Below are 57,671 nucleotides of genomic sequence, written 5' to 3'. Positions count from 1 at the left end.
GTATTCAAACGTTTGGTGGCCGCGTCCGCATACCCGAAGCCTTGATTATAGATAATCTGGCCTCCGCGAACTAACAATAAGGTCCCCACAAATTGTTCTTCTTTTAAGCGTTTCGTCAATGCTTGTTCCGACGCCGCGCTCAGCTTGTCCACACTGTCGGTGCCGGGTTTGGCAGTGCTTTGACTGCTGGCGTTTTTCTTATCGGCCTGTTTCGATAAGTCCGCCGCCCGCTTCGACAGGCTGCTGGCATCGGCTTCTTCCTCGGCCGTCGCCCGTTTCACGGCCTCTTCTGTCCGTTTTTCAAATCGGGGAACAGCCCAATAGTGATAAACGGCCAAGCCGGTCGCGCCCATCAGGACCAGTCCCAGTAGGATCCCGATGATCAGATTTCTCGTTCGTTTTTGCATTTTTCCTGTCCTCCATGCAACGATTATCAGACATTGTCGCCTGCAAGGCAAGCAAAAAGCGGCCGCAGCCGCTTTGTTTAATGATGATTCACTTTAATACGAGATCGCCCGGCGATTCTGAGTTTGCCAATTATTGACAAACGCGTCGATGCTCATCGTCCCGACACTGTTGGTCCAGCAATCCAGGTACGTGACGTTACTGGCCGAATACCCAGTAACGACTACCGCATGATACGGGAAGCCATGCATGGTCATCCAAGCCACCACGGGATGTTTACGAATGCCCACTTGGTAGCGGATGGCATCAAAGGACATGCCGGTCATATTAATCGAATTGCCCGCATATTTTTGCACAATATTCATTAGCGCCGGTGGAAAGATGGTGATACCGGTATTATTCCAAGGATCGCCAATATAGCCATAATTGGGATTAGATGACCGGGGCATTTCCCGGGCCAGCTGCATCTTATTCACATTAGCCCCGGCGTACCGCAGCATCATGGTGACGGCGGTGATTTCACAGCCATTGGGCAATTCCGGCAACTGGGAAATTAACGGGACACCGTTGATGTAGGCGCTGTTCGGATACACCACGCCGGTAGCAATCCCGCCAGTGGCGCTCACCCATTGATTCGTCCCCACCTGATACCAGAGGGAACCATCATTGGCGACTGCTTGTCGTGTCACTTTCCACCGAGAGCCAAAGGACAGGCGATTCACCCACCAGCGGCCCGCTTGATAACTCGAATACACATTGGCGCCATTCTTCGTATTGACGGTAATCGTCATAATGGCATTGTCAAAGTGATCCGGGACAGGGTTGTAGCTGGTGTTGGTCGTGATCCACTGATTGGGGCCGATCTCGTACCACGTCACCCCATTCTCCGTGGCGGCATGGGTAATCTTCCAGGCACTGCCGATGGCCAGCGTCCGGCCGGTGGATTGCCGCGCTGCCCCATAACCGTTGTATAGCGTGGTCGGTTGGGCTAGGGTCACCGTTTGATACGGAATTGGATTAAACGCATAGTTCTGGGTCACCCAGGTGTTGGTGGCGACTTGGTACCACGTCACGCCCGCAACGACCTGCTGGTCCGTCACGCGCCAACTGGAACCGGCATTCAGATTGCGGCCGGTGCTGGTATTCTTGTCCCCCGGCACCGTATAAATGGTTGCGGTCTGGTTCAACCGGACCACGCCGTAAGATTGTTGCGGGTTAAATTGCGCATTCTCGGTGACCCAGGTATTGGTGGCTACCTGATACCAGGTCACGCCAGCGGACTCTTGTTGACCCGTGATCTTCCACTGCGAACCGGCCTTCAATGTTTGACCGGTGCTTTGCCGCGTATCATCGTAGCCATGATACATGGTGGCCGGTCGATTCAGATACAACACACCATTAGCGACAGTGGCCTCCGCCCGGTGTGCACTCAACCCGCCCAGTGCCAGTAGTAGTGCCCCAAATGTTGCTAAACTCACCCATTTTTTCTTCTGCATGACATTTTCTCCCAAACAATGTAAGATATTTTGGTATCAATTTCGACCAATTTATTCTATCATAATAATGGTTGTAAAGTTGATTTAATTTGGGAGATGGAAATATGAAGAAAGCAAGCAAGCGGCTGACGATGGCTATTTTAGCCATTCTCGCCGCCGCGCCGCTGTTGACGACAATCCCGACTGCCCAAGCGGCTACAGGGAGCAGCACGCCAACAGTTGGTGTCGCAGCATTTAACGATGTGGGAGTCGTTGGACCGAATGGGGCGGCTATTTACACCCTGCAGAACACGACTGCTGTCAAAGATGGCACACTGAAAGCTAATTCTGCGTGGCGCCTGACAGGGAAAACCACCGTGGCCGGTAAGGATTATTATCGGGTCAGCGCGACGCAATATGTCCTTGCTAGCGACGTTGTTTTACGCAGCACTTGGCAAAAACTGCCCGCCCGATACGTCATTGGGATAAAGCACGATGCACCATTGTATAACGGTATGGGTACCCAAAAGAGCGGTCGGACTTTGAACACCGGATCGGTGTGGATTGCCACTTACACCGCCACGGCCAATGGTCAAACCTGGTATCAAATTGGCGATAACCAATGGGTCAGCGCCAACGATGTGGGTGAACTGAGCCACAGTGCCGCTCACAAGAACAGCTTCACCGTCACGCTGGTCCAAGACATGCCATTATGGACTGGTTTCCAATATAAATTCAGCGGCCGCTGGCTGGCGAAGGGTTCGAAGTGGAAAGTCACTGCGACGGGCAGTTCTTCAAATGGTGCCCAATGGTATCAAATCGGCGCCAATCAATGGATCAATGCCGGTGGCGCGCAACGCCAGGCGGTTTATCAAAACCCTGGTCAGTATTGGCAAATCAGCAACACCCAAATCTTGCCCCAGGGTAAAGTGGGCTACAATCTACGCTTAGGCTCTGAAGGGATCAAGACTTGGCTGACGCTTTGGTGGTTAGGGATGGATCGTTCTTACGCCAACCTGAACCAAACCGCCGTCAACAAGATCATGTACTATCAACGGCGTTGGGGCTTGCCAGTTACCGGACAAGTGGATGTTAAGTTCTGGACGAACATGGGCTTCAAACGTGATGATTTCTACACCATTGATGGGTATGTATCACCGCTGAAGACCAACGAAAACAGTACCCGCAGTGATCATATTGAAGCCATGATCAGTACAGCTTACCAGTATCTGGGTAAACCTTATATCGTGGGTGCTTCCACTTCTCCGGCTTACGGTACCGACTGCAGCGGCCTCGTCATGCAGGCACTGTACAGCAGCGGCATCAATCCGTTACCTTCTTCCTCCATCCGGCATGCCCAACCTGGGTACGAATGGGAATCACGCAATCTCTGGGCAAACCCGTTGCTGAAGAAGGTTTCCTATGGTGAACGCCAACGGGGCGACCTGATTTTCTATCGTGATCCGAGCAGCGGTTTGATCTGGCATGTGGCCATCTATCTGGGCAACAACATGGTGATCGAATCCTGGCCGCCTAAGATCATGGTTCAACCGGTGACCAATTGGCAACGGTCTTGGATCGCTGGTGTCGGCCGGCCGTTTGTTTGATTTCTTGATTAGTTAGTATTTTGAGCGTCATTTCGATATTGTTTCGGAATGGCGTTTTTTGTGCATGAAAAAAGCTGGCCGCAGCCAGCTTCGTAATTGTTTCTCCAATCGTGGTTTGTTAAACCGATCAGTATGCAATCTTTGCATTCGGACTATAAACCCACTCATTACCGCCAACCTGCAAATAGGTTTGTCCGTGATTCAATGAGAAAGTTTCACCGTTCGCCATGTTCATGTACACCCAATTGTTTTGCCAAGTCGTATGTGGCTTGAGTTGCCGAGCGGTGGCTGTCATTTTTAGCGTATGGTCATCAAACCGGTACACGCGCTCGGGCTGATTGCCGATAACCAGTGGTGACTTAAAATCGATAAATACGGCCATGTATTTCATGTTAACCCATTGATTGGTTGCAATCTGGAAATACTCATCCGTCATATCTGTTTTAAGAATCAACGGTTTGAGCGCCTCAGCAGTCAAACGCCACTGCGTCCCTGCGGGTAATTGCCGCACGATTTTGGTGCTGCCCGGCCGATTGACGACTGGTGTCGTAGTAACGGTCCTGCCAACATAATTAAGCGGGATTCCCGGAATGACATACCCACCGTAATTTCCCTGTTTTACTGAATATGCCTGAGTGGTTGCACGCAACTGCTTGATCAGTGGTGCATTCGCATGGTCAAGCATCGAATAGTAAATCCACTCATTGGTGGCGACTCGCACATACAAACTGTCTGCGAGCGGACCCATCCGGGCACCCGTCACACGCCAAGCACTGTTTGTCGTAAACTTACTTGTAAAACCGGGATTTTCCGTACCATCATCGCGATACGTTTGCGTATTGGTAGGACCGTTTAACCGGATAATTGGTGATTCAGTTGTTGCGGCACGGACTGGTACCCGTGTAAATCCAATGATTGCACTCGCCATGCTGATACCGCCCAATAGAATTAGTGATGCCAAAATCTTTTTGAGTTTCATGATCTTTTCCCCCAATCATGATTGAAAAAATGACAAATACCAACTTTTCCTTTACTAGTTACCTACTTGACCCCCTTCACCAGTCACCCATTCATTTGCCCCAATTTGGAAGTAATAGCTCCCTTTAAACGTGTAATTGATTCTCGGGCTATACCGGTAATCAATTCCCCAATTCTGGCGCGGTGCCAACCACCGCGTCGGAATCATCTTGAGTTTGGCGTTGTCAAACCGATAGGCCTGTAACCCCTGCTCTAATGAAAGTACAGGAATCCGATACGCTTTGATCTCTTGCGCGACATATTTGGCATCCACCCATTGGTGGTTGGCGACTTGATAATAGATTGGCGAATTATCGGTTGCGCTGAGCAGCAATCGATAAGACTGTTGCGTAATCCGCCAGCGTGTTCCCTCTGGTAAAGTCCGGATCACCTTGGTACTTCCGGGCTGAGCGACGATCGGTGTCTTCGCTAATGTCTTAACGATCGCAATTTTGTAATCAATATCCCCATTGTTTACAAAGCCACCGATATTGCCCTGACTCTTAGAATATTGTTGGGCGGTATTTTGCATTTGCTGCACCAACGTCTTGTTGAGGGTCGGACGCGTATTGTAGTAATAATATTTCATCCAAACATCCGTTGCCACACGGAAATAAATATCCCCCGTCTGAGCATCAATCCGCACAGCGGTCACCCGCCAGCTGCCACCCCACAAGGAACGAAGCATGGGCGCATATTTCATCCCATCATTGTGCCAAGCATAAAGGATTGCGCGATCACCATGCAAATTAATCACGGCCGGTTCAGAAACCGTCGCAGCCTGTACTGGCACACTGTTTTGTGCGATTACTTGACTAGCTGCACTCACACCCAATAAAAGCAGCATCGATGCCAAAACTTTGCTGATTTTCATGATTATTTCCCCACTTTCACTTGTTAGAACCTTGCTGCGGCTTCACCCATTCGTTTTGTCCAACCAGCAAGTAAGCTTGACCGCGCACTGTCAGGTAGTGCGATCCATTAATGCGCCATGCCGTATATGGCTTGAGCTGACGTGTCGTGGCGTCCATTTGCAGCGTGGCGGCGTTAAAGCGGTAGGCTTGGACCGGCGTATTGTTCACGATGAACGGTGACCCCCACCGTATTTCAATCCCCAAATATTTGATGTTGATCCACTGACCCGTCGCAATTTGGAAATAGACGTCGCTGTCATCGGTTTTGGTAACCAACGGCTTATACGCTCGGGCGGTCAAGCGCCAGCGAGTCCCGGCCGGTAATTGCCGTAACACTTTCGTACTGCCCGGCCGTTCTACCACGGGTGTGCTTGCCAGCGTTTTGCCGATGTCATTGAGTACTTGGGTGGGAATGACATAGCCGCCCAAGTTGCCCTGTTTTTGGGAATAGGCTTGGACATCGGCCCGCAACTGAGCGATCAGCGTGGCATTTGCATCGTCAAAGGTGTTGTAATACAGCCAAGTGTTGGTGGCCACCCGGATGTATAAATCGTCGCCCATTTTGCCGACTTTTGTCCCGGTGACCCGCCAACGGGATCCTGCGGTAAATTTATCCGTCAAACCGGGATTCTGTGTGCCATCATCCTGATAGGTCTGCATATGGGTTGAATCGTTTAATTGAATAATAGCTGGTTCGGTCGTGGCTGCGTGGACTGGGGCGGATGCTGAATTCATTACACCACCCGCTAGAACGATACCGCCCAATAAAAACAGTGAGGCCAAAACTTTACTGACTTTCATAACTCAACCTCCTCGCTGAGCGATTAATGATTATTCACGATAACTCCCTGGTTCGTGATCCACTCGTTTCTGCCTACTTGGAAATAAAACGGCCCATTGATTGCTTTGTTGTACAAAGCATTGGCGCGCCAAGCGGTATGCGGTTTGAGTTGTCGTGTCGGCACCATTTGCAGTTTATTCGCTGAGAACTGATAAACCTGGACTGGTTGACCTTTGACTTGTAAATAATTGACGGCTGGGACTTGAACATATTGGCTCTTTATCCATTGATTCGTGGCAATTTGAAAATACTGATCCGAGTTGTCTCCCTTCACTATCGCCGGAGCACTCGCATAACTCGTGACCCGCCAACGGCTGCCAGCCGGCAATTGACGGACAACAGTATTGCTCCCTGGTCGGTCAACAACAGGTGTGGCTAGTAGTGTCTGGCTAATTGAGTCCGCAGATTTTGTCGTGATAAACAAACCAGCATTGCCCTGCTTTTGAGCAACCGTCCGCGCAGTCTCCCGCAATTGCGCCAACAACACACTGTTGGCAGTATCGTCAACATCGTACGCAATCCATCCATCCTTAGAGACACGCATGTACAGCTGACCATACTCAGAATCCACAAAGACATCCGTGACCCGCCAACTCGTGCCCGCAGGCAAAGTACCATACCCCTCATTGGCAACATGGTTCCCCGAGCGGTCCATAATCCAAGCGGTCTGATTCAACCGAATGACGGCCGGTGCGGAAACTGTGGCTGCCTGCGCAGGTGCGACACTGCTGGTGGTCACAGCCGCCGCTAAACCAACACCGCCCAACAACAGAAAAGACGCCAAAACTTTAGTGATCTTCATGCGGAACATCTCCCTAATGTTACAGTAACGTTTCAACAGTGTGACTATACCATAACAGGAAAGAAAACGCTACCGAAAAGGCGTAAAAAAAGACGGCTTTTCAGCCATCTTAACCAATTCGTTAATTTGCTAAAGATGCGTTCTGCACAAAGTTCCAATACCACGCTGACCGGGCGGCCGCATTGTCATAATCGTAAGCCCGATTGGAGATGAAGACCACTGCCGTATTGGTGTCCTTGCTCATTAAGAAAATGGTTTCCTGCCAATTCTTCACACCATGGGCATAGTAGTGATCGGGATAGTTATACAAACCACCCGCCCAGCTACCGTCACTGCTGTCCCGTAATTCACTCAGCTGATCGCCGGAAATGAGTTGCCCTTGAGAAATTGCCTTTTCCATTTGGTACAATGCATAGGCCGTGGAATACATGTTGCCAGTACCGAGTTCACTATGCATATCCGCTAACGTTTCCGTTGAAATCTGATCATAAGTCCCCAGACCGTTGCCAGAAATATAGCTGACGGTATGGTTGGGTTGGGCGGCCAGGTTCCAAGCAAAGCCGGCTTGATCCGCACCAAGGCCTAATGGATTGAGCAGGTTTTGTTGCACAAGGTTCTCGTAGCTTTGCCCAGTCAGTTGTTCCAATACACCGACCAGTAAAATATAGTTGATTGCCTGATAATTGAATTGGCCATGTTGATCGGGATCGTATTGGAGCAGATCCAGCCCCCGCTGGATCACCTGCGCATCGGTCATGACGGTATCCGGCACGGCCAGGGTCATGGATAATCCAGAAGTCATGTCCAGCATATCGCGAATCGAGATGTTGTCCGCGGCTGGGATCGTCGGATAAAAGTGGCTAATGTTGTCGCTATAGCTCAATTTGCCCTGCGCGATCAATTGGGCGACGAGGGCCGCCGTCATCGACTTTTGGACAGATGCAAATTGGAATAAGGATTGCGGACCATTTGCCCGACCGGCGGCATTATCTGCCTGCCCGGTCCCTTGATTATAAATCACTTGGCCGTTTTGAATCAGCAGTAACGTACCGACAAATTGTTCAGAAGCCAGGTGGTCTTTCAGTTCGCTATCGGCCGCAGCACTGAGCTTGTCCACGCCGTTTTGACTGGTGGAATCACTGCTGCTGCTGGATTCTACTGTGGCACTGCCAGCTTTAATCCACTGATTGGCTCCGACTTCATAATATTCGGTGCCGTCGCTAGTGGTACCGGTAGCGTTGACCTTCCAGCGGGAGTTGGTCGGTAACCAGCGGCCGGTATAACGCCACTGGAAACCATCCCACAGTGGGGTATCATCCACAATTTTGACCACCATACTGACCGGCGTAGCTGCAGAGTGGGGCATTTCACCCACATCATCGTCGCTGATCCACAGATTCGGGGCGACTTGATACCACAAGGTGCCATTGACGGCGACCTTGGCGTTGGTCAGCCAGACAGATCCTGCCTGTAATGTCCGGCTGGTAGGGGTGCGATCACTGCCTGTACCGCTGTACAGGGTGGCATTGCGCCGTAACCCAATGACCGTCCGGGCCGGCAGCGCGGTTTGCTTGCTGGCTAACGTCACGTCTTTATCGGCGACAAATTGAGTCGTACTCACTTGGTAATAGGTTTGTCCGTTGACCACAATCTTACCGGTAACTTTCCAAGCGGAATTAGCTGGCAGCTGTCCCGTGGCGGTCACGTTGTTACCTGCGACTTTATACAGGCTTATCGCACTGCCGCCGACCGTGGCGACATCGCGATAGGATTGGATGGTGTTACTTGCGGCCTGGCTTGTGGCAGCCTGGGTAGTCACTGGCACGACGGTCATTGGTGCCACCGCTAATAATGCCAAGGCAGTAGCAGCGACAAATTGGAAACTTTTCTTCATTTTTTCCTCCCGTTAATTCCGAATACTAGATTGCACAACATATTTTTAATAATAAGCGGAAATGCAGTCAATGCAAAGTGGAATTGGCGGTTGTAATCAAAAAGCCACATTCCGTGCGATCCGGATTGTGGCCTATGATGATTCAAATTGAATTACCCTCTGCGTCGCTGTTTCACAATCAAAACGATCACACCACCTAATAGTGCGGCGGAAACGACAGTAATACCGATGGCCAACCATTGGGTATGGTTGGTACTTTGTTTACCCGCGGCACTCTTCATGCTGGTTTCGGAAGACTTGCTGCCGGCATTATCGGTACTATCGCTGGTATCACTCGGGTCCGTGGCAGAAGATGATGTGCTGCTCTTTTTGGAAGACGAGTGACTGGTACCCTTTGAGCCGCCTCCGAATAGATCTCCAAACCAGCTGAACAAGGAGTGGTCTTTGGTTGAAGAACTACTTTGACCAGCGGCTTGCTGCATTGTGCTGGAGGCTGATGAATTGGAGCTGTTGTTCCTGCTGGGGCCATCCGGAATCTTCGGGGTGTCGTTGCTCGTACTGGTTGGACTCGAAGATGTCCCTTGACTCGGACTGCTGGAAGTACTGCTTGGTTTGTTGCTGCTTGTACTTGTGCTGGGCTTGCTGGGTGAAGAGCTGCTGGAAGAGGAGCTAGTCCCGCCGCCTTGGCCGCCGCCAGAACCCGAGCCGCCACCGGAGCCACTATCGGACTTGAAATAGGTCACATAGATCGTACCGCCGCCCTTAGGCACTTGGACCTGGACACCGACCACTAAGGAGTCTGTATCTTGACTGTCCTCCGGATAATAACCCGCCACGACTGGGACATCGATACTAGTCCCCTCTTGGACTGGACCGTATGGAATTGCGGCCACCTGCAGTGATTGCTGATCCGGATCTACCGGGACAATTTTCCCAGAAACCTCTTTGGCCGGCTCGTCACTCCCCGTGCCGTTAGACGGGTCGCCACTATTATCGTCGTTCTTGTCATTTTTACTCTGTGTACTTTGTGTTTGTTGATTACGATTGACATTCGTGGCTGCATTAACCACTCCGGTACCCAAACAAGAAAGTGCCACCACAATAGCGGCCAGTACAATGACCATCATCTTACCTGCTGGTTGGTGCCGTACTGTCGGACTTGTCTGCGACTTCTTCAATGGATCCACCTCTCATCACCACATACCTGGCCTTACGTTTCTCTTAACTTGTTGAGTTCAGTATAACATAGCGCTTTTTTCGTTCCTCTGGCACTTTAGTCGGATCTATTTATCGATTCATGTCAACAACCAGCACTGAAATTTACTGAAACCAACTTGTTTATTACCGTACCGCAAGGATTGGACGAAATTGTTACGAAAGCATAAAGAAAGGTTGCGCTGAACTAACAATGTTGTCACATCGCACCCATCATTGTATGAAAACAGTGTTTTAGTTTTCATGGGAGTTTTTATCTTCCGGCAGATAAACCGTACTGTGGCGGTGCCCGTGGAGGGGATCAAACTCAACAGCGGGAACGTTTTCTACTAAATCGTCGGTGTCCCGATACTCCACAGGGAGATCAGAATAATCTTGAAGATCGCGATACACTTGGCTATACAAGCCCTTGGCAAAAGGCAGCGCCAACAGCTCATGGGAATATATCGTCACTTCCTGCCCCTTCTGACTGTAAAGAAAAAAGCCATACATCTGGTCATAATGGTTGTTCACAATCACCAGCCAGTAACGGGTATTGGGTTCCCGAGTGAAATAATGGTCATACCGGTCCAATAACAATTTACTCTCTTGCAGCATCTGCACCTATCCCTTCACGCATGGTGGCCGCCAATTAAGTCGGCCCGGTCGATGGCCGTGCCGCCGGCCGTCTTGCTGGACGCCCGCACTAGTGCTTTGATGCCAAAGCGCTCCTGGATGCGGTCAATCACCTGATCCAGCTGGGCCCGTTGGAGTGTGCGTTCGCCCCGTTCAAAGAGACTCAACTGCAGGCTGTGCTGATCCGAAATCCGATTGCAGCGTACGCCCACATTGCGGATCGGCGTACCGTCCCATTTCTTATTAAATAGATGCACAGCGGTATCCGCAATCTCGTTTGTCAAATTAGTGGGGGTCACATGCATCTGGGCCCCGAAGAACCCCCGACGATTGTCCCGTTCCTCGGCATAGCCGATGCTGATACCGACGACTTCGCATTGGACATGGTGCTGGCGCAACCGGGTCGCCACTTGGTTAGCAATTTCGCGGATGATCGTCTCACAGTCTCGAGCCGTGACATAATCCCGCATCAGGACTTGGGAGTTGCCGTACCCCCGATTTTCACTCCGGGGCACGTAGCGATGTTCCAAATTGGAGTAATCAATGCCCCAAGCGTGGTAATACAACTGATCACCCAAAATACCGAACTCTTGGTGCAGCTTCTTGATGTCTGCCTGGGCGAGTTGTTTAACGGTATCAATCCCCAAATTGTGTAAGCGAGTCGCCAACCGATTGCCAATCCCCCACATGTTATCGATTGGATTGATTTGCCAGACCGTCTTCGGCACTTGGTCATAATCCCACCAGGCGCGCCAGGGGGCTTCTTTTTTGGCCGCATTATCCAGGGCTAACTTAGCCAATAGCGGATTAGGGCCCATCCCCACCGTGGTGACGATGCCGGTTTCGGTGTACACCTTGTGCTGAATCCGGGCCGCGATCTCATCGTCATCGCCAAATAAGCGATGGGAGCCGGACACATCGAGAAAAGACTCATCAATGGAATAGGGAAACCAGTGATCCCGGTCGGTGAATTGCTGATAGATGTGGTTGATGCGCATGTTCTTGGCAATGTAGTCGGCCATGTGAGGTTCACCGATTTCTAACTTCATCTCTGGACGCAGTTCGAACCGCCGGGTGCCCAACTTCACACCGTACGTTTTTTTACTATACGGAGATGCCGCCAAGACCAGCCCGCCCTTGCTCTCTTCCCGGGACAGCACCACAATATTGGCCCCCAAGGGTGCAATCCCTCGCTTGATGGCCTCCGTGCTGGCATAGAAAGATTTGCAATCAATGCACATGAAGTCTCGGCGGGGCAAAGCCGTAGGATCAGACAACGGATTATTGGTCGCCATATGTGGTCACCCCTTGGCGATACCACTTATCAGGCGCGGCCAGCTGCACATTGCGAATCTGGTGCGGGTCAACTTGCCGGGCGCCATCGTCGGTATATACCAGTACACAATCGTCGTCCGTGAACCCCGCCACAGTGCCTACGATATCTGGGACCAGGTGGTCGTTATGCAAAATAGCCAATTGGATATGGGCTGTCACGCCAGTGAGATAGGCTTCGTCCAACGCATCCCCAATGGTTCGTTCGTCCTGGGGTGCCCGGGGCACACTAATCGGTTCACCTGTCACTTCGTCCTTTTCCAATGCCTTGGTATGGTCGCTTAGAAAGAAGCCCAGCCATTTTACCATTCCGCGATCAGGATATAACCATTTACTGCGGGGCGGATCATAGATATTCGCCATCACGCACACCTGCCATTCTTTAAGTTTGAACGCGTGTTCGTATGTTTCAAATATACGGCATCGCTCAATTAAAAGCAAGCATGTGTTCGCCTTTTTTCTTAAGAAAACTTTTGTCAAAGATTGTTGCAAGAAAAAGGAAGAAGCGTAACATGGGTGCTGGTAATTAGCTAGACCAGTTACCGGAAGGAGATTATTCACATGTCTAAGATCAGTCGTGCGTTGTTGGCCGCCACCCTCATGAGTGTCGGTGCCTTAGCCACTACACCAATCACTACCCACGCCGCCACGAACGGCGCCAGCACTGTCCAAACCACTACCGATCCCTTAACCACTGTTAAGGAACCTAATATTGTCATTATTAAATCGGCGCAGGCCAAGGTCTATTCAAACCCGCAGCTCAGTCAAGCCACGGGACGCACATTGCCCTTTGCTAGCAGCTGGGCCGCCACTGCGGTCGCCAAGAATACCGAGACTGGTACAGTGACGGCCTACCAGGTCGCTACGAATCAATGGATCGCAGCCAATGATATCACTACGCAGGCCGATTTCGTGGGTGTTCAGCAGCCCGCAACCGGCGTCATTTACATCTCATCCGCCACGAGCAAGACTTATGCCAACCCTGATTTAACTGGTCAGGCCAATGGTTCTTTACCCTTTAAGAGCGGTTGGAAATACACCGCTGTCTTCAAAAACGGTTATGGCCGCATCATTTCCTATCAGGTCAGCACCCATCAGTGGGTCCCGGCAGGTAATGTTCAAACCGATAGTCACTTGGTCATGAGCCTTGAACCCGGCCGCGGAATTCTGCGGATTACGAAAAAGGGCGGGGCCAGCACATATTCTGCGACCGGCCAAGTCAACGGTCATCTGGCATATGGCTCTCGCTGGCGCTATGCTTGGATTCTTACGGATGCCACCCGCAAAGTCGTCGCTTATCAAGTCGGCGGTAATCAGTTTGTCACACCGGAAGATTCGATCGAATCGAAATAAACAATTACTGAGGCATAGAAAAAAGGACTCGCGCAAAATGCGGGTCCCTTTGCTATTCGTTAATAATAAGTTTACTTGTTGTCCGGCCACCATAACTTAATTAATCCTTGGGTACCCAAATCGCCTAAACCGTCTTCGTCCACCATTACTTCGTATAGGTGTTCAGCTTCCGCCGTACCTGGCAGCTGCAGATGCATCCGCGCTGCTTCGTTCAAAGCAATACGCAGGTCTTTCAAGAAATGTTTGGCGAAAAAGCCCGGCGTATAGTCGCCCTTCAAGATACGTGGGCCGTAATTACTGAGGGACCAATTGGCCGCCGCCCCGCCGCCAATGGTATCCAAGGCCTGGTGCAGATCTAATCCAGCCGCCTTGGCGTATACCAGCATTTCAGTCATGCCCATCATCGTCCCGGCAATCATAATCTGGTTGGCCATCTTCATGTGCTGCCCACTGCCTGCGGGACCAAAGAGATTGACGGATTGACCCATCATTTGGAAAATCGGCAGCATTTTGTCAAATGTGGCCTGATCCCCGCCGACCATAATCGTCAAAGTACCTTTCTTGGCGCCAATGTCACCACCAGATACAGGCGCATCAAGGGCAGCAATACCTTCCCGAGAGCGGGCTTCAGCATCAATCTGCTCAGCAGTCTCCGGTGAACCAGTGGTCATGTCGATCACGGTCAAACCAGCGTGGGCGCCAGCAAAGACGCCATTGTCGGCAAAATAAACTTGTTCCACATCCTTGGGGAACCCCACGATGGAAATGAGGACATCGCTGTGGGCGGCCAGTGTCGCCGGATCGTCTGCCCATTTTGCCCCAGCGTCCAGAACTGTTTGGGCATGGGCTTTGGTCCGGTTATACACCGTGACATCGCTGCCTGCTTTTAACAGATTTTGAATCATGCCGGTACCCATCACGCCAGTGCCAATGAAACCAATTCTTGCTGTCATATGCTGCCTCCTATTTCTTTTCCTTCACGATATAGATCGGCCGGTTTTTAACCTCTAAATAAATATTACCGATATACTTACCGACAATGCCCAAGAAGAATAGTTGCAACCCGCCCATGGCTAAGATAATGGACACCATGCTGGGCCAGCCGGGTGTCGGATCACCGTGTAAGGCCGCCCGAATGATAATGAACAGAAGCGCAATGATTGCCCCAATGAAGGACAGCATGCCGACAAACGAGGCAATCGCCAGCGGGACTTCAGAGAAAGCCACGATTCCATCCAAGGAATACTTAAATAGACTCCAGAAACTCCAGTGGGTTTCGCCAGCCACCCGTTCCACATTTTCATAAGGAATGTACTTGGTCTTGAAACCGACCCAGCCAAAGATGCCCTTAGAGAAACGGTTGTATTCAGTGACGGATAAAATGGCATCCTTGACTTGTTTCGTCATCAGCCGATAATCCCGGGCACCGTCCACCACTTCGGTTTTGGAGATCTTATTGATGAGCCGGTAAAACATGCGGGCAAAGAATGACCGAATCGGCGGCTCACCAGCCCGGGTCACCCGGCGCGTGCCGACCACATCATAGCCTTCATCTAAAATACCCGCGAGCATTTGCGGCAGTAAATCCGGCGGGTCCTGCAAGTCCACATCCATCACGGCAATATACTCACCGGTGGTATTTTGCAGGCCGGCATAAAGCGCCGCTTCCTTGCCAAAGTTACGGGAGAAGGAAACGTAATGGACATGGTCAGGATCCTTCGTTTGTAACTGACGCATTTCGGTTAAGGTGTTATCTGAAGAACCATCGTTTACAAAAATGTACTCGATATGGTAATCTGCTAACTTCTCGGTCACGATCTTTTGGACAGTATCGTAAAAAATGGGTAAGGCCTCCTGCTCGTTATAGCAGGGGACAACAAGACTGATTGTCGTCAAAGTGTCGGCTCCTTTTGTTAAAATCACCCAATTGGGTTGACGAATTATTGCACTGTTGATATTAATGCCTGAATGCTTCAATTTTAGCAGAGATTGGCCATGTGTGGGGACTTTCCGTGAGTGATTTTTTGCACAGAATGACCGCGGCAGGTTGGTAACGTGCCCAATTCATGCTAAAATTTCTCTAGGAAGCGTGAGGCTGAGCCAACAAAAATATGCGTATGACGCGATTTTGGCTGGTTCGACATCCCACAAGGAGGAACTTTAATCGTGAAGAAATTTGGAATCGGGATCGCCACCGGACTGGCCCTGTTTGCGTTAGCTGGCTGCCAGCCGCAACAGGACCATAGTGCCGATGCGGCCCAAAGCACCACCCAAACTAGTACCAGCTATACCGCCATTGTCCGGGCTGGCCGGGCGGCGGTCAGCAGTAAAAACTATGATCAGGCACTGGGTTATTTCCAAAGTGCCCTCTTAACGAAGAAAGGCGACAAGAAAGCCACCGCATTGGTGAAACAGACTCAAGCGCTAGTAGAGGCGCAAAACAGTCTGAGCAAGAATAATTTTGCCGTGGCTAAATCGTCTGCCGCCAGTGTGGCGAAGGTCACCGATGGCGACAGCAGCTTAAATAGTGCCGCCGATGAATTGCTGACTTTGATCAACAAGACGCGCACATCATATGACACTTACTCCAACAGTCTGCAAAAGGCCCAAACTGCCTATGATCAAAAAGATTATGCTGGGGCTGTCACGCTCTTGAACCAATTGGTGAACCAAAGTGACATCAAAGACAGCTACTATTCCGTGATTTACACTGGTGCGCTTCGTTTACAAGTCTCCGCCGTGCAGGCACAACGCCAAAATGACGGTTCGACTGGAAGCAGCAGCGCCAGCAGTTCATCTAGTGCTAGTTCCAGCGGCGAGTACAGTGTGGACAAGGATGATACGGAAGTGGATGGTCAAAAGATCACCGCCGCCCAAATCAAACAAGCCCGCCAGGATCTGAAGGATCAGGGTGTTGATCCGGCCCCGTGGTCCGACCTGGATATTATGAAGGCCATCAAGGTCGCCCGGGCGGCGGGCCGCACGAAGATCACGCCGCAGGATGCAGGCTTGAAGTAAAAATATTTGCGAATTGATTTTTAACAACTCAAAAGGATTGGAATAAAAGCCATCGCCGATGGCCGTGCCAAAGCTCCGCAATCTCCGGCTGAATGGGCTGGAACGCTGTGACGGCGGTTTGAGCCCGCAAAGACCGCGGTCTCAAACACGCCTAACCGCATCCGCGCAAAAAGCGCGCGGTGCGGTTTCCACAGCTGAGCCCATTCAGCCTCCGATTGCTCCGCATTGGCACTGGTTGCATTGGTATTCAGGCTTTTGTGCCAGTCCTTTATTTTTTCAAAATGGAAGGATAAAGACTCATGACCAATTATCGGTTAACTACTGCAGCGGAACGGGAACAGTTTTATCAGTTGTATTTGTATGCCTTCAACCGGGAAGATTCTGCTCATCGCCAACACTATTTCTTTGAGCGTTATGACAATGGCTGGGCTTACGGAATCAAAAACGGCAACAAATTGGGCAGCGGGTTGTACGCCCTGCCCTTCAATGTGAATTTCCATGGTGTGCCCTTCAGAATGAATGGCATCGGCGATGTCATGTCGGCGCCGGAATTCTCTGGCCGTGGGGGTGCGGGCACTTTGCTGAAAGCATCTTTACAGGAAATGCTTGAGAAGCATGTGACGTTGGCCTACTTAGCCCCTTTTTCCTATGAATATTACCGGCGCTTTGGCTACGAACAAGTCTTCGACCGGATGCGGTACACGCTGCCGGGACGCCAGGTGCCGCTCTTTCATCCGCAGCACCAAACCGGGACCGTCCAGCGTCTCTCTTTGGCAGAAGCCTTGCCATTGATCAAGCCGTTTTATCAAACCCGTACAGCCAGCTTCACCGGCGGAGTCGTGCGGGAAGACTGGTGGTGGGATCACCTGGTACTGCAAACGCGGCGGGATGCAGCAGTGTATACCGATGATCAGCACCAGGTCCAAGGGTACATTATTTACACCCGGGACAGTCAAGCTATGACCGTAGAGGAATGGTACGCCGCCACCGGGGGTGCGTGGGAACACTTGATGGGCTTCATTTTGCGGAACGGCAACTCGTTTGCAAAGTTAGTGTTTGAGGATCAAAATTCCCGTTACCAAGCGGATTGGTTCCCGAATCCGGATAGTGTCACGGCCACCGTCACGCCTTACATGATGGCCCGAATTGTGGACTTGGCCGATTTCTTCACCCGCTATCCATACACCGGCGACACGCTGGCACCGGTGACACTGGCCGTCACTGATCCAGTCTTACCGGAGAATCAGGGGACCTGGTCTCTCGGCATGGCCCATGGTCGCATTGCCGTTCAAAAAATCGGTACTGAATTGGCTGAGCAGGCGGATATTCACATCAGCATTCAACAGTTGGTAAAGGCGATGTTTGGGACCCAAAGTTTATCCCACATCGTATTTGTCGGCCAAGCCACGGGTAACGCCGCCGCAGTGGCTCGACTGGACGCTTTGTGCCAACATGACGCGCCAATGCTCAACGACTACTTCTGATTAGCCGCTTCTTTCAGTGCTTGGGCCAAGTCAAAGGGTTGGCGCAAATCAAAGGGAATTGGTTGGCCCAGAGTCATTCGTCCCGGGGTGACGTGGGTACCATAAGCGAGCACGTGAACCCCGGCGGCTTGAGCGGTATGAATTGCTGTCGCCAGGGATTCTTGGGTGGTTCGGTTGATCGTGACAACCTGAATATCTGGAATCTGCACCAAAAATAGCAGGTAGCCAAAATAGCCATGGTACACGGCATCGGTCAGATCACGGACATGCTTTTCTCCGCGGATCGTTGGCGCATCGGGAAAGGCCGCGACATCGTCATGCCAAAGGGTGACCCCTTTCACTTCTAAGAAGAACGGCTGGCGGCCATCACCGGTGCCAAAGAAATCGAAACGGGCATCTTGATAGACAGTCTCCGGCCGTACTAGGGTAATCTGGCGGATACCGGGCAGTGCAATCACATTTTGGCGCAGTCCGTCCCCCACGACAGCATTAGGTGCCTGGGAATCAATATTGATCCACCCTTTGGCGGTTTTGACTGCCACCAGATCGTACTGGGTCTTCCGCTTGGGATTCGTCGCCGGGGCGAGTGCCACTGTCCGGCCGTTCACCAGAATATTGGTGCGGCCGGTATTTTTGACATGGACTGTGACGGTCTGCTGGTCTAAGACTACCTGCGCCACAAAGCGATTCGGCCGGTCGATGAATTTTGCTAAAACGATGTTTGGATAGTCCATAGTCCTGTCCTTCTTTCGTGCTTTGGACTGATTTTGCTCCGGCGGTGTAGTCGCCGGGGTCCAGAGCAAGTATACTAAGAATGAAATCAAGTTTTGAAAACAAGCATTTTCTAAATACGTACTCTCAGAAGGGAGTTTTTCACCATGCAACAATTATACACAACGATTCGCCGTTACAGTTGGTTGCAATCCATCGTATCCTTGGCGCTGGGGGCATTCCTACTATTGATGCCTAATCTTGTCGTGACTGGAGCGATTTACATCGTCGCCGCCTACATCGCGGTACAAGGTGCCATCAGTTTGATTGCTGGCTTGCGGGCCAACAAAGATAACCCGGTCCAGAATAATCGTCCAGCCATTACCCTGGGGATTGGGATGCTGGTCGCCGCCCTATTAGTTCTCTTTATGGCAAAACCGCTATTGGCCTCACTGCCGTTCATCCTCGGTCTGATCCTGATCTTCACGGGAATTTCTCGGGTGGCTAATGGCTTCACCCGTAAGGAATACGTCAACGTGACGCCGTGGCCGATGGTGGTCTATGGTGCATTATTGATCCTCTTGGGTGTCGTGTTGGTAATCAACCCGTTTGGTTCTCTGATGATGCTGTTCCGCTTCTTCGGCGGTACAATGATTGCCATGGTCATCATGGACTTCTTTGCCGGTCGTTACTACAAAGACCGTTGATCTCAATAATTTAATCAACGACTCCAGCGAGACTCATCTCTCGTTGGAGCCTTTTTTATGTGTCACAAAAATAATTTCCGGTTGGCTTGAAAAATGTAACATATAACGTCAAAGCCTGTTCCCATATGGGTTTTATTGGTCTCGACCATTACTCCACGCACGCTTGTTTGTGCACGCTTCCGGCGAGTTATGATAAACTTAATTTGTTAGTGAAATTATTAAGGTTTACGCTTCTTTGAGATCGATATTGGGGGTTTTACGTCTTGAAAAAACATCATATGCGTCAAGGGCTTACTACGATGATGTCCACTGCTGCGTTGCTTGCCGGTGGCGCAATTGTTATGCAGCATTCCACACAAGAAGTCCACGCGGCCACCAATAATTGGGTGGAAGTGCAATATACTTCTTGCCTGCGTCAAGGACCGGGAACACAATACGGCGTCAGTCGTTATTTGCAACCTGGGGAAACTTATAAATATTTTGAGACCCGTCAAGCAGGCGGCTACACTTGGTATCGAGTTTCTACCACGGACTGGGTGGCCAGTGCCGGTGTTGTGGATCGCACAGGGACAAGTTCCGCCAGCACTGATAATAATAGTAGTCAATCAAGCAGTACAAGCAGCCAGGGCGTCGTCCAGATTAATTACGCTTCTAATTTGCGGCTTGGTGCTGGTTTGAATTACGGTGTCTCCCGTGGACTGGCGGCTGGTGATACTTATAAGTATTACGAAACTCGGCAAGCGGACGGTTATACATGGTATCGTGTGTCTCCTTCTGAATGGGTAGCCAGTGCTGGTGCAAGTGTATATACCGGTGGTGCCACGAATAATAATTCTAACAACAGCAATAATAACAGTGTGCCTGACAACAGCCTGAACACGAGTCAAGGGGTTGTGACAATCAGCAGCACCGGTAACTTACGGCAAGGCGCAGGTACCAGCTATGGTATTTCGCGCACACTTAATGCTGGCGAGACCTACCAATACTATGAAACGTGCCAAGCAGAAGGCTATACCTGGTATCGGGTATCTCCTTCTGAATGGGTGGCCAGTGCCATTGCCAGTGTCGGCACCAGTGGTGGTAGTTCAACTGGTGGCAACAGTGGCAGCGGCAGTGCTAGTTTGCCCAATAGTGCGAAAGTCAGCGCAGTGATTAATTTAGCCCAGCAACAATTGGGTAAGCCCTATGTATGGGGCGGTAAGGGACCCGATGTGTTCGATTGTTCTGGTCTCATGTACTATGTTTACCTCAACGCCACTGGTATTAATATTGGTGGTTGGACTGTACCGCAAGAGTCTTCTGGTACTCAAGTATCTTTGAATGCGCTCCAACCCGGTGATATTCTTTTTTGGGGACCACAGGGTGCTACATACCACGATGCATTGTATATCGGTAACAATCAATACATTGCGGCACCCGAGCCGGGCGATGTCGTTAAGATTCAGACAATGAGTCAAGGATTCATGCCCAGCTTCGCGGTGCGTGTACTTTAAGATTAGGTCATAAAAATACCCGTCCATCAGCAATTGATGAACGGGTATTTTCGTGGCTTACTTTAAATTAACGGCCCTGCTTACTGGCATTCAATTGCCGGTAATATTCTGGCGTACCTGGTGTCGCGGTGGGTTGACTCGGGCGAGAAATGCTTTGCCCACCCATGGGTGCAACTGGCGCGGCAGAAGCCGCTTCGGCATCATCCGTATGGACTGTGGACGCTACATTCGCAGTGGCATCACCGAAATTCGGGTTAAAATCGCCCCGGGCTTCTTGTGCTTCCAAGCTTTGCGGTGCTTTGATCTTTTGATCCAACTCGTTCACGATCGAAGTCGCTCCAGTGGTATCCGAGTTATCGGTCTTGAAGATCTTAGTCGCAGTCGCGGCTTTCACAGCACTGTCCATCTTATCAGTGGGCATCACGACTGTATTGGCTCTGCTATTCGCCAACCGAGCAAAGGCGGCAATCTGTTGCAATTGGACGTATTGTTCAGTGGTCAAGTTAGCTGCTGAATAAGCATCCAAGATTTGGGTGTTGGCTGCAGCTTGCGCTTCGGCAGCCCGGGCAGTGGCATAGGCCTGGGCATCGGCGGACATCTTCGTAGAATAAGCGTTGGCTTCGGCTTCTGTCTTAATGGCAAAGGCTTGCCCACTGGCCCGGTTCTCGGCGGCTGTCCGTTCACCTTCAGATTTACTGATTTCAGCTTGCTTTTCCCGATCGGCAGTCAGCAGCTTGTTCATGGCTTGCTGAATCTGGGGATCTGGTTGCAGACCGAAGATGGCGACGTTATCCACTTTCAACCCGTAAGCGGAAGTGGTTTCTGCTAAGGATTCAGACAGCCGTTGGTTGATGGTTTCAGTCCCGCCTAATACGGCGTTCAAATCCATTTGCCCGATGATGGAACGTAATGCCGATTGGGCATCCTGAATCATGGATTCCACTGAGTCGGAGTTTCCGAATTGGAATTTGTACGAATCAGTCACATGGTACTTGATTTTTTCCGCCGCTTGAACAGTGGCGTTATCCTTGGTAATCAGCGGCTGTTTTTCAACATCCAATGGTTGCAGCTGCATGGAAACGACATACGCACGGTTCACAATCGGGATTAAGAAATGCAATCCTGGTTGCAGCGTCTTGGTGTATTCCCCGAACCGGGTCACCAATGCTTCGGTCCCAGATTCCACAGAAATGAATGTGTGGAAGAAGAAGTAGAGTAACAGTAAAACAATGATCGCCACAATGACGAGGGTGATATATCCAGCCATAATGAATTCCTCTTTTCTAACTTAAGCCGGGTTAAAACTCGGCATCCCAGGTATCCTGCAACCCACTTTTGGACAACAGGTACAACTCATTATCTTCGGCAGAAATAATCACATAGTCCCCTGCCGGATCACGGTCCAATAACTCAAACGGGTAATATGAACCAAACACCGAGATTGTTTTGGCCTTGGGATCATCGACGCGCACGCTCTTACCAATCAAGTCGTCCCGCGCGGCGTTGTTGTTGCCAGACACGGTGCCTGCCGTCAACAAGAGGATGGCCCGCTGCAATCCATCTGGCAACTGGGTCAATTCGGCCTTCTCGTTGTCCGGTAAAGAAAACAAGGTGAACAGCGGATTCTGTTCCGTTGATTGAATCTTGTTGATAATTCGTTGAATAGACTCTTCCATGATTGATTACACCTCCGCATCCAAACCGCCGTCTAAGCGGAACGTTAAAACCTGACCGGTGAGGGCGCCGTCATCAACTGCTAAGGTCAGGGCCAAGTGCTCGCCCACCAATTCCAAGTTGCCCCGCAACAGCCGCCAGATAAACGCTTGATCAAATATCTTCTGGGCTTGGGCGGACAACCGCACAATCAGGTTGTTATCCAATTGTTGTCCCTGATAGGGTTGCAGAATTTGCCAAAACTGTTGGAATTGGCCGGCCAATTGGGAGTCCATTTGATTACCCATTTGGAACTGCCGCTGCAACGCTAACAAAATCAATTCCAGCGTGTCGTCATAGTTGGCATTGTTGCGTAAAAATGACCGCGCGCTGGAGCGCAACGAAACGTATTGGTTCAGGTTGGGATTGCGCTGCCGATACCGAGCCATGGCTTCCCGCCGTTTGGCCCGTAATTCTGCTTCATTCACGACGCTCACCTCGCATTCCTTGGTACGCTTACATATTACCATGGTAAGCCAGGAAAGCAAGATAAATCGCTTGGAAAAAGCAAAATCGGTCTAAGGGCGGAGAAGTGTTGTCCCTAGTGATTATTGTACCGTTCTACCATGAGAACGCTAGTCATGTGACGAAATTGTCATACCGATAAAGTACTCAGGTACAAAAAGGCTGGAACACACGTTGGACTCCGACCGTCGTGCCAAAGCTGCGCAATCTCCGGTGTCAGGTGGCTGGAACGCTGTGACGGCGCTTGAAGCCCGCAAAGTGCGCGGTCTTCAAGACGCCTAACCACATCAGCGCGCAAAAACCGCGCGCTGTGTGGTTTCCACAGCTGAGCCACCTGACACCTCCGATTGCTCCGCATTGGCACTGGTTTAGTCGTAATTCAAAACCGGTGTTCCAGCATTACTACTACAATTCGAGATTATTGAGGATAAGATGCTACCAAATATGCACGCGTTTTTCAGAATCCATGTACATGCCGTCGCCTGGTTCAACATGGAACGCGTCGTAGAATTCTTGGAAATTGCGCGGTTGCATGTTGGCACGTAGGACATTCGGCGCGTGGGGATCTGTGGCGAGGCGAGCGGTCATGTTGGCTTGGGTGTATTTGCCGCGCCAGACACGGGCCCAGTTGATGAAGAAGGCTTGGGCGTCGTAGTCGGATTCTTTCTTGGCGGCGGCCAGAGCAGCACTCATGCCGCCGAGGTCGGCGACGTTCTCGCCTAAAATCAACTTACCATTCACTTTACCGCCAGCATATGGTAAACCGTCGAATTCGGCCACCATGGCGTCTGTGCGTTTATTGAACTGGGCAAAGTCTTCTTTGGTCCACCAGTTCTTCAAATTGCCGTACTCGTCGAATTTAGCGCCGTTGTTATCGAAGGCGTGGGAAATTTCGTGGGCAATCACCGCCCCGATACCGCCGAAGTTTTGGGAAGTGCTTTGCTTCAAGCTGTAGAACGGTGCTTGTAAAATGGCCGCTGGAAAAGTGATGTCGTTCCGAGATGGGTCGTATTGCGCATTGACTAGGCTGCCCGGCATCCCCCACTCTGTCCGATCTACTGGTTTGACTTGTTTGCTAAACATGTCCCGGGCAAAGATAATGTTGAACGCCCGCGCATTCGCAAACAACGAAGCTTGCCGATCGACTTTCAGCTTGCTGTAAACAGGCCGCAATTTGTCGGGATAGCCGACCTTGACCACGATCTTTTCCAACTTCTTGACGGCACTTTGCCGCGTGGCGGGACTCAGCCACGTATTCGTATTCAGACGCTCTTCGTAAACTGCAATCATCTTTTGAATCATGGTCTGCACGTCTTGACGGGCTTCATCACCAAAGTATTTCTGACCATAATACTGACCGATCACTTCAGCAAAGTAATGGTTGGTCAGATAATAAGCGCTCTTGGCCTGATTGGGTGACTCCTGACTGCCGCTGATGGCCCGATGGAATGTGTCCCCCAACTGGCGAAGATCATCACTCAAGTAACTGGCCACACTGATTAGGTAGTTGATCGTCATCCAGCTGTGCATTGCCGTAAAGGTATTGGGATTAACGATTTTGTTCAGATTTTCGAAGTACCGAGGTTCGGTTACAATGACGGTATCCGGCTTCTCCGGTAACAAATCAGCCAAGAACTTGCTCAAATCCAGGGACTGGGAATGGGCGGTGAAATCGGCATCGGATTCTGGGTTGTACATGGCCGGATAATCGGACCATTCTTCCCCAGATTTGACATACGGGACCAAACTCTTATCGAAAGCCAAGGCCTGATCGGCTGTCAAAACAGCATCGGCCCGCTTTTCACCGGCTGCCATTAACAGTTGGATCGCCATTTCTCGCCATGTCTTCAGCAACGCATCACGGTTAGGATTGCCATCGGCATAATAAGTCGTATCCGGCAAAATTAAGCTGGGGCCGTATGCGTACACCGCATTGTGTGCCGTGTCCTTCATGTCCGGTTCGACGCTTAATACAAAAGGTAACGGGAAGTGTTCGTATAATGCACCGGCCGCATCATTGATCTCACCAAAATCAGTGAGCGCAGAGACTCGTTGGTAATCAGACAGTGCCGGCTTGAAACCTTCGTTGTTGCGCCGATCAAAGTCTAATGCCAATTGAAACAACCGCACGGCTTGTTGCAGCTGAGGTTTGTCGGACGCAGACTCCAATTCGCCCATATTGTTCAGATCGGCAATCAATTGTTTCTCAACAGCAATGCTCAAATCGTTGAAACCGCCAATCCCAGCTCGGTCTGCCGGAATAACAGCCTTCTTTTCCCATTGACCATTGACTGCTTCGTACAAATCATCTTTATATGCGACGCCGCTAGGACCAGTTACTCCCGTATCTGCAGCGAATAAACGGTGCATCATCCGATCACTCCTCTAAGACTTTGTGCCCCACCACTTGCATGGGTACCTCTTTCATTATAACGCGCCGAAATGAGAAGCAAACCAACTGGAAGGCAGAAAAAAACACCGTCTGCCGAAACAGACGATGCTCGCTAGTGCTGCGTTTAATTGAAAATCGTTAAGCCTGCTGCACTATTTGTATCATTGCCATTAATCCATTGATTGGTAGCAACCTGGAACCAGTATTGACCATTGACATATTTTTGTGCTGTGGCCTTCCACTTAGAATTCGTCGGTAAAGTCCGACCAGTGGAGCTGGCGTTTGTACCATAACCATTGTAAAGCGTAGCGCCACCTGATTTTTGAATCGCAATGGTGGTTGTATTATTGATTGGCTGATTGACATTGCCCATACCATAAGGTTGATCCGTCGTGGAGGCATCAATCCATTGGTTAGTGGCCACTTCATACCAGAACTTGCCGTTGGCATAGACTTGGTTGCAAATCTTCCAAGTGGTCCCGATCCCTAAGGAACGGCCAGTACTTGTCTTGCTATCGCCATAACCTGTATAGAGCGTTGAACCACCGATCGTCGTCACTGTGGCATCATCGACCCGGGTATCGACAGGGGCGGTGACGTTGCCATAGCCGTACGGCTGATCAGTTTGGCGGGCTTCAATCCACTGGTTCCTGCCCACTTCATACCAGTACTTGCCATCGACATAGACTTGATCACAAATGATCCAGCGGCTGTTGTTAGCTAGCGTACTGGCATAGGACTTGCTGCTGCCGTAACCGTTGTACAATGGCACACCCGCACTGCCTTTGACCGTGACAATCTTATTGTTTACCGGCGTACTTTGACTTTGGGTGGTGAATAAACCAGTGAAGTCGTAGCTCATATCGACGCTTTGACCGTTGTAATTGCTGGTATATTGCCACGCTGCGGCATTGTCCACGCCAGGCTTGTCGACGCCGTAATTAGCGACCCAAATCGGATAATTACGGGGTAACTTGTTATACCAGAACCAGGATGCCATCGAATAAGTCACCTGGGTGTTATAACCGCGACTAGCGAGTTGTGACTGGAACGTCACGGTATCCGCATAAGGTGTCTGCAACGATGAGTCTTCCACATCGTCCACCATGACGGTGCCTTTACCAAGACCGTATTGTTCGGCCGTATCCGCAAAGAAGTTAGCCTCTGCCTTAGCACCGTTCGCACCATTATATTGCGCGTAATGGTAAAGACTCACCTTCAATCCAGCCGCTTGCGCTGACTTGATTTGTTGGCCTGCCTTCGGATTGATATACGCGTTGCCGCCGGCGCTTTCGGTCAGCTTAACGACGACCCCAGCCACTTGATTGGTGGCTAGATTCTTAAAGAACAGCACATCATCTGGCTGGTAACTTGCGACGTCAGCGAATTGCCCATAGGTAGTCGCTTGGGCGAGTGAATTGAAACCGAATAACGCGATGAAGAATGTCAGAAATGCGGATAAAGCAATGCGTTTCCAACGTTTACTGTGTGACATGCGAATTCCTCCCGAAATGATTCGAACAACCATGACCTGACGCAAAGTGAAAAATCACTGTTGTTCGTTAAAAAAATCTTAATTGACCATTCCAGTATAACCCGCCCTGCCCCTTAGTCTGCATTACGATTGGTTTACAAGAGTCTTAAGACTGAAAAACAGCGAATCGACCCGGATAATCCGAATTAATTCGCTGTCTCTTGGATTAGTTTTCTGGTTTCGGTGCTGGTGCTGACGCCGGATCACGGACCACGATTACCGAACATGGGGAAAACCGTGTGATATGTGCTGCCACAGAACCAATCGTCTTGCGGGCGCCCGGATGGGTTTCAGAACCGACGACAACCAAATCCGGTTTAAATTGCGGAATCATTTGTTCCACGATCACCCGACCGGGTTTGCCCTCACCAATCATTGGTACCACATCCAGAATGCCGGCTTCTTTGGCCTTTTCAACATAAATATTGAGATCTTTAGCAATCTCATTGCGCCGCTCAGCCAATACATCTGGATCCAAGGATTGGAATACATTGAGGTCCCCGGTTTCCAAAACGGACGCAATGGCCAATGGGATGGAATAGATTTTTGCCACCGTGCAAGCATAATCGAATGCAAAGCGGGAAGAAATGAAGTCATCGTCATCAATGGCAATCAAAATCCGGTTAAAGTGGCGCGTGCTGACTGTAAATTTTGCAAGTTGTTCTTGATCCATGAAAAAACACCTACCCTTTCAGCTTCCATTTCCAGTATACGGCGAATCACTGTAAAAGTCCCCGAACTGAAAACGAAAAAAGGACCAGCACCAGCTGATCCCAATTTCTTAGCGGCCAATATCGCGGCCCTTATTTTCTTCGAAATACTTCTTGTAACGCGGAATGTAGTTGTGGAACATGTACTTCAACAATACCCATCGACGGATGTTCATGTCCTTCTTGTAAAAAACGGTCGTACCGTAATGGCCAGAGTCAATCAAAGCTTCGGCTTGCTTTTTGAATTCATTTTCCACCGCATAGTCTTTGAAGAGTTTGACTGGCACGCCCATCCAAAGCACATGTTGGGATTGAATCTTATTGGCGTACACCGTCGGGGCGTCTTTCAAATTTCCAGTGACATAATCATCTACGACGAACCGAGCCAGATTATAACCGGTCAAAGTCACAAAGAAGCTGGAACGACCTTGTCGCAGATTAATTTCAAAGAACTTGAAAGTATTATCCCGGGGATCGTACTTCATGTCGAAATTACAATAGCCGGTCATGTGAATGTCTTCCAAGAATTTTTGGACGACATCATACACATCTTGGTTGTATTCCGGCAAAATCGTCACATAATTACCGATTGCTGCCGGAGTTGGGTCCTCCAACAACGGGTGGCCCAGGCACATCAGTTTCACTTGATGGTCTTTGCTCACATAGGCATTCAGTGTGCGCATGTTGGAGTCGTCGCCGGGAATGAACTCTTGGAGGATCAGATGACTGGTATAGCCATTATCGTAAATTTTGCCGACAATATCTAAGTATTCAGTTTCGGAATGGATGACAAAGGCTTTTTTTCTTCCTGGGAAGTGAATGTCCAACCATTCCACAGAATTAGCCGGTTTGAGCGCTACTGGATAAGTGAATGGGACATCCAAGTTTTGCTTCTTTTCATACATTTCCTTGGTAATGATCTTGGTCTTTGGGAACGGCAACCCGTGGGCCTCCGCCTCTTGGTAAAAGCTTTCTTTGTTGTTGAGTTTACGCAATAAGTCATAATCCACCACGGGGCACACAAAAGTTTGTTCCAAAAAGGTTTTGTGCTTGGCCATCAGCTCCGCGTAAGCATCACCCATTGCCAAAAGGATCACCGGCTCTGAATGGTCCGCATAACGCTTAGCCACCTCATGCATGGTATCAATAAAGACCGGATCTTCTTCGAAGCCATGGTGGAACTCTAACGTCAGAATTTTTGAATAACGCGTGGGTGCGAGCGGATCGCTGGCAATGCAGTGGACCTTAATGCCGTACTCCTCGTGGAACGCCCGCGCCATACCGTAGGCATTCATATCGCTCCCCAGAATGATGGGGGTAAACTTTGGTGTCATCGAGACAACCCCTTATTTTTTGATTCCGATCACACCACTGTGGGTGCAATATACGTAGTGCATTGTACCATATTTAACAGGCCGAATTGACTCTATTTCAGCAAATCTTATACGCAAAAAGTGTTCAATGGGTGCCAAGTAGTTGCTGATAGCGCGTCCAAATTTGATCTTGCAATTGCTTGAGGGAGAAGTGTGTCTGGGCATAGGCCCGCAACGCAGTGCCCTTGGCCGCCAGCGTCCCATGCTGCCAATCGCGGTAGGCCGCTTCTAATTGTTTCTGTAAATCAGTACCGTCACCTGGTTTAAACAAATAGCCCAAATCTGGATGACTAATCAATTTCGGTACATCGCCAACCCAGCTGCTCAAAACTGGCACAGCAGCATTGGCGGCTTCCAACAGGACGAGGGGAAAGCTTTCAGAAATCGACGTGAGTACGGCCAAATCCATGCATGGATATTCTGCATTAATTTGATCCGGTGTCTGCAAACCAGCAAAGGTCACCTGATTGCTAAGGTTTAAGGCGGTGGTCATTCTTTGCAATTTGTCCCGCTCCGGGCCATCGCCGACCAACAGCAACCGGGCGTCCGGCAACTTCGCGGCAGCTAACGTCTGTAATAGCAGCGCGTGGTCCTTGACTGGATGCAGCCGGGCCACGTAAATCATGTTAAACGTATGGTGGACCTGTTTAGCGGGTACGGTATCGCTGAAGTTAATGCCATTACGAATCACCGTCAGCTTGTCGTCTGGAATGCCGAATTGACGCAGCCGCTGATAAAACGGTGTGGATACCGGGAAGAGATAGTCCATTTTGCGTAAACTATTGATGTACAACTTGGTGAAGATTTTCCCAGGAAGACCGCGATCCATAAAATCCAATAATGGATCACTGTGGACCGTGGCCACTTTCAGACAGTGCACGCGGTGCCCCAGCATCCGCAAAAACAACACCGCCCGGGCGCCATGCGCATGAACGATGTCATAATGACCCGCATTAATAAACTGGGCTAATGCTTTGAGAATACCTAAGTTATATCGACGCTGAAAATGAAGCACATGGGTATCAATCCCAGCTGCCCGGGCGGCCTTGGCCACCGGTCCCTCTGCAAATGTTAATAAGCTGACCTGGCGCGAATCCCAGCCAGATAACAGGGAAACAATGTGGGTTAAACCGCCGCCGTTTTCCAGACCCGCATTGATATGGAGAATCTTCATTTTGGTTTCTTTGCCTCCTGGTGAACCACTCTGAGAAACTTGGGCAAGATCAGCATGCGTTTAAACCGGGTCGGTTCTTTCAACAAGCGATAAAACCATTCTAAATGTGCTTTTTGCATGAAGACCGGGGCTCGTTTCACCGTCCCTGACAACACGTCAAAGCTCCCGCCAACTCCCATAAACAATGCGTCTGGCAAATGATTACGCAGCGCAGCAATGAATTGTTCTTGCCGGGGATAGCCCATGGCCGCAAAAACCATATCCGGTTTAGCCGCGATGATGGCTTGATCGACCTGCGTGTCACCCAGTTCGAAGTAGCCATCGTGGGTCCCTACGATTTGCAGTCCGGGAAATTCTTGGGCCGCTTTTTTGGCTGCAGCATCGGCAATGCCTGGCTTAGCACCGATCAAGTAAACTCGATAACCCTGTTGAGCGGCCAACTGCAATAAGTTGACCATCAAATCAAAGCCAGTCACCCGTTCTTTAATCGGGGTGCCTAGAATTTGGGCGCCCTTAACTACCCCAATGCCATCCGCAGTGACAAAGTCCGCTTCATCCACCAGGCGCTGATATTCTGGATGTTCACGGGCGTACATGACGATTTCTGGATTGGCCGTCACAATAAACGTCCCTTGTTCCTGTCGCATTCTTTTGCCAAGGATCGTCATAAATTCAGCCATTGTGTGGTTATCGAAGGCCATTCCGAGTACATTCACGCGTTCCATGACAGTCACCTTCCTAGTTCGTGGCTGCGGTCAAACGCATACCGATCTGTTGCCTGACGCGGCGGAAATGTCCCCAGCACCAACTGGCCCAGGAAAAAGCCGACCAGGATCGTCGCTGTCAGATAATCCAATACGTAACCCGCATAAAGCGAAATGGCAAATGCCATGATGACCCCCATGATCAACGTCACGTTTTTTAACGTGAACAGATCCCGGAACCGGAATAACATCCGCAAGCCTAAAAACAGGATCAAAAGAATATACGGGGCCACCAGCAGTAACATCCCCACCGCGCCGATGGCGTAATACTGCGATACAAAATCCCGTTCGATAAGCCCCATATTGTTCAAACGGATATAACCAAAGCCAAACAGTTTATCCTTTGAATTGTTGTTGATGGCCGAGACACGACGCCAAATCTGCATTTGCAAATAACGATAGTTCATCCGAGAATATGCTGGCCAATGCATGACACCTAACCAGAATTGTGGATCATATTTGGCTGGGTAAGTCTTCGTGACAAACCCCTTATTCAAACCAAACTGATCACGATACTTGTTGATGAACTTAATTTGCTGTTTGCGGGTACCTGTCTTTGTGATCTGATCCAATTGCTTGGCCAAGTGTTTGGTCTTCTTCTTGGTGGGCTTCATCTCTTTTTCCACCACTTCTTCAGAAGCTTGACGGTTTACACTAGGCGCAAAGCGGCTCAGCCCATAAGTCGCAAACAGCGCCACCACGAAGAACAACGCCAAATATTTATTGAAGTGGACTTCCTTTTTGACAAAAGCAAAGAACAAATACACCAAAATGTAGGCCGCCAATGCCAGCATCACACCATATCCAGCAGCCTTTGTGCCCAATTCCTGACAAGCCAGCAAATGCACGCCCATCAGGATACTATTTTTCCAGTTGAAGTTTTTGACGACCACATAAAAAACTAGCGGGGTCAGTAATACGAGAATTGCCCCCGTTGTATTCGCGTGGTTAAAAAAGCCTTTGGAAGCCATACCGTAAAAATCCATGGTTTGGCTTGGTCGAAACCAATCAAAGATCGTGCCGGTAATGCGTTGATGAGGATACTGTTGGAAGATGTTCCCAGTCCCCCAATTACGCAAGTAGGAGCCCAAACTGATCCGCAACACGTTTGTCAAAACGATAGATCCAGAGAAAAAAATCGTTAACCAGTTGATAATATGTTCGAACTGATTGTCCGTGTACTCTGTCCGTGCGGCCACCACGATCATAAACAGCGGGACGAGCATACGCACAATGTAGAATAGTTCGCCGAAAGTGGAATAGCCGAAGTTTCCCGGCACTAATGAATGGAAAGCCATTGCGTTACGCTGATGGAAAATGAAATAAACCCCCAACAGCAGCAAATAGCCGCCGTAAAACCACAGTTCTTTTTTGTTCCGCAGACTGAGCAGATATAACACACCAATCACGGCGATAAATACCAGTCGAATCAGGGTCGCCGGTGACATTCCCAGGAACGTCGCAATCGGCGGTTGATACAGCCAGAAAATGTCTAGGAATGGCTGCAGAATCACGAAGATAAAAACGCAGCGTTTCAGTTTTGTTGCCAACATGAGTCCTCCAATACACACAATTCTTTTAGCGCGCCGCGCCGCTTCGTCGGAAGCGCCGGGTTACCCGCGAAACAATATCTCGCAGTGCATTCTCGCGCAATACCAATAACACAACCAGGTAAACCAAAGTCAGGATAATCGTCTGAAGCACTAAATCGACGAAAAGACTGCCAAAATTAATCGGCAATAACAAACCAATGATAACACTCACTGCTCCAGCAAAAACTATCTTCCACTGATTCGCAAAATATTGCAATAGGGGCAACTCTTTGCGAACCACCCAGATACGCAGTACGCAAACAATCGCCTCAGTAATCACAATCGTAATTGCTCCGCCGATTGCCTTGAAGTGCGGCACTAACAGGAAGTTTAATGAGAGCGATACCACGGCACCAATATAAAACGGGAAAGAATATTTCTTAAAAAGTCCTCGGGAAAGCGTATATTGTGTCGCGTACACACTGCCATAACTGACGATCATAATAATCAAGGCAGAAATAAACAGGACCGGGCCCATGGGGGCAAATTCAGGAGTCCAAAACCACACCACGAATTTGCGTGCATTCACCATAAACGCAGCACTAAAATATGCCCCCGCCAGCAAAGAATAATCCAGCACTTGTCCCAGCAGGCGTTTTACTTCCTTGTGGCCGTTCTCTGAAACCAGCATTTGGGCCATCTTCGGCATCAAAATGGTGCTGACCGACCCCACCATCGTCGTAATCGCCCGACACATCAGTTGACTCTGGGAATAATAGGCCAGCTGGGCGTTCCCCGCTAACCAACCGACAATGGTCTGATCGAAGCTGATGTAAAATTGCAGCGCCATCGCCGGCATTGTCACGGTTAGAGCCGCCCAGAAGTATTGCTTGTTCCAGTGTAATTCGCGAAAGGCCTGTTTCACCGAGAAATAATGGCGTAAGTCAAACCAGAAGACGATATTTGCTAAATACGTGACGGAATTGATGAGTAGATATATCCACAAATCTTCGGGCCGGTGAACGAAAATAAAAATACACGAAACGATTGCCAACTTGATGATCGTGTTCCGCATGACCACCCGCTTGATTTCCCCTAAGCCAATAAATAACCAGGAAACATCCAGCACGTAACCCAGTAAGAAAGGAATTTCCAACAGGAAGTAACCCTTGTAATCCAAGGCAGCCAGGACCACGATGACAAAACCGATGATCGTGATCATACCAACTAAGAATTGAATCAGCCACAATTGAGCAAATTTATGACCCAGTTCCTCTTTCTTTGCCTGGGCGATGGTACGGGCTCCAAATTGGTTCATACCAAAGAGAATAATGACACTTAAAAAGACAGGGGTAGCATTAACGAACGCATTGATCCCCAATGCTTCCTTCCCCAACCGGGCAGAAACATAGGGGACCACGATAATCGGCAGCAATAAAATGATCAGCTGATAGATACCGTTATAGAGAATGTTGACAAAAGTCTTACGCACGATTGGACTCCTTAACTGAGATGTTTGGGCTGACGTTTTGACTGGGCAGGCGGCTGCATATAATCGCCATACATCCGTGTCAAAATCGTATCGTAACCGACGGCGATCGGATACTGCTCTCCGGCAAATGAGCGCATTACCGCGCTGGCCACCTCATCCACATGATATGTTTCCCGGTCCCAGGCATAGGGGCTGCCAAAATTGTAATACATGTAGCCCTTCGTCAGTCCTTGATGCTTTTGAATGTCTCGTAAATAATGGGTCAATAACTGAGATTTGCTGTGCTTAGCCGCCTGTCGCACAAGGATCTTATGAAGCGGACCAAGCTTGGTACCAGATTCTGGATGGCCCATGGCGATATCCAACCGAATTTGATCCAGACGAATCTGTAATTGGTGCAGCCGCCGCCGCGGTTTGCTGGTGTATGTCTTATCAAGGGCAAAGACATCAATAAAGACACCTTGAAAGCCAGTGCCTGCATCCTTTGGTGCATCGGTTCCGCTTAAATCCCATAACAGTTTGTATGTGGGAAAATAATAATTAGGCGTTTGTCCGGGAATAATCAACTTGTAGCGCTTCATCAGATCTGAGTGCTGAACGGCAGTCAAAAACTGGGGAATGTGATCCCGTTTGATCCCGACATCCACATCGTCATCCCAGGGAATAATGTCATGTTCACGCACTGCTCCAATTGCTGAACCGCCGATTAAGAAGAACGGTACTTTAGCGGACAACAATACCCCGCGCAGTTCATGCAACATAATAATCAATTTTTTCTGAGTTTCACTCGCCATCTTGCTGCTCCCTTTGCTGAATCTGTTGATACGCCTTACTAAACCGTCGTGAGGTCAATGCATATTGACGCACATCACGCTGTTTTAAAGCCGGTAAAACTAACTTCATCGCACGAAAAATATTCTTTTGCTTCAAGGCTTGCTTCCCTTGACTGAGATTCAATACCGCTGCTGAAAACTGTTGTTTGACGATGGGATCATTAGCCCGCTTACTGGTCAATAAATCGTTGAGCCGTTGCAGTTCGAGCTCCTCTTCAGGGTATTCGTCTTCGCGGAATGCATGCTGTAAATAGTCTGTGACCAGGAACACCAAGTAACGATCGCCCTGCGTCATGGAATTGTGCCGTAACCGGTACTGGAACAAACGCTGATTGGTGGCGCCAATGCGAAAATCTGCTTTCAGCAGCCGCAACCACAAATCATAGTCCTCCGCTGTGGGCAGCAACCGGTAACTGCCGACACTGCGAATGGTCGCCGTCCGCATTAAAACAGACGGATGAATTAAATTGGACCCAAAAGGCAACAATTGAGCGAGATCTTCCGCTTTTTCTGGAATCCAATCGTGTTGACCGACCACCTGCCCGGTTTCATCAATAAAGTCGGCGTTGGTCGATAGGACATCGAGCCGACGTGCGTTAATGATCCGCATTTGTTCTGCCAACCGGTTGGGGCGGGAGATATCATCGGCGTCCATGCGCGCCAACCAGGGTGCCTGGGCATGTCGAATCGCCCGGTTCAAACTAAATGCCAGCCCAGCGTTACGCTGGTTAGGCAGCAGTCGAATGCGGGCATCTTTTTTCTGCCAGTTTGTGAGCTGGGTATTTAATCGTTCGTTTTGGGGATTGTCCGAGACAATGATCAGTTCAAGGTCGGTGAATGTTTGGCCGAGGATGGACTGGATCGCTGCGTCCACTTGGGCGGCCGTTTCATTGTAGGCGGCCATGATGACACTTATTTGCACCATGAGGGAAAAGTTCCTTTCTGCATGCTCTAATCTGTCTTATTATAGCAAATCTGGCATTTGGTCCGGTAACGGAGGTAAATCTTAAGTTTTCCTTGACTGTTCCGGCGAAAAAAAACACAGGGTAAATACAATCCCCGTGTTGTGCGTGGTTACTTATTGAGTTGGAAAAGTAAAATATCGGTGTTTTGAAATTTTTTGACTGGCGTATAGTGCTGCTGAATGAAGGTGACCGTCATTTTGTCTAGGTGAGCGTCATTCAGATTCGAGGCCGTATAGAGTATCCGTTGGATGGCGATGAACTTAGGGCGGTTATTGGTCAATTTTTGCTTGAACTCCGCGGTTAACTTTGGAAAATAGGTGTAATCCAAAGATGGGAGCGTAAAGAAGCGGGAGTTGGCGAATCGGTCTGAGAGCAAATAGATGTTGGCATTGATGCGATGAATATAGATGGGGTCTTCAGGCCGAGTGCGGGCTTTGATATAGCGGGCCTCTTGGACATCAATACCGGTTTGCCGATAGTTAGGCGTAGTCACAGAAACCTGCATGTTGGTGTGTCCAACGTCTCTGATCCCGAATAATGCAGGCACCATTAATAGCCCGATAATGGCATATTTAACCCGTGCATGCGGTAAGGCCATGCGCAAAATGTCATCGACGCTCAGTGCTGCCATCAGGACCACACTGGGAATCATGGTGATGAAATAATGGGCATAATAACGTCCCGAAAGAATAACGGTCAAAAAATTAACTGCCGCGAAGATGACGATAACTAAACGTAATTGCCACCGGCTGTCTCGTAATCGATCTAAATTCAAGAATGTTGTGAGACCATAAATAATCAGCACAGATGAAATGCCCGTTTTGTTCGCCAACCCAAAGAATCCTTGGGCAGCCAGATAACGATCAGCCCAGGTAGTAGCCAGTGCATATTCAGAATTGACGGTGAAGGTTTGATAGATCATTTGATCAAGATTACCCACCACCAGAGCGTAAATGAATACCAGCACACACACGGCTGCACCACCAAGGAAAATGCCGCCTGCGATTCGGCCGAGCTGTACAAATTCTTTCTGAATTAATAACTTGATCAACAAATAGCCGCAAAAAACAACCCATAGCGTAATCATGTTGGGCCGAATGAAGAACGTAAGGCCGCCGCAAATTCCAATGCTGATCAAGTGCCGCCAGTTCAGTTTGCTGGTCACAATCAATCGGATGAAAAAGTAGAGTGCGATGGTAATTAAAGTCAGGGCAAATTCTTCTGAATAGTCACCAAAGTCAAAAGTGACTACACTCAACGGCGTCGCCAAGAAGAGCAAAACACCAGCCATCAAAGGTCGCTTAGTTAGAAAAACGATCGTCCGAAACATAAATATCAAAGTGACCAAGTAAAAGACACATTCGATCAACCAAATGCCAGAATCATATCGGCCGAAATTAAGACACACACCCAACTGCTGAATCCAGTACAATACAATTCCCTTGTGATCAAACATGTCACGATAAGGCACGAGGCCATGGTTCATCCCCTGCCCAAAATAAAGAAACATGGATGCATCGTGACCTGCAAGAAAGTGAGAAAAGGGTGATGTCCATAAGCTCAGCATCGTGAGCACAAAATTAAGCGTCAAAAATAAATACCCAAGCAGTTTGGGATAAATCCCCTCACCTGTGTTTTCCTCGACTGCATCCAAATCGAAATCCCCCCCGTGATTGGCTATGCTGAGTTTACCAGAACCACTAAAAATTAAAAGTCTTTCTTCCTTGAGAGCCATATTTTCGTATTTGAAAAATGGTCCCAGAATCAATCGATCCCGAGACCATTTCTGATTGTGGCATAGCCTATTTAATCACGCGTGCCCCGTTTCCATCCAGCCATGCGTTGGTACCCACTTTATACCAAGTCGTACCGTCATATTGAGCCGTCATGCTATATTTCCACTTTGAACCGCTCTTAATGATCTTACTCGGTCGGCGCGGACTCTGATAATCGCTCCAAAGGGCAATGCCGCCATTGTTGGCCGCATAAGCTTGTACAATCCCGTTCCGGACCACAGCGCCGGGCTTAGTGAAGCTCATATCGACATCCTTAATCCACAAGTTGGTGTCAATTTGGTAATACGTTGCCCCATTGACTGTCTTTACATCGGTATAAATCCAATGCGACCCAAAGGCGAAATGGCGGCTAGTGGCCCCGCTGCCAGGCTGAACAAAGGCGTTAACGCCGCCTGGTGCGCTAATATACAGGGTCTTCTTCGCTGGCTGTACCGGCGTCGTTGAACCGCCACCAGTACGATCGCCATTCATCAATACTTCACTGGGCGAAGTCAGCATCATGTATTTGACACCATCATGGGCCACGACATTTTCTGCTTCACGATTTGCTGAAATCCGATTTACTTCGACATTCATCCAGTTATTGGCACTGGCCGCCATACTCGGATTATTCGCGTTTTTAGCAAAATTATTCAGATCAATACTGAGATAAGCGGCATTCGAATTGATATACAGTCGATCATTATCAATTGAAATGCCCTGCAATTGGTTGGCCAGAATTGGTTTGATAGACATTCCGAGTTGACTGACAGAATAGTGGCCGCCACCAGTCGGAACCCCGCGCAATGTGATGTACGCTGAGCCATTGGATGTATTCAAAGAAGCGGCCCCCACTGAGTAAAAGTTGCCGTTATTATCAAACGCCAGGGTGTTAGGTTGCGCCTCATATCGCTTCAAGACGGAATCGTACAGATCGAACTTCACTGTCCCCGTGCGCTGTAAGGATTGGGCATTAACCGTGGCCAACTGAATCGGGTGGGTCGCCATGAAGGCAGAATCTGTCCGGCTGTATGCGACGAAGAATTTGACTGTGTCCGTCGCTGGGTCATAGGCCAAACTGCCGCTGGCAAATGCGCCGTCCACATCGGAGAAACGCACGTGGTTAGCCTTAATCAGTGATTGGGGGTTGGTCCGCAGTAATTTCGGGTTCTTGATCAGTGTATCGATGGCAAACGGATCAAGCCGCATAATATACCCTTGATACAAATAACCGCTGGTGGCCCAATTGCTGTTGCGCCGAGAAATCGCGATGTACATATTCCCAGCTTTATCCATGGTCACTCCCTGCGGCGCACCATTACCAAAATAGGTCTGGTTCTTACCGCTGGGATTATTGTTGCTGACAATATCGCCCGCATGTAAGAAGAATGCGGTCCGCCACTTGGCACCAATGTTCGTTCCTGCCGTCACAGTATACGTTCCTGGATTCGAATCGCCATACCCATATTGGTTGTTTTCGATACCTTTAACCCCGCGCGTATCGATCACAGCATTGGAACGTTCCGAGTATACGGGTTGGTTATACCAGTTTTCCGCAGCATAAACGATCGCTGCCGGTGACACCCCAGCCAGGTTGCTGGTGACCACTGCCCCCGCCCCAGCCAACGCCAGCGCAATGCTGGCGGTTATCCAAACTTTTTTCTGCACAAAAATCCCTCCCACAGGACAAGTTTCATTACGCCAACATAATATCATCAAGTATATTTATTCACAACGATTTACACATACGCAAAAAAATACCCCGATGACCGTGAATAATCGATCATCGGGGTAACGATTTTTATTAAGCAACTGGCACTTCTTGCTGCGCTGCTTTTTTTGCTGGATCAGGGACGAACTGCGGTACCGTGTCGTCGATGAAGAAAACTTTGTACCATACTAGGAAGGTGTAGATGACCCAGACCTTGCGGCGGCCATCAATCTTGCCGGCATAGTTATCGTCAATCAACTTCAGAATAGCGTCCTGATCAAAGAATTCCTTCGCCCAGTCCTGGGCAAACAAGTCACGGACCTGCTTGTAGAACTTCTCATCACGCAGCCAAGCGGATACTGGTACCGGGAACCCCAGCTTGGGCCGAGAAGCCCATTCATTAGGCAAGTGACGGTTAGCCGCTTCGCGCATTGCATATTTGGAGTCTTTGCTGTTAAGCAGATACTTTGTCGGAATACCGGCCGCCACCTTGGCCACTTCTTTATCCAAGAACGGGACCCGTAATTCCATAGAATTGGCCATGCTCAGCTTATCGGCCTTGAGCAGAATATCCCCAGCCATGAATTGATGCAAATCCAAATACTGCATCTTCTTCACGTCGTCCTGGTACGACCGGACCCGTTTGTATTTGTCCATGACGACATCATGAACAGGTTCGCTTTGCCGGAAAGCCGGTTGTAATAACTTGTCCGATTCACTTTCATCGAAAATTTTGGCTTGGCCAATGAAGAATTCTTCTGCGGGTGCCGTCGCCGTGTACATTTGCAAACGACCGTGGAAGTTGGGCATCTTGCGTAACCCGTGGGCTAACTTGGTCTTCACACCCTTGGGTAAGTGCCGCAGGCCATCGGAGAAGGCTCGGATGACGTGGGACTTAGAGTGGAACCCATAATCCGCATAACCTGCAAACAACTCATCAGCACCTTCACCAGACAAGATTACAGTCACGTCTTTGGATGCCAATTTAGTCAAGAAGTAAAGCGGTACACAGGACGGGTTGCCATCCGGTTCATCCAAATGATATTGAATCAACGGGAAGTTGGCGAAGGCCTCTTCCGCGGTGACCACATCAGACGTGTTATCCAAGCCCAACTTGTCTGCCAATTCTTTGGCCGCCGTACCTTCATGATACTTCTTGTCATCGAAGCCAATGGAATAGGTGTGTTCCGGCCGCAGAATGCTGGTGATGTAGCTGGAATCAACCCCACTGGAAAGCAGCGAGCCAACCGGCACATCAGAAATACGATGGGCTTCCACAGATTCTTGCACAGACTTGTCAATAGCATCAATGGTCTCATTCAGACTGAGACTATTGGCCTTGAATTCCATATCCCAATACTTCTTGATGTTCAACTCGCCATCATGGTACGTGAAGTAATGGCCTTCGGGAATGCGATAGACATTCTTGAAGAATGTTTCATCCAATCCGGAATACTGGAACGTCAGGTAAGGCTTCAACGCTTCCTTGTTTAATTCTTTCTTAAAATGCGGATTCTTCAAGAAGGCCTTGATTTCTGACCCCACCATGAAGGTATCTCCGTCTTTGTAGTAGTACATTGGCTTGATTCCGAAGAAGTCCCGGGCGCCAAAGAGCGTCTTGATGTTATCGTCCCAAATCAGGAACGCAAACATGCCCCGAATCTTCTTCAACAGGCCCTCCATCCCGTATTCCTCATACCCATGGAGTAAGACCTCGGTATCAGAGTGAGTGGTAAAGATGTGTCCGGCCGCCACCAAGTCTTTACGGATGCTGGCGAAGTTATAGATTTCCCCGTTAAAGATGATGACCCGGCTGCGGTCTTCGTTATAGATCGGCTGCGTGCCGCCCTTTAAATCAATGATGCTCAACCGGCGAAAGCCTAATGCCATTTGATCATTGATATATTCCCCCGAGGAGTTTGGGCCCCGGTGTTTAATCATTTCCATCATGTCCTCGATAACTGGTTTCTTATCGAGGATGGTTTTATCGACAAAGCCGACGATTCCGCACATTTGGCAAAACTCCTTAATATATTCTTAAGCTGCCCAAAAAACAATTTTAGTTTACTTGTAAATTATAAATACGGCACGGTTTCTGTCAATCAAAAGCGCTCTGCCGCCCTGTAGGCAATTACGCCTGGTCATCCTTGGGTAAATACTCTTGACCATCATCAATCAAATCGGTCTTGATCTTGGTGGTTGAAATACCCTGGGTCCGGGGCAAATAGATGACCTTACAATATGGTTTAAGAAAGTCGAACTGCCCTTTCCAATCGTCCCCCATGACAAAAATATCGACGCCGAAGCGTTTGACGTCACCAATCTTTTGATCCCAATCTTTCTCAGGAATTACTTGATCCACGTAACGAATGGCTTCCAATATATATTTGCGATGTTCGTAGCTGTGATAAGCTTCCTTATGCTTTTGCGCATTGAACTCGTCGGTGGATAAAGCCACGATCAGCTTATCGCCTAACGCTGCAGCGCGCTCTAGCAAACGGATATGGCCCCAATGTAACAAATCAAATGTGCCGTACGTAATCACGGTCGTCATAGTCTTCCTCTTTTCCTTACTGCACAATAATGGCTACATTTTACCACAATCATGTACCTGACCCGAAAGCACTACTTCTTTGGAAACCACATGCTGAATTCACGTAAGGGTGTCGCCGCCCCATAGCCCAGAACGGCTAGCCGTCCCTGGGCGGGATCGGCCACCAGCGTATACCCCGCATATTCAGTGGTTTCACCGTATCGGCGGTCCCAGCGGGCGTTGTAGCCGGTGGTCAACTGATGGCCCTTACCCATCAAGGCCGAACAATTCAGCAGGAGATAGCGAATATCATGGTCTAGAAAAGTCTGTTCAATGTGCCGGTGGCCGCAGACATAGGCGGTAATGCGGGCGTTGCGGATATGGGTGAAATCAAAGGGCATATCGATTTGAAAATCCGCTTTTTTGGCATGGTTGTTGACTTGTCCGCGGGCATGCAGGTTAAACGCACGAAACAGTTCATGCAGAGTCCGGCCATTATAGTGGAGTCCATCCTTGTGGTTGGCCTTCAACAGATTGCCGTGACCACAGACGATGATTGATTTATTATCAGACATTTGCAAAATCTGAGCGATTTCGGCCACTTGGCCCGTGCGCACGGCCAAGTTTAATTTCACATCGTATTTCTTGATGCCAAACCGATTCAACTCGTAAGGCACATCACTGGTATTGATGAATAAGAAGCGCACCGGACCCACATCCAGCCAGGCCACGCCGTATTTCTGGCTAAACCGCTGCAAAGCTGGCTGCTTGTAATCTGCCGCCAACACAATATCATTGAAGGTGTTTGCGGTGAAACTCGCACGGCGCACGGTCTGATGTTCATCAAATTTGTCATTATCATCGTGGTTGCCTTTAGCGATATAAAAGGGCTTATTCAGTGGTTGCTGAAAGGCCGCCACGCAATCCTGTAAATGGGCGATCGACACTGGTGCTGGTTCACTACCGTCAATGAGGTCTCCCAGGTGGGCATAGGCATCCACACCAGGCTGACTGGCCACATCGGCGACGAATTCCTTGGTGTGTTGGAGTCCGTTGATGCCGTAAAATGTCGGATCAAATCCCGCCTTGTAGTGGGTGTCGGTGATAATCGCCAGGCTGGCGGTTTCACCCGGCCGGGTGAGTTGCACTAATTGTTGCTGAAACGGGGCCAAGGCACTGGCCACCCGGGGGCGGGGACTGGTATCTAAATCACTTGTCGGTGACACTTTTTTTGATCCGAAAAAGGCCATAATCAACCTGCTTTCTGTTTTTCTTTCATTTTAGCATGGTGCATGCAAAAAAAGCCCCAGTGGGTAAACACTGGAGCCAATGCGCTCACATCAAATTACTTAGCGGCTACCCATTTACCATCACCGGGTGACACATACACGTTCGTGGCCACCCGATAGTAGAAACCACCAGGAAGATAAAGTCTGCCAGTCGTGCGCCAGCGAGAACCCTTGGCCAACTTTTTGCCGGTCGGTACGGTGTCCCTGCGCATCGTTGCTGCACCGTTCGCCCTGGTGATCGTAAAGATGCCCGGTCTATCGGAGACCGTAACGTCCGCTGCTTTCACAAATTGATTTCCACCAACTTGGAAGCCCAGCACATCACCGTCAATACTCATGACTACCTGGCCAAACTGCCATCTTGAATTGTACGGTAGTGTTTTAGAGGTTGGATTATACCAGTCACCTTGGGCATAAACCTTGGCCCCGGCCGGATTACTCACTTGCAAGATGTCGTGAGTCCAGTAGCTGTAACCATAACGATAGCTCTGTTTGGACACCACAACACTCGCCGGCAGCCAGAGATTAGTACCCACTTGATAGGCATAATCAGCCGCCTTGCCGGAATATTTGTACGTAATGGTCTCTTTCGCACCATACCGCCATGCGGTACCGGGGGCTAATGTCCGGTTGGCAGGCGTCAATAATTTGGAATCGGTATATAATTGCTGTGCCTGTTTGCCCATTGTGAGCACGCCAAAATCATTTTCTGCGGCATATTGGTTGAGGTCTTCAGCAGTCCAGGAATCGAGCCCCACCCAGCCATCAGGAATGTGGTAAGCCACCACCTGATTTGTTTTGGTATTCGTGGCAATTTGATCGTAGGCGGCGACGGCTTGGTTGGTCATGTAACGTTGGGCAAAATGAATCACTTCCGAACCAAAGATCTTCAGTTCTGGATCCTTGTATGCGCTGAGGACCCCCTCCCCGTGACGGAAGTAAATGTAGCCAGTCTTGTTTAAAACAGCTAATGAATCCGTGGTATCGGTAATTTCCGTATCGTTGCCGGCCGCATGCACCGGCACAGCACTTGCTGTTGTCACACCGACAGTAAGCAGTGCCACACTACACAGAAAGACGAATGATTTCTTCATGGTTTATTCTCCTCGTGGTGCATTATTTTTGGGGCATCCAAGTGCCTAAATTACTGTCCACCCACAGATATGTGGCAATTTGATAATAGAAGCGATTGTGCATAAAAGTGACAGATGTCGTACGCCAACGAGAACCACCCGCTACTTTACGTTGGACGGTACCGGGGCCGTTCACAATGTCTGCTCCACCCTTTTGGGCAGTGAAAACACCCCGCCGCTGGACAATGCTGGCATCTGATTCAAGTACAAACTCATTAGTGCCAACCTGGTAGCCAATTAATTCATCCAGCCGATTTGTCACACCCCGGGCAAATTGCCACCGCGATCCCTTAGGCAACACTCGACCAGTGGGTTTCTTGAAAGTTAGATCGGAATAAACGCGCGCACCCGCGTTATTGTTCACTTGCACAATATCGTGATGCCAGACGCTGGTACCTGGCTGATAGGAGGTCAAAAAACGTACGCCCTCGGCCGGCAGCCAAAGATTCGTGGCGACGCGATAAGAATATGTGCGCTCTGGGTCATTACCGCGAATAACACCTAAAACGGCCGTATACCGCCATCTGGACGATGCGGGTACCGTTCGGTTAGCCGGTTTCGTTAATTTGGCGTCCGTATAGAGCTGCTGCGAATAATCTGGTGCAGTCAGGACCCCAAAATCATCAGACTGGGAAAACTTCTCAGTCACAGAACTAGTGACATTGGTCGCCGCCGAAACTGGTTGTGCAGCCACCACCACTGCTCCGAAACTAAGCAATACGGCACCGAATAATACGACAAATGATTTCTTCATTGCTAAATCCCCTTTGTGACAGCTGAAATGTATTTGTAACACTACTGTCATATTTATCGTAGCCCACCTGGCGCTCAACTGCAAGCGCTATAAGTTAAGAATTTGTTAACATCATACCTGGGTATCCATTTTGATTGGCCTCGCACTTTTGACTTCCTAGCAGTCTTGTCCGGTATCCATTCGCAAAAAGAAGCTCTCAGTGGACTGTTTTGCCTACTGAGAGCTTCTCTTTGTGTTTCTCATAATCTATTGCGGAATTGAATCCAACCGCTTAGCGCCTGTCTAGTTCGCTTTTATCCAGATATATTACTTGCTTGGCGTCCAGGTCCCAGCAATGGCGCCAATATACAGATCAGTGGCCACTTGGTAATAGAAACCACCATGCATATAAACAATGCGATTGGTCTGCCACCGGGAACCACCGGCCAATTGTCGTCCGACAACACGACCGGAATTAATCGTAAAAGCACTGGCATGTCCCACAGTGAAAATACCGCGCCGTTGAACGAGCGTCGTATTCGATGCCGCCACGAATTCGTTACCGCCAACCTGGTAACCATAGAGTTGACCGCCATCATTAATCAGCGCCCGACCGAACTGCCACTGGGAACCAGCTGGCAATTTTCGACCAGTCGTATGTTGCAATGCGATGTCCGAGTAAACCGGTGCGCCCCCTTTTAGAACCTGGACAATATCGTGGTGATAGATGCTGAAGCCAGGTTGATAAGATAGCACACTGCTCTCGCTTGCGGGTAACCATAAGTTTGTGCCGACCCGGTAAGACCAAACCTTAGTTGAACCATCGCTGTAATTCTGTATCCCGCGAACGGTATAACGCCACTGCGAACCCGCAGGTAAAGTACGGTTAGCAGCCTTAGTCAACTGATGATCCGTGTAAAGCATTGCCGCCCGCGGACCGACCGTGACGACACCAAAATCGCTGTGACTGATGTCGTTGTCTGTCGGATTCGTCCGTGTGACATTGTGAGTGGCCGCTACGGCGGGTTGCGCAGAAAATGTGGCCGCCCCTAAGCCGAGCAGCGCAGCACTGAATAAAACGATCAATGATTTCTTCATTGCTAAATCCCCCTTATGACAGCTGAAACATTTTTGTAATCTTTCTGTCACAATCATAGTAAGCCGCTGAATCTCGAACTGCAAGCGGTATAAGTTAAGAATTCATTAATAGCTTACCTAAGTTTGCGTTTGCCAGAATTCTGATACTGTTTCGCATGTGTTATTTACCACGAACGAGTACCGTAGATGGGTGCCTATCTATTCGACTAAGTCATCTGTACACAAAAACACCCGTGGTCGCCCACAGGTGCAAGATGTTTCATTTGATTAACTAACCAATCCGGCCCCGCAGAATCGCATGGGCCACTTCTTTATCGTTGAAACCATCGTCGCCTTGAACAAATACTCGGCCGCCATAACCTAATACCACGACTGCAATATCGTTCAACAGGTTGTTAGCCCGAGCGTCTTCGCTTTCCCGATCGACCAAGTGGTCAAAGCCGATAGCGCCTGGTGCAGAAGCACCACGCTTCAAGATCAATGTATCCACCCGACCTTCAATGGCTGCACGGGCAATATCTGGCACTGCCGAGCTGGCCCGGTTACCAGAACGGGCATCGTCATTGGCCTTTTGCACTCGTTTCTTCGCAATGACCCGGAGTTCTTCTTCCAACTCCACCGCGACAGCGTGCAGATCATTCTTATTCAGCTTCGGCGGCATCTTGGCAATCCGCGGTTGATCCAATAGTACACCGCTCTTGGAAATCTTACGGTACTCCCCTTGAACTTCATCCACTGCCATGAGGATGACTGGGGTATGTGTCGGTACAGAGATGTTGGCTCGAATCCAATCGTCCACCATCTTGAAGTAGCGTTCCGTGTCAGCCCGGTCCGTTTCTTCCTTGGGATCGTGACCATGGAACACGGAATTGCCCCGGGCACCCGTCGACCGCTGCATATCATTGTCGTTCTTTAATTCAGTACCAATGGCATCCGCTCGATTGGTGGGCGCACTCTTTGGCAGATCGACTTCTGTGACATCATGACCGTGGACAGAGAATAACTTGAAGCTTTCTTTTTCCAGGGCCAGTAAATCATAGTTGATGTTGTATTGGTCATTTTCAATAATCGGTAAGACATAAAGGTTTTCAGTTATTTTCACTTCTGGATTCAACGGGAGGCGCATAAAGTATTGATACACGTGATCCGCCCCAGCAATGACGGCCATGCTGGTATTGGTGCCGCTAATCAGCTGACGTTCCGCCAAGATCAGCGCAAACTTCTCACCGAAGGGCCGCCACTCCGCATCTGGATACTTCTTCGCAAAGTCTGCTTGGGCCTGCGAAACCAAGCTCTTAAACTGAGTCCGGTCTTTCTCCATGGTGACATCTTCAGGATGGACTGGCATGAACAATGAAACAAATGGGCCATGGACGCCAACATCCTGTACAAGTGCTTGTAAATCATCACGTAAACTCACATAAACCGCCCCTATCTATTCAATTAATTGTGGCGCAGTTGGTACTGCTTCCAATACCAGCATAACAGGTTTTCCCCTTAGTGGCGAACAATTACCCCGGAAAAAGCAATATTCCCACTCACTGAATGATGTGATGGATCAACTTGGGTGCTGTGGCATTATCACCGATATGGATGGCGGCTAGCACCATATCCACCACATCTGGGCGTGCCGGTTCTTCGGCATAAATGGTCGCCAATAATTCGCCATGGGCGACCTTGTCACCAATTTTCTTATGCAAAACCAAACCCACAGCATGATCGACGACATCGCCCTTCTTCTGGCGGCCGCCGCCAAGAATCATACTCGCAACACCCAAGCGATCCGTGGCCATCTGGTCAACAACACCGGCTTTTGGCGCCAACACTGGAATGGTGTGGTTAGCTTGCGGCATCTTGGTAGGATGATCCACAATACTGGCATCTCCGCCTTGGGCGGTGATCATTTCTTTGAACTTGGCCAGAGCACTGCCGTCTGCCAGGCGATTCTCCAAAATCCGCCGCGCCGTCGGTAAATCTTCCGCAATTTCTGCTTGTATCAGCATGTGGGCGCCCAGCGTGAGCGTCAATTCCCGCACATCCGCTGGGCCCTTGTTCTTGAGAACATCAATGGACTCAGCGATTTCTAAGGCATTCCCAATCGCATAACCCAATGGTTGAGACATGTCAGTGAGCAGGGCGACAATCTTGATCCCTGCTTGGTGACCGATCCGCACCAAGGCTTCTGCCAATTCGGTGGCGCGGGCTTCAGTCTTCATAAAGGCCCCGTTGCCGGTTTTGACATCCAATACCAGACCATCCGTACCGGAAGCCAGTTTTTTACTCATAATAGAACTGCTGATCAATGGAATGGCTTCTACTGTGCCGGTAACATCGCGCAACGCATAAATCTTCTTGTCGGCCGGCGCCAAATTACCTGTGGCACTGGTAATGGCCGTCCCAATCGTGGTCACCTGTTGAATGAATTGTTCTTCAGTCAAGTCCACATTGAATCCGGGAATGGCCTCTAACTTATCCAGCGTCCCGCCAGTATGACCGAGTCCGCGACCAGAAATCATGGGGTTTTTGGCTCCGGCGGCAGCCACTAAGGGGGCCAACGGAATCGAGATTTTATCCCCCACTCCGCCAGTAGAATGTTTATCTACTTTAATGCCAGGAATTTTGGCCAAATTCAGGACATCTCCGGAGTGCAGCATGGCATCGGTTAGCACACTGATCTCCAGCGGCGTCATATTTTGAAAGTAAATCGCCATGAGCCAGGCACTCATTTGATAATCTGGAATGGTTCCCTGGGTGTACCCATCAATCACAAAATCAATTTGTTCTTTCGTCAGTTCTTGTCCATCTCGTTTGGCTTGAATAATATCGACCATCCGCATGGTAAATCCCCTCGTCTTTCTCTTCACTTCTTGATAACACCAGTATATCATCGCCGAAAAGCGTTTTCGAACCGAGGTATACACTGAGTATATTGGAATATGACCTTACACTTTTGTTAGCACGAGCGTTTCGATAGCGCTTTCTCCCACTTTCTGCGCATCCGTTGCGGATTCTTCAACGGTATTTGCCCCCTCGATTTTACGACCAATTAGCCATTCTTCCCGCCGTTTTGACAAACCCATGCTAGGCTGAAAAGTAGTCGTTCACTAACTCTGTACACGGCCCCCAGCCTATGCTATGCTCATTTATCATCATTACTGAAAAGAGGAAAGAATGAGATGAAAGTTAGAAAAGTGGGGAATTCCCATGTCTTAACAGTGCCCAGCAGTATTCCCTTTTTACCCAACGCAGACTATGGTGTCTTCGCTGGGGAGCAAGGCGCCATCGTATTTTATCCGAAGAGTAAAAACCCCTTCAAAGATCGCGAATTTTTACAGACCCATTCCGGATTACGGTGTACCACCGATGCGTGATCTATACTTCCCCCAGCGCCAAGACATTATTTGGCTGGCAGCCAAGAAGTCAGCAGATAAAAAAAGAGCCGCCGTGGTCATCAGTAATGCCGGCTACTGTGCCTATACCGGCCAAGTCATCTGCTGTCCTGTGGTGCGCCAGCCCAATGCCCAATTATTGGCAGACAAAATGATCGTACCCTTATCGGCCAGCAGCGGCATTCGCGGCTGTGCCGATCCGTTGCGGCCGTTCACCATTAAAGTGGCGGACACCCATACCTGGTACGTTGCTCAATTGGGAGACGATGCATTTGCCCAAATATTGCGACTGATCCATTGCATTATCGCGTAAGCGCCTCTTTTTTATCGCCCAGCGACGTGTTAGTCTTGTAACAAACACGCGAGGAGGTCACCATTGTGTCCGTTTTTAACGAAGCCATTGCCCACCAATTACCCAAGGTGGAGTTGCATTGTCACTTGGATGGATCGATTTCAATTCCCACAATTCGAGAAATTGCAGAGATGCAGCATATTCCGATCCCGGCGACGGATGAAGAATTAGCGCGGAAGGTCATTGCACCACCGGATGTCTCTTCCTTAATGGAATACTTGGAACGCTTCGATTTCATCGGGCCTTTATTGCAAATTCCAGAGGCATTGTCGTTGGCCGCTTTTGACGTGGCCAGTCAGGCGGCGCGAGAAAATGTGCGCTATTTAGAAGTCCGCTTCGCACCCACCTTATCCACAGACAAGGGCATGACAGAAGCGGATACGATCATTGCGGTGGCCCACGGTTTAGCCCGCGCCCAGGAAGAAACGGGCATTACTACTCGAATTTTGATCTGTGGTATGCGCCAGCAACCGATCGAACGATCGATCACGGCGTTCACTGCTGGCAACGTCCTCAAAGATAAAGGCGTTGTGGGCGTGGATTTTGCCGGTGATGAGGCCCATTTCCCGCCCCATACTTTGCAACCGGCCATTGATTATGCGGCCGCACACCATATTCCGCTCACTTTGCACGCCGGTGAATGCGGCTGTGTGGAAAATGTGGTCGAGGCAATCAAGCTGGGGGCTAAACGGATCGGTCACGGGACCGCCATCCACGGTCATGCTGATGCACTGCAGCTGGCCCACGATACGGACACATTGTTTGAAATCTGTTTGACTTCGAACTTGCAGACTAAGGCAGCCAGCGATATTGACCACTTCCATTACCGGGACCTGGCCGCGGCCCATGTGCCGTTCAATATTAGTACCGACAACCGGACAGTGTCCCATACTAATCTCACCCGCGAATACATGTTATTCCATGAACTGTTTGGGTTGGAGGCGGCCGATTTCCAGGCCAGCAACCTGACGTCCATGACCCACGCTTTTGCCGATCCAAAAACAATCGACGCGGTCACGCAACAATTACACGATGATTATCAGGCACTGCGCAAAACGTTGGTTTGATCCGCGCATGCAAAAAGCCGACCCTGCGGCCGGCTTTTTATTTTCACTTGTTGGAATTGTTAATTCGTTTGCTGCCAATCGGCGATTGTCTTGGCCGATAACGCAATAGAAACAACGGCGTCGGCTTTGACATTTTCTGCAAACAAATCAAAGCCGTGGACACCGGCAACGGCGCCGAGTACTTCCAGCGCATACATCATGATCTGACAGTCTCGACGCGGCGCATAACCATCCTGATAGACATCCTCATGATTATACGTAAAATGCACGGTGTTTTCTGGTAAAACACCGTCCACATGGTTGACCATCAAGCGGTCGTGGACCTCACTGACCGGAGCTGACCCGCCGTCAAGATCCAAATCATGACTGGATCCGTCTTCATAGTACTTCTCCTGGCTCATGGTCAAATAAGTCTGTACAGGCTCCGGTAATACCTTTAAAGCATCCACAATGGCGTACACTTTTTGTTCGTCTAATGCGGCACGTTTACTCACGATATCGTCAACATGACTTTCCAGCCAGTCGGCATATTCACTAATTGCAGTGGGTTCCATATCCGTCCTCCTAAAATCCCGAGTCAATTGATTTGTCCTGGAACAAGTGACAATGCGGAGCAGTCGGAGGTGGCAGGGAGCTCAGTGGTGGAAACAGCAATAATCTTGGCCTGGTTTTGGCCAAGATTATATGCTGTTAGGCGACTTTGAGACCGCGCACTTTGCGGGCTCAAAGCGCCGTCACCACGTTCCAGCCCCCTGCCACCGGAGACTGCGCAGCTTTGGCACGGCATCGCAGAACTATCTTTCAGTTGACCCCAACTTTTTCACTGTTATTATACACTATTCACGAATTGGGCGAAGATTGTCATTTTCCACAAACATTCTTTGCAAACTTTATTCTTGCTTTCATCACATGAGACTAATAAAATGTAAGTGGATAAGGCAATGGCGTGGTATGTTTGCTTTTTTCAGAAAGGATGCGGTCCTTATGTCAACAGTTAGGAACTTCTTGTTGCCCATCGTCGATTATCGCGGCCGTCCTCTCGTCCTAAAGCCAACTGTCACTTACACCATGCATCTCAAAAATGGGTATATCGTGGCGTTGACCGCAAACCAACGGGTGGAGCGGTTACCCAATCTCCTGAACGGTGCGCTTTCTTAGGCACTTCCCAACGAATAAAAATGACCATCGTCAATTTGTCTTGACGATGGTCATTTTGTTTACCTGGTATTCGGTTTATGCGCCGGCATGGTCTGGGGACCAATCGGCGCCATGGATAGTGCTGCGGGCGTATCCACGGTCGTTTGTTCCGAAGAAGTCCGTTTGACCGCGGCATGCATCTGCGGATTCGGATGCGGCAGCAAAGCCATCCCAATCACGGTCAAGATAATTAATCCCGTACCGATCAGTTCCGCCGGGCCGAAATGGCGATTGAACATGAGAATCGACAAAATTGCCGCCCCCAATGGTTCAAAGGAATCGAGGACACTGGCCACTGTGGCCGTCGTATATTTGAGACTGCCCAAATACATCGCATACGCAATCACAGTGCCGAAAAACAGGATAAAGAGATACGCGCCAACGCCGGCATCAGTTAAATGTGGTACCCACTCCTGCACGGGCACAGTCGGCGCCATCACGATACCACCAATCAGCATGGACCAGCCGACGGTAGAAATTGCGCCGAACTCACGAATCAGGTTGCGCGGCATCAAGGTGTACACTGCTGCAGCGAAGGCCGCGGCAATGCCCCAGAAAAGACCATTCGGGGTAATCGCCAAATGACCCAAGTCGCCGCGGGTGACGATCAAGTAAGTACCCATGATTGCCAACAACACGGCGATAATATCGATACGTGCCGGTAATTTACGCTCGGCCAAGGCTAAGTACAAGACCACCAAGATTGGCGAAGTAAATTGCAGAATCGTCGCCGTCGCGGCATCTGAAACGGCCACGGCTTGGTAGTAAATAAACTGCATTGAAACCATGCCGATGGCGGTAAACGCCAATAACGACAAAATGTTTTGCCAACTACGCCAAATTCCGAGCATTTTCTCCTTTTGCGTAAACAATCCTGCACCAACCAGTAAAGCGCCAGACAAAAGCATCTTTGACGCGATCAACCAATGCACTGAGACGTGATTGGTGGTAAACAACAACTGAGACATGGGACCAGATACTCCCCACATCAAGGCCGCACTTCCGGCCAACAGGATCCCGTATTGACTTTTCTTCATCCTCATTTTCCTTTTACGCTTAATTCTGAACTACTTCTCCGCTGGCTTTTCAGCCTTCTGTTCTTTTCCTTCGGCGGATACTTTACCCGACTTCACGACCAGTACATCACAAAGCGCATGGCGATTAACATATTCGGTGACCGAACCCACCAGCAATCGCTCCACGGCATTCAACCCAGTAGCGCCAATCATGATCAAATCGTTGTGGTGGTCTTCCAAGAAATCTTTAGCAATGACCGTCTTGGGATTGCCAAAGCGGACATGGATCGATAAGTCGCTAAAATTGTCCTCTTCCTGCACTTTTTCCGCAATGTTTTGTAAATAGTTCTGGGCATCCTCAGATAATTGATAAATCGTATCTTCAGTGATCATGCCGCCATAACTGCCGACAAATTGTTTCGTATCTAACACATGCAGGAGATCGATGTGGGCGTGGTTCAATTTCGCGACCATGACGGCCTTGTTTAAAGCTCGCTCAGACTCTGCAGAACCGTCCAAGGGAACTAAAATATTGGTATATTCTTGCGCCATTGTACTCCCATCCTTTCACTTTTCAACTTCTCTGACTCCAACTCCAGCATAGAGCGCCAGCCGGGGGCTTGCAAGCAATTTGTCAATGATTCACGAGGTTTCTTGCGCAGCCATAAACCGAGTCACTAATTCACTGCCGGCCACCCGCAATCCCCGCCGCCAAATACCGATGCTTTCGCTGCCCATAATGCCCATCACCCGAGTTAAATAAGTATCGGCGAACAGCTGACTAAGTTCCGGATCCGGAGTGTGATCGCCTTGTAAAGCAATCACCACCGGCACATGGGCGGCGCGAGCCAGCCGAGTCAGAGGCATCACGCGGCCTATTTTACCCATCACCGGCGTCAATACGGGCGCAGCGGTCACCAACAGGTCGGTGTGCTGCAAGACTTTATTGAATCCCACCAGATCGCCTAACCATGGTGCCAGACTTACCGCCGGCTGCGCTCCCACCGCCAGCAAAGCCCCGACCACGCCACCGCCGGCACCACTACCAGGCACGTCCGCAATGGTGGTGCCTTGACTGGTTTGTAACAACGCCTGGGCTTCTTGAGGATGCTGGTCAATGCTTTCCTTTTGGTCCTGGGAAAAGCGGTAACGCAAAGCCTCAATAGGGGAAAAACTGTCTGCGCCACTGTACGTGAATAAATAATCGGTCATGACGGTCAAATTAACCCGCCGCAAAAGTAATGCCGCCTTGACGGTATCAATATAACGCATTTCTAATAATGGATTGGTGTCATTGGGAATTGTTTCTCCCCGAGCGTTGCCGACAACTGCCCCGAGCGCTTGCAGCATGCCAATTCCGCCATCGCAGATCATTCGCCGACCCACGAGCAGCACGATCCGCGAAATACCAGCAATCATAATATGCAATAACGCCTCGCCCAGGCCAAAACTGGTCGCAGTGAAAAGACTTTTCGCCCCGTCAGCCACCGGCGCCAAGGGTGGAAATAAACGATCCGTTTCCACATAAGCAGTCTGATCCGGCCCCTCACCCACCAATAAATAGCGGAACTTACTCGGCTGCCCAAAAATATCAACAACCGGAATATCATGGAATACCCCGCCGAGTGACCGCTGGACAGACTCCAACAACTGGCCTTCTGGTGGAAATGCCCAGACATCCACCTGTCCAGTGGGATCGGCGGCCTGGACACCGTCTGCTAATAATTCGCTGGCCGTCACCCCGCCTACCCCCTTGGCGAATTCGTCCGCCGACACAATCACATGCATGTTTCATTCCCCCCAATTGATCCTTTATTCTTCCATTGTACCTTCTTCATTTTTTTACTGCTATCCATGGTAAACTGGAGTAGAAAACACTTGGAAGGTGGGTCATGACACATGACACAACGTTTGTTACCGATTACTAGCGGCTGGAATTTCCGTGAATTGGGTGGTTACCCCACAAAGACTGGCGAAACAACCAAATATCACAAGATTCTGCGCTCTGGTGGTCTGGAAAAATTGAACAAGACCGATCAACAATACTTAATTGATTACGGTTTGAATATCGACATGGACTTCCGTTCCACGGAAGAACGAGAAGATTATCCTGATGTCGTGCCTGAGGGTGTGCGCTACATTTTCAATCCTGTATTGGCCGAAGATGAAACCCAAAACTCGAAAACAGCGGCTCAATTAAAAGAGCAAATGCGCCAGGACCCACAAAATGGCTATGCCCATATGTTGCAAGTTTATCGGGACATTGTCCACCAAACCCATACGCAGGATGCCTATAAGCGATTCTTTGACGCCCTGTTGACGAATGAGCAGGACGGCCAAACATTGCTTTTTCACTGTGCCGCCGGTAAGGATCGTACCGGAATGGGCGCGTATTTCTTCCTGAGCGCTTTGGACGTGCCAGAAGACGTGATTCTAGAGGATTACTTACTCACGAACACCGTGACCAAGGAACGGCTGGCCGACATGGTCAAAGCGGTCCGAGCGGATGGCGGCAACGAGACGATGGTGAAGAATATTCAATCCTTGTACTCTGTCAGTGCCGACTACCTGGCCGCCGCGCGTCATGCGATTGACAATATGAGCGGCAGTACGCCGAACTATTTGAAAGAGGTTTTGTCGCTCAGCGATGATGATCTGGCCGATTTGAAGCGCATCTATACTGAGAAAAAATAATCTGCCGTCGTAATGTTCAGGTATGGAGGTGATGACGATGCATGATGATTTGAAACAGGCCATCATTGATGCCAGTCACGAGATTGGCATCGATAAAATCGGGTTTACCACCGCAGATGATTTTGCAGCACTGAAACCGAGTTTGGTGGCCCAACGAGAGAAGGGGTATAACAGCGGTTTTGAACATCAAAACGTGGATGAACGGGTGTACCCGGATCTAATTTTTGATCACCCCCGCTCCATCATCGCCATCGCCCTGGCCTATCCTACGCGGATGCACCAACGCGCACCGCGCAGTCAGTATAAACGCGGCTACTTTGCCCGGGCTTCCTGGGGGATTGACTACCACACAATTCTGCGTGACCGAATGAACCAATTAGTGACACGCATTCGCCAACTGGCAGGGGATGCCGCCGACGTCACATTTAAACCCATGGTGGATACGGGTGAGTTGGTGGATGTGGCCGTTGCGCAGCGGGCCGGATTGGGGTTTATCGGTAAAAACGGGTTGTTGATCACTAAAGAATTCGGTTCCTGGGTATATCTTGGCGAGATCATCACCAACATTGAATTTACTCCGGACACGCCGATTGAATGTCAATGTGGAGAATGCACCCGCTGTATCGATTTTTGTCCACCCGCCGCACTTTTGGGCGATGGACACCTCAATGCCCAACGGTGCCTCTCTTATCAAACCCAAACCAAGGGGCTAATGCCGGAAGAGTTTCGGCCAATGATCCGCAATGTGATTTACGGCTGTGACATTTGTCAGCTGGTCTGTCCATTTAATAAGGGTAAGGATTTCCATTTTCACCCTGAGATGGAGCCTGATCCAGCAACGGTCAGTCCGGAGTTGGTACCGTTGCTGGATATCTCCAACAAGCAGTTCAAGGCCAAGTTTGGCCCGTTAGCGGGTTCTTGGCGCGGTAAGAAGCCGCTGCAGCGTAACGCCATCATTGCCCTCGTCAACCAACACGATCGCAGTGTGGTGCCTAAGTTGCTGGCAGTGATCGACAACGATCCCCGGCCGGTGATTCGTGGTACGGCTGCCTGGGGGGTAGGTCAATTGCTGACACAGCAAAATGATGAAATTACGATTTTTTTGCAAGATGCCCAGGCCAAAGAAAAGGAGCCAGACGTGATTCATGAATTTACGCAGGCGTTAGCCATCATCGCCCAATTGCCTGCGTAGTCAAACGAATTGAGGAAAGTTAAATGAAATTATATCAAGCACTGACCCAGGTCACGGTGGATGACACCATGATTGACGATGTGACCAATTTCAAGATCACCACACAACTGCAGGCCCCATTGCATTTTACGCCAGGCCAGCTTTATCACTATATTGACGCGGTATTGAAGTCTGGGGCGCATCATGAGGAAAACAATCTGCGCTATGTGACAGACGCGGCCTTTATTGCGGCGAATTATGATTATCGGAAGAATGATTTTACGGCGTCGTTGCAGGCGTTTGATGATAAGGTGGCGTTTGCGCAGCAGATTGTGTTGGACTTAAACCGACATTGCAGTGTGAATGTGTATCCGGATAAGCGGGAGTTTCAGATTATTTTTGTGGATTGATTTGTGATTTCCTTGCCGTGCCAATGCTGCGCAGTCTCCGGTTGAATGGGGCTGGAACGTGGTGACGGCGCTTTGAGCCCGCTGAGGAACGCGGTCTCAAAGTCGCCTAACTGCAATAAACTTGCCCAGGATCGGGGCAAGTTTATTGCAGTTTCCACCACTGAGCCCCATTCAACCTACGACTGCTCCGCATTAGCACTACTTTTGTCCAAATTCGAATAGTACTGTGAAAAAGATCCTCCGTGCCAGTGAAGTGCAACAAAAAAGTTAGAC

At 49.7% G+C, this 57,671-nt stretch carries 54 protein-coding genes (1 of these 54 running past the window's edge); 13 read left to right on the top strand and 41 right to left on the bottom strand.

What is annotated here, in order from left to right; all coding sequences use genetic code 11:
* Positions 1 to 407 carry the beginning of a serine hydrolase domain-containing protein gene (locus FD09_RS09100; RefSeq protein ID WP_057820605.1) on the bottom strand. The gene continues 844 nt to the left of window position 1, outside the view, so 407 of the gene's 1,251 nt are visible here — the first part of the coding sequence; the start codon lies at positions 405 to 407; the stop codon falls past the left edge of the window.
* A gap of 93 nt (positions 408 to 500) precedes the next feature.
* On the bottom strand, positions 501 to 1,901 hold the full coding sequence (locus tag FD09_RS16720) for a C39 family peptidase (protein WP_057820603.1): 1,401 nt from the start codon (positions 1,899 to 1,901) through the stop codon (positions 501 to 503).
* Positions 1,902 to 2,005: 104 nt separating this feature from the next.
* Between FD09_RS16720 and FD09_RS09090 the strand changes: the two genes are divergently transcribed.
* Positions 2,006 to 3,487 carry an SLAP domain-containing protein gene (locus tag FD09_RS09090; protein ID WP_057820600.1) on the top strand — a complete coding sequence of 494 codons (1,482 nt, stop codon included), beginning with the start codon at positions 2,006 to 2,008 and terminating at the stop codon, positions 3,485 to 3,487.
* Between the two features lie 127 nt (positions 3,488 to 3,614).
* Here FD09_RS09090 and FD09_RS09085 read toward each other — a convergent pair whose 3' ends face one another.
* The 9 genes from FD09_RS09085 to FD09_RS09045 all read right to left on the bottom strand — a co-directional run bounded on the left by FD09_RS09085 (position 3,615) and on the right by FD09_RS09045 (position 12,480).
* On the bottom strand, positions 3,615 to 4,466 hold the full coding sequence (locus FD09_RS09085; RefSeq protein ID WP_057820598.1) for a hypothetical protein: 852 nt from the start codon (positions 4,464 to 4,466) through the stop codon (positions 3,615 to 3,617).
* A 54-nt stretch (positions 4,467 to 4,520) separates the two neighbouring features.
* Positions 4,521 to 5,378 carry a hypothetical protein gene (locus FD09_RS09080; RefSeq protein ID WP_057820596.1) on the bottom strand — a complete coding sequence of 286 codons (858 nt, stop codon included), beginning with the start codon at positions 5,376 to 5,378 and terminating at the stop codon, positions 4,521 to 4,523.
* Between the two features lie 16 nt (positions 5,379 to 5,394).
* The gene (locus FD09_RS09075) at positions 5,395 to 6,219 is read right to left on the bottom strand and encodes a hypothetical protein (protein ID WP_057820594.1); all 825 of its coding nucleotides are present in this window, start codon (positions 6,217 to 6,219) and stop codon (positions 5,395 to 5,397) included.
* 23 nt (positions 6,220 to 6,242) lie between these two features.
* Positions 6,243 to 7,061 carry a hypothetical protein gene (locus FD09_RS09070; protein WP_057820592.1) on the bottom strand — a complete coding sequence of 273 codons (819 nt, stop codon included), beginning with the start codon at positions 7,059 to 7,061 and terminating at the stop codon, positions 6,243 to 6,245.
* Positions 7,062 to 7,182: 121 nt separating this feature from the next.
* The gene (locus FD09_RS09065; RefSeq protein WP_057820590.1) at positions 7,183 to 8,955 is read right to left on the bottom strand and encodes a serine hydrolase; all 1,773 of its coding nucleotides are present in this window, start codon (positions 8,953 to 8,955) and stop codon (positions 7,183 to 7,185) included.
* Positions 8,956 to 9,107: 152 nt separating this feature from the next.
* Positions 9,108 to 10,133 carry a hypothetical protein gene (locus FD09_RS09060; protein WP_157053748.1) on the bottom strand — a complete coding sequence of 342 codons (1,026 nt, stop codon included), beginning with the start codon at positions 10,131 to 10,133 and terminating at the stop codon, positions 9,108 to 9,110.
* Between the two features lie 271 nt (positions 10,134 to 10,404).
* A complete protein-coding gene (locus tag FD09_RS09055; RefSeq protein ID WP_057820586.1) occupies positions 10,405 to 10,767 on the bottom strand; it encodes a hypothetical protein in 363 nt (120 codons plus the stop codon).
* A 14-nt stretch (positions 10,768 to 10,781) separates the two neighbouring features.
* Positions 10,782 to 12,080, bottom strand: a complete 1,299-nt coding sequence (locus FD09_RS09050; protein WP_057820585.1) for a Y-family DNA polymerase — start codon at positions 12,078 to 12,080, stop codon at positions 10,782 to 10,784.
* A complete protein-coding gene (locus tag FD09_RS09045) occupies positions 12,067 to 12,480 on the bottom strand; it encodes a hypothetical protein (RefSeq protein ID WP_057820583.1) in 414 nt (137 codons plus the stop codon). Before FD09_RS09045 ends, FD09_RS09050 begins: the two co-directional genes overlap by 14 nt.
* A gap of 198 nt (positions 12,481 to 12,678) precedes the next feature.
* Between FD09_RS09045 and FD09_RS09040 the strand changes: the two genes are divergently transcribed.
* Complete coding sequence (locus tag FD09_RS09040) at positions 12,679 to 13,470, top strand: hypothetical protein (protein ID WP_057820581.1); 792 nt, start codon at positions 12,679 to 12,681, stop codon at positions 13,468 to 13,470.
* A 71-nt stretch (positions 13,471 to 13,541) separates the two neighbouring features.
* Here the strand turns inward: FD09_RS09040 and FD09_RS09035 are convergent, their stop codons facing one another.
* Both FD09_RS09035 and FD09_RS09030 read right to left on the bottom strand, forming a co-directional pair.
* The gene (locus FD09_RS09035) at positions 13,542 to 14,423 is read right to left on the bottom strand and encodes an NAD(P)-dependent oxidoreductase (RefSeq protein WP_057820579.1); all 882 of its coding nucleotides are present in this window, start codon (positions 14,421 to 14,423) and stop codon (positions 13,542 to 13,544) included.
* A 10-nt stretch (positions 14,424 to 14,433) separates the two neighbouring features.
* Positions 14,434 to 15,366, bottom strand: a complete 933-nt coding sequence (locus FD09_RS09030; RefSeq protein WP_057820577.1) for a glycosyltransferase family 2 protein — start codon at positions 15,364 to 15,366, stop codon at positions 14,434 to 14,436.
* Between the two features lie 270 nt (positions 15,367 to 15,636).
* On the opposite strand from FD09_RS09030, the gene FD09_RS09025 reads away from it, so the two are divergent.
* On the top strand, positions 15,637 to 16,488 hold the full coding sequence (locus tag FD09_RS09025) for a hypothetical protein (protein ID WP_057820576.1): 852 nt from the start codon (positions 15,637 to 15,639) through the stop codon (positions 16,486 to 16,488).
* 299 nt (positions 16,489 to 16,787) lie between these two features.
* Positions 16,788 to 17,972: a GNAT family N-acetyltransferase gene (locus FD09_RS09020; protein WP_057820574.1), complete on the top strand. Its 1,185-nt coding sequence runs from the start codon at positions 16,788 to 16,790 to the stop codon at positions 17,970 to 17,972.
* Here the strand turns inward: FD09_RS09020 and sfsA are convergent.
* Entirely contained in the window at positions 17,963 to 18,706 is a 744-nt protein-coding gene (sfsA, locus tag FD09_RS09015; protein WP_057820572.1) for a DNA/RNA nuclease SfsA, read from the bottom strand. The two genes, FD09_RS09020 and sfsA, sit on opposite strands and share 10 nt — an antisense overlap.
* Before the next feature lie 144 nt (positions 18,707 to 18,850).
* Between sfsA and FD09_RS09010 the strand changes: the two genes are divergently transcribed.
* Positions 18,851 to 19,390 carry a DUF308 domain-containing protein gene (locus FD09_RS09010; protein WP_057820570.1) on the top strand — a complete coding sequence of 180 codons (540 nt, stop codon included), beginning with the start codon at positions 18,851 to 18,853 and terminating at the stop codon, positions 19,388 to 19,390.
* 263 nt (positions 19,391 to 19,653) lie between these two features.
* Positions 19,654 to 20,883, top strand: coding sequence for an SH3 domain-containing C40 family peptidase (locus FD09_RS16975; protein WP_057820568.1), 1,230 nt, complete (start codon positions 19,654 to 19,656; stop codon positions 20,881 to 20,883).
* A 67-nt stretch (positions 20,884 to 20,950) separates the two neighbouring features.
* Here the strand turns inward: FD09_RS16975 and FD09_RS09000 are convergent, their stop codons facing one another.
* The 23 genes from FD09_RS09000 to FD09_RS08890 all read right to left on the bottom strand — a co-directional run bounded on the left by FD09_RS09000 (position 20,951) and on the right by FD09_RS08890 (position 48,939).
* The gene (locus FD09_RS09000) at positions 20,951 to 22,150 is read right to left on the bottom strand and encodes an SPFH domain-containing protein (protein ID WP_057820566.1); all 1,200 of its coding nucleotides are present in this window, start codon (positions 22,148 to 22,150) and stop codon (positions 20,951 to 20,953) included.
* A 31-nt stretch (positions 22,151 to 22,181) separates the two neighbouring features.
* Positions 22,182 to 22,559, bottom strand: coding sequence for a hypothetical protein (locus FD09_RS08995; protein WP_057820564.1), 378 nt, complete (start codon positions 22,557 to 22,559; stop codon positions 22,182 to 22,184).
* A 6-nt stretch (positions 22,560 to 22,565) separates the two neighbouring features.
* Positions 22,566 to 23,024 carry a hypothetical protein gene (locus tag FD09_RS08990; protein ID WP_157053747.1) on the bottom strand — a complete coding sequence of 153 codons (459 nt, stop codon included), beginning with the start codon at positions 23,022 to 23,024 and terminating at the stop codon, positions 22,566 to 22,568.
* A 472-nt stretch (positions 23,025 to 23,496) separates the two neighbouring features.
* The gene (locus FD09_RS08985) at positions 23,497 to 25,434 is read right to left on the bottom strand and encodes a M13 family metallopeptidase (RefSeq protein WP_235812255.1); all 1,938 of its coding nucleotides are present in this window, start codon (positions 25,432 to 25,434) and stop codon (positions 23,497 to 23,499) included.
* Between the two features lie 143 nt (positions 25,435 to 25,577).
* A complete protein-coding gene (locus tag FD09_RS08980; protein WP_057820560.1) occupies positions 25,578 to 26,948 on the bottom strand; it encodes a GH25 family lysozyme in 1,371 nt (456 codons plus the stop codon).
* A 205-nt stretch (positions 26,949 to 27,153) separates the two neighbouring features.
* Positions 27,154 to 27,660: a universal stress protein gene (locus FD09_RS08975; protein ID WP_057820558.1), complete on the bottom strand. Its 507-nt coding sequence runs from the start codon at positions 27,658 to 27,660 to the stop codon at positions 27,154 to 27,156.
* Positions 27,661 to 27,768: 108 nt separating this feature from the next.
* Positions 27,769 to 29,031 (bottom strand): carboxylate--amine ligase, encoded by a 1,263-nt coding sequence (locus tag FD09_RS08970; RefSeq protein ID WP_057820556.1) that lies wholly within the window; start codon positions 29,029 to 29,031, stop codon positions 27,769 to 27,771.
* A 124-nt stretch (positions 29,032 to 29,155) separates the two neighbouring features.
* Positions 29,156 to 30,244 (bottom strand): glycosyltransferase family 4 protein, encoded by a 1,089-nt coding sequence (locus tag FD09_RS08965; protein WP_057820555.1) that lies wholly within the window; start codon positions 30,242 to 30,244, stop codon positions 29,156 to 29,158.
* A complete protein-coding gene (locus tag FD09_RS08960) occupies positions 30,241 to 30,969 on the bottom strand; it encodes a WecB/TagA/CpsF family glycosyltransferase (protein ID WP_057820553.1) in 729 nt (242 codons plus the stop codon). The genes FD09_RS08965 and FD09_RS08960 overlap by 4 nt, the downstream gene beginning before the upstream one ends.
* Before the next feature lie 5 nt (positions 30,970 to 30,974).
* Positions 30,975 to 32,558, bottom strand: coding sequence for an O-antigen ligase family protein (locus tag FD09_RS08955; protein WP_235812254.1), 1,584 nt, complete (start codon positions 32,556 to 32,558; stop codon positions 30,975 to 30,977).
* A gap of 28 nt (positions 32,559 to 32,586) precedes the next feature.
* Positions 32,587 to 34,032, bottom strand: coding sequence for an oligosaccharide flippase family protein (locus FD09_RS08950; protein WP_057820549.1), 1,446 nt, complete (start codon positions 34,030 to 34,032; stop codon positions 32,587 to 32,589).
* 11 nt (positions 34,033 to 34,043) lie between these two features.
* Positions 34,044 to 34,826 carry a LicD family protein gene (locus FD09_RS08945; RefSeq protein ID WP_057820547.1) on the bottom strand — a complete coding sequence of 261 codons (783 nt, stop codon included), beginning with the start codon at positions 34,824 to 34,826 and terminating at the stop codon, positions 34,044 to 34,046.
* Entirely contained in the window at positions 34,816 to 35,790 is a 975-nt protein-coding gene (locus FD09_RS08940; RefSeq protein ID WP_057820545.1) for a glycosyltransferase, read from the bottom strand. The genes FD09_RS08945 and FD09_RS08940 overlap by 11 nt, the downstream gene beginning before the upstream one ends.
* A 149-nt stretch (positions 35,791 to 35,939) precedes the next feature.
* A complete protein-coding gene (locus FD09_RS08935; protein WP_162261497.1) occupies positions 35,940 to 37,484 on the bottom strand; it encodes a glycosyltransferase family 39 protein in 1,545 nt (514 codons plus the stop codon).
* A 148-nt stretch (positions 37,485 to 37,632) separates the two neighbouring features.
* Entirely contained in the window at positions 37,633 to 39,273 is a 1,641-nt protein-coding gene (locus FD09_RS08930; RefSeq protein WP_057820542.1) for a hypothetical protein, read from the bottom strand.
* 136 nt (positions 39,274 to 39,409) lie between these two features.
* Positions 39,410 to 41,329 carry an asparagine synthase (glutamine-hydrolyzing) gene (asnB, locus tag FD09_RS08925; protein ID WP_057820540.1) on the bottom strand — a complete coding sequence of 640 codons (1,920 nt, stop codon included), beginning with the start codon at positions 41,327 to 41,329 and terminating at the stop codon, positions 39,410 to 39,412.
* A gap of 118 nt (positions 41,330 to 41,447) precedes the next feature.
* Positions 41,448 to 41,870: a glycerol-3-phosphate cytidylyltransferase gene (gene tagD, locus FD09_RS08920; RefSeq protein WP_057820539.1), complete on the bottom strand. Its 423-nt coding sequence runs from the start codon at positions 41,868 to 41,870 to the stop codon at positions 41,448 to 41,450.
* Between the two features lie 71 nt (positions 41,871 to 41,941).
* Positions 41,942 to 43,075, bottom strand: a complete 1,134-nt coding sequence (locus FD09_RS08915; RefSeq protein ID WP_162261496.1) for a metallophosphoesterase family protein — start codon at positions 43,073 to 43,075, stop codon at positions 41,942 to 41,944.
* A gap of 119 nt (positions 43,076 to 43,194) precedes the next feature.
* Positions 43,195 to 44,232, bottom strand: a complete 1,038-nt coding sequence (locus FD09_RS08910) for an SLAP domain-containing protein (protein WP_057820535.1) — start codon at positions 44,230 to 44,232, stop codon at positions 43,195 to 43,197.
* Between the two features lie 22 nt (positions 44,233 to 44,254).
* Positions 44,255 to 45,025 (bottom strand): hypothetical protein, encoded by a 771-nt coding sequence (locus FD09_RS08905; protein WP_057820533.1) that lies wholly within the window; start codon positions 45,023 to 45,025, stop codon positions 44,255 to 44,257.
* A gap of 306 nt (positions 45,026 to 45,331) precedes the next feature.
* A complete protein-coding gene (locus FD09_RS08900; RefSeq protein WP_057820528.1) occupies positions 45,332 to 46,102 on the bottom strand; it encodes a hypothetical protein in 771 nt (256 codons plus the stop codon).
* A gap of 271 nt (positions 46,103 to 46,373) precedes the next feature.
* The gene (locus tag FD09_RS08895; RefSeq protein ID WP_057820526.1) at positions 46,374 to 47,522 is read right to left on the bottom strand and encodes a baeRF6 domain-containing protein; all 1,149 of its coding nucleotides are present in this window, start codon (positions 47,520 to 47,522) and stop codon (positions 46,374 to 46,376) included.
* A gap of 118 nt (positions 47,523 to 47,640) precedes the next feature.
* On the bottom strand, positions 47,641 to 48,939 hold the full coding sequence (locus tag FD09_RS08890; protein ID WP_057820524.1) for a pyrimidine-nucleoside phosphorylase: 1,299 nt from the start codon (positions 48,937 to 48,939) through the stop codon (positions 47,641 to 47,643).
* Between the two features lie 339 nt (positions 48,940 to 49,278).
* On the opposite strand from FD09_RS08890, the gene mazE reads away from it, so the two are divergent.
* The 3 genes from mazE to add all read left to right on the top strand — a co-directional run bounded on the left by mazE (position 49,279) and on the right by add (position 50,910).
* A complete protein-coding gene (mazE, locus tag FD09_RS16470) occupies positions 49,279 to 49,473 on the top strand; it encodes a type II toxin-antitoxin system PemI/MazE family antitoxin (RefSeq protein ID WP_057820522.1) in 195 nt (64 codons plus the stop codon).
* Positions 49,466 to 49,804, top strand: a complete 339-nt coding sequence (locus FD09_RS08880) for a type II toxin-antitoxin system PemK/MazF family toxin (RefSeq protein ID WP_057820521.1) — start codon at positions 49,466 to 49,468, stop codon at positions 49,802 to 49,804. Before mazE ends, FD09_RS08880 begins: the two co-directional genes overlap by 8 nt.
* 65 nt (positions 49,805 to 49,869) lie before the next feature.
* The gene (gene add / locus FD09_RS08875; RefSeq protein ID WP_057820519.1) at positions 49,870 to 50,910 is read left to right on the top strand and encodes an adenosine deaminase; all 1,041 of its coding nucleotides are present in this window, start codon (positions 49,870 to 49,872) and stop codon (positions 50,908 to 50,910) included.
* 59 nt (positions 50,911 to 50,969) lie between these two features.
* On the opposite strand, the gene FD09_RS08870 is transcribed toward add, so the two are convergent.
* Positions 50,970 to 51,464, bottom strand: coding sequence for a hypothetical protein (locus tag FD09_RS08870; RefSeq protein WP_057820516.1), 495 nt, complete (start codon positions 51,462 to 51,464; stop codon positions 50,970 to 50,972).
* A gap of 430 nt (positions 51,465 to 51,894) precedes the next feature.
* On the opposite strand from FD09_RS08870, the gene FD09_RS16555 reads away from it, so the two are divergent.
* On the top strand, positions 51,895 to 52,068 hold the full coding sequence (locus tag FD09_RS16555) for a hypothetical protein (RefSeq protein ID WP_164480543.1): 174 nt from the start codon (positions 51,895 to 51,897) through the stop codon (positions 52,066 to 52,068).
* A gap of 59 nt (positions 52,069 to 52,127) precedes the next feature.
* On the opposite strand, the gene FD09_RS08865 is transcribed toward FD09_RS16555, so the two are convergent.
* The 3 genes from FD09_RS08865 to FD09_RS08855 form a co-directional block, all read right to left on the bottom strand.
* Entirely contained in the window at positions 52,128 to 53,144 is a 1,017-nt protein-coding gene (locus tag FD09_RS08865; RefSeq protein WP_235812253.1) for a DMT family transporter, read from the bottom strand.
* Positions 53,145 to 53,174: 30 nt separating this feature from the next.
* Positions 53,175 to 53,675 carry a universal stress protein gene (locus FD09_RS08860; RefSeq protein ID WP_057820514.1) on the bottom strand — a complete coding sequence of 167 codons (501 nt, stop codon included), beginning with the start codon at positions 53,673 to 53,675 and terminating at the stop codon, positions 53,175 to 53,177.
* 90 nt (positions 53,676 to 53,765) lie between these two features.
* Positions 53,766 to 54,911, bottom strand: a complete 1,146-nt coding sequence (locus tag FD09_RS08855; RefSeq protein WP_057820512.1) for a glycerate kinase — start codon at positions 54,909 to 54,911, stop codon at positions 53,766 to 53,768.
* A 111-nt stretch (positions 54,912 to 55,022) separates the two neighbouring features.
* Between FD09_RS08855 and FD09_RS08850 the strand changes: the two genes are divergently transcribed.
* From FD09_RS08850 to FD09_RS08840, 3 genes are read left to right on the top strand one after another with little or no spacing between them, the layout of a single operon-like run.
* Positions 55,023 to 55,817 carry a tyrosine-protein phosphatase gene (locus FD09_RS08850; protein WP_057820511.1) on the top strand — a complete coding sequence of 265 codons (795 nt, stop codon included), beginning with the start codon at positions 55,023 to 55,025 and terminating at the stop codon, positions 55,815 to 55,817.
* 37 nt (positions 55,818 to 55,854) lie between these two features.
* Positions 55,855 to 57,009, top strand: coding sequence for a tRNA epoxyqueuosine(34) reductase QueG (gene queG / locus FD09_RS08845; RefSeq protein ID WP_057820509.1), 1,155 nt, complete (start codon positions 55,855 to 55,857; stop codon positions 57,007 to 57,009).
* Between the two features lie 23 nt (positions 57,010 to 57,032).
* Positions 57,033 to 57,398, top strand: a complete 366-nt coding sequence (locus tag FD09_RS08840; RefSeq protein WP_057820507.1) for a hypothetical protein — start codon at positions 57,033 to 57,035, stop codon at positions 57,396 to 57,398.
* Positions 57,399 to 57,671 lie beyond the last annotated feature (273 nt).

This window comes from Schleiferilactobacillus perolens DSM 12744 (genome assembly GCF_001435585.1).
Lineage (GTDB): Bacteria > Bacillota > Bacilli > Lactobacillales > Lactobacillaceae > Schleiferilactobacillus > Schleiferilactobacillus perolens.
The sequence above is the reverse complement of the archived record's forward strand: the minus strand, read 5'-3'. Positions and strand labels throughout refer to the sequence as shown.

Excerpts from the sequence above, each read along its gene's own strand:
- FD09_RS08980 (WP_057820560.1), bottom strand. The coding sequence starts at position 26,948 with ATGTCACACAGTAAACGTTGGAAACGCATTGCTTTATCCGCATTTCTG.
- FD09_RS08840 (WP_057820507.1), top strand. The coding sequence starts at position 57,033 with ATGAAATTATATCAAGCACTGACCCAGGTCACGGTGGATGACACCATG.
- FD09_RS08970 (WP_057820556.1), bottom strand. The coding sequence starts at position 29,031 with ATGACACCAAAGTTTACCCCCATCATTCTGGGGAGCGATATGAATGCC.
- FD09_RS08965 (WP_057820555.1), bottom strand. The coding sequence starts at position 30,244 with ATGAAGATTCTCCATATCAATGCGGGTCTGGAAAACGGCGGCGGTTTA.
- sfsA (WP_057820572.1), bottom strand. The coding sequence starts at position 18,706 with ATGGACTATCCAAACATCGTTTTAGCAAAATTCATCGACCGGCCGAAT.
- FD09_RS08890 (WP_057820524.1), bottom strand. The coding sequence starts at position 48,939 with ATGCGGATGGTCGATATTATTCAAGCCAAACGAGATGGACAAGAACTG.
- FD09_RS08985 (WP_235812255.1), bottom strand. The coding sequence starts at position 25,434 with ATGATGCACCGTTTATTCGCTGCAGATACGGGAGTAACTGGTCCTAGC.
- FD09_RS08855 (WP_057820512.1), bottom strand. The coding sequence starts at position 54,911 with ATGCATGTGATTGTGTCGGCGGACGAATTCGCCAAGGGGGTAGGCGGG.
- FD09_RS08860 (WP_057820514.1), bottom strand. The coding sequence starts at position 53,675 with ATGGCGCAAGAATATACCAATATTTTAGTTCCCTTGGACGGTTCTGCA.
- FD09_RS08880 (WP_057820521.1), top strand. The coding sequence starts at position 49,466 with ATGCGTGATCTATACTTCCCCCAGCGCCAAGACATTATTTGGCTGGCA.
- FD09_RS08975 (WP_057820558.1), bottom strand. The coding sequence starts at position 27,660 with ATGGATCAAGAACAACTTGCAAAATTTACAGTCAGCACGCGCCACTTT.
- FD09_RS08995 (WP_057820564.1), bottom strand. The coding sequence starts at position 22,559 with ATGGAAGAGTCTATTCAACGAATTATCAACAAGATTCAATCAACGGAA.
- mazE (WP_057820522.1), top strand. The coding sequence starts at position 49,279 with ATGAAAGTTAGAAAAGTGGGGAATTCCCATGTCTTAACAGTGCCCAGC.
- FD09_RS08940 (WP_057820545.1), bottom strand. The coding sequence starts at position 35,790 with ATGGTGCAAATAAGTGTCATCATGGCCGCCTACAATGAAACGGCCGCC.
- FD09_RS09055 (WP_057820586.1), bottom strand. The coding sequence starts at position 10,767 with ATGCTGCAAGAGAGTAAATTGTTATTGGACCGGTATGACCATTATTTC.
- FD09_RS09040 (WP_057820581.1), top strand. The coding sequence starts at position 12,679 with ATGTCTAAGATCAGTCGTGCGTTGTTGGCCGCCACCCTCATGAGTGTC.
- FD09_RS09045 (WP_057820583.1), bottom strand. The coding sequence starts at position 12,480 with ATGGCGAATATCTATGATCCGCCCCGCAGTAAATGGTTATATCCTGAT.
- FD09_RS09065 (WP_057820590.1), bottom strand. The coding sequence starts at position 8,955 with ATGAAGAAAAGTTTCCAATTTGTCGCTGCTACTGCCTTGGCATTATTA.
- FD09_RS08900 (WP_057820528.1), bottom strand. The coding sequence starts at position 46,102 with ATGAAGAAATCATTGATCGTTTTATTCAGTGCTGCGCTGCTCGGCTTA.
- queG (WP_057820509.1), top strand. The coding sequence starts at position 55,855 with ATGCATGATGATTTGAAACAGGCCATCATTGATGCCAGTCACGAGATT.
- FD09_RS09080 (WP_057820596.1), bottom strand. The coding sequence starts at position 5,378 with ATGAAAATCAGCAAAGTTTTGGCATCGATGCTGCTTTTATTGGGTGTG.
- FD09_RS08960 (WP_057820553.1), bottom strand. The coding sequence starts at position 30,969 with ATGGAACGCGTGAATGTACTCGGAATGGCCTTCGATAACCACACAATG.
- FD09_RS09075 (WP_057820594.1), bottom strand. The coding sequence starts at position 6,219 with ATGAAAGTCAGTAAAGTTTTGGCCTCACTGTTTTTATTGGGCGGTATC.
- FD09_RS09000 (WP_057820566.1), bottom strand. The coding sequence starts at position 22,150 with ATGGCTGGATATATCACCCTCGTCATTGTGGCGATCATTGTTTTACTG.
- FD09_RS08850 (WP_057820511.1), top strand. The coding sequence starts at position 55,023 with ATGACACAACGTTTGTTACCGATTACTAGCGGCTGGAATTTCCGTGAA.
- FD09_RS09020 (WP_057820574.1), top strand. The coding sequence starts at position 16,788 with ATGACCAATTATCGGTTAACTACTGCAGCGGAACGGGAACAGTTTTAT.
- FD09_RS09090 (WP_057820600.1), top strand. The coding sequence starts at position 2,006 with ATGAAGAAAGCAAGCAAGCGGCTGACGATGGCTATTTTAGCCATTCTC.
- FD09_RS09070 (WP_057820592.1), bottom strand. The coding sequence starts at position 7,061 with ATGAAGATCACTAAAGTTTTGGCGTCTTTTCTGTTGTTGGGCGGTGTT.
- FD09_RS16555 (WP_164480543.1), top strand. The coding sequence starts at position 51,895 with ATGTCAACAGTTAGGAACTTCTTGTTGCCCATCGTCGATTATCGCGGC.
- FD09_RS09085 (WP_057820598.1), bottom strand. The coding sequence starts at position 4,466 with ATGAAACTCAAAAAGATTTTGGCATCACTAATTCTATTGGGCGGTATC.
- tagD (WP_057820539.1), bottom strand. The coding sequence starts at position 41,870 with ATGACGACCGTGATTACGTACGGCACATTTGATTTGTTACATTGGGGC.
- FD09_RS16720 (WP_057820603.1), bottom strand. The coding sequence starts at position 1,901 with ATGCAGAAGAAAAAATGGGTGAGTTTAGCAACATTTGGGGCACTACTA.
- FD09_RS08905 (WP_057820533.1), bottom strand. The coding sequence starts at position 45,025 with ATGAAGAAATCATTTGTCGTATTATTCGGTGCCGTATTGCTTAGTTTC.
- FD09_RS08910 (WP_057820535.1), bottom strand. The coding sequence starts at position 44,232 with ATGAAGAAATCATTCGTCTTTCTGTGTAGTGTGGCACTGCTTACTGTC.
- FD09_RS08865 (WP_235812253.1), bottom strand. The coding sequence starts at position 53,144 with ATGAAGAAAAGTCAATACGGGATCCTGTTGGCCGGAAGTGCGGCCTTG.
- FD09_RS09010 (WP_057820570.1), top strand. The coding sequence starts at position 18,851 with ATGCAACAATTATACACAACGATTCGCCGTTACAGTTGGTTGCAATCC.
- FD09_RS09050 (WP_057820585.1), bottom strand. The coding sequence starts at position 12,080 with ATGGCGACCAATAATCCGTTGTCTGATCCTACGGCTTTGCCCCGCCGA.
- FD09_RS08870 (WP_057820516.1), bottom strand. The coding sequence starts at position 51,464 with ATGGAACCCACTGCAATTAGTGAATATGCCGACTGGCTGGAAAGTCAT.
- FD09_RS08945 (WP_057820547.1), bottom strand. The coding sequence starts at position 34,826 with ATGGCGAGTGAAACTCAGAAAAAATTGATTATTATGTTGCATGAACTG.
- asnB (WP_057820540.1), bottom strand. The coding sequence starts at position 41,329 with ATGTGCGGAATCGTCGGCTTTGTCGATAAAACCATCCTCGATAAGAAA.
- FD09_RS09035 (WP_057820579.1), bottom strand. The coding sequence starts at position 14,423 with ATGACAGCAAGAATTGGTTTCATTGGCACTGGCGTGATGGGTACCGGC.